The 45125-nt window shown below is 71.9% G+C and carries 44 protein-coding genes and 1 pseudogene (1 of these 45 running past the window's edge); 29 read left to right on the top strand and 16 right to left on the bottom strand.

Annotation, left to right across the window (positions count from 1 at the left end):
• A partial coding sequence (locus tag F8568_RS17110) for a dihydrodipicolinate synthase family protein (RefSeq protein WP_202125050.1) occupies positions 1-529 on the bottom strand: 529 nt, incomplete at its 3' end.
• 71 nt (positions 530-600) lie between these two features.
• Here F8568_RS17110 and F8568_RS17105 point away from each other — a divergent pair.
• The 9 genes from F8568_RS17105 (at position 601) to F8568_RS17065 (ending at position 9822) form a co-directional block, all read left to right on the top strand.
• Positions 601-1515 (top strand): LysR family transcriptional regulator, encoded by a 915-nt coding sequence (locus F8568_RS17105; RefSeq protein WP_151594544.1) that lies wholly within the window; start codon positions 601-603, stop codon positions 1513-1515.
• An 81-nt stretch (positions 1516-1596) separates the two neighbouring features.
• Positions 1597-3375 carry a serine/threonine-protein kinase gene (locus tag F8568_RS46825; RefSeq protein ID WP_202125049.1) on the top strand — a complete coding sequence of 593 codons (1779 nt, stop codon included), beginning with the start codon at positions 1597-1599 and terminating at the stop codon, positions 3373-3375.
• A 65-nt stretch (positions 3376-3440) separates the two neighbouring features.
• On the top strand, positions 3441-4082 hold the full coding sequence (locus F8568_RS17095; protein ID WP_151594543.1) for a histidine phosphatase family protein: 642 nt from the start codon (positions 3441-3443) through the stop codon (positions 4080-4082).
• A 48-nt stretch (positions 4083-4130) separates the two neighbouring features.
• Entirely contained in the window at positions 4131-4721 is a 591-nt protein-coding gene (locus tag F8568_RS17090) for a TlpA family protein disulfide reductase (protein ID WP_151594542.1), read from the top strand.
• Between the two features lie 10 nt (positions 4722-4731).
• Complete coding sequence (locus tag F8568_RS17085) at positions 4732-5472, top strand: cytochrome c biogenesis CcdA family protein (RefSeq protein WP_151594541.1); 741 nt, start codon at positions 4732-4734, stop codon at positions 5470-5472.
• 28 nt (positions 5473-5500) lie between these two features.
• Positions 5501-7273: a cytochrome c biogenesis protein ResB gene (locus F8568_RS17080; RefSeq protein ID WP_151594540.1), complete on the top strand. Its 1773-nt coding sequence runs from the start codon at positions 5501-5503 to the stop codon at positions 7271-7273.
• A gap of 4 nt (positions 7274-7277) precedes the next feature.
• A complete protein-coding gene (gene ccsB / locus F8568_RS17075) occupies positions 7278-8276 on the top strand; it encodes a c-type cytochrome biogenesis protein CcsB (RefSeq protein ID WP_328600922.1) in 999 nt (332 codons plus the stop codon).
• A 215-nt stretch (positions 8277-8491) separates the two neighbouring features.
• The gene (locus tag F8568_RS17070; protein ID WP_151594539.1) at positions 8492-9490 is read left to right on the top strand and encodes a hypothetical protein; all 999 of its coding nucleotides are present in this window, start codon (positions 8492-8494) and stop codon (positions 9488-9490) included.
• Between the two features lie 47 nt (positions 9491-9537).
• Positions 9538-9822, top strand: coding sequence for a hypothetical protein (locus tag F8568_RS17065; RefSeq protein ID WP_151594538.1), 285 nt, complete (start codon positions 9538-9540; stop codon positions 9820-9822).
• Between the two features lie 103 nt (positions 9823-9925).
• Here the strand turns inward: F8568_RS17065 and F8568_RS17060 are convergent, their stop codons facing one another.
• Entirely contained in the window at positions 9926-10129 is a 204-nt protein-coding gene (locus F8568_RS17060; protein WP_151543245.1) for a BldC family transcriptional regulator, read from the bottom strand.
• 306 nt (positions 10130-10435) lie between these two features.
• Here F8568_RS17060 and F8568_RS17055 point away from each other — a divergent pair, with 306 nt between their 5' ends.
• From F8568_RS17055 to F8568_RS16965, 19 genes are all read left to right on the top strand, one after another.
• The gene (locus tag F8568_RS17055; protein WP_151594537.1) at positions 10436-11401 is read left to right on the top strand and encodes a threonine ammonia-lyase; all 966 of its coding nucleotides are present in this window, start codon (positions 10436-10438) and stop codon (positions 11399-11401) included.
• Between the two features lie 45 nt (positions 11402-11446).
• Entirely contained in the window at positions 11447-11686 is a 240-nt protein-coding gene (locus F8568_RS17050) for a DUF4229 domain-containing protein (protein WP_151594536.1), read from the top strand.
• Between the two features lie 56 nt (positions 11687-11742).
• A complete protein-coding gene (locus F8568_RS17045; protein ID WP_151594535.1) occupies positions 11743-12444 on the top strand; it encodes a demethylmenaquinone methyltransferase in 702 nt (233 codons plus the stop codon).
• Between the two features lie 138 nt (positions 12445-12582).
• On the top strand, positions 12583-13839 hold the full coding sequence (locus tag F8568_RS17040; protein ID WP_151594534.1) for a geranylgeranyl reductase family protein: 1257 nt from the start codon (positions 12583-12585) through the stop codon (positions 13837-13839).
• 241 nt (positions 13840-14080) lie between these two features.
• Positions 14081-14440 carry an NADH-quinone oxidoreductase subunit A gene (locus tag F8568_RS17035; protein WP_151543250.1) on the top strand — a complete coding sequence of 120 codons (360 nt, stop codon included), beginning with the start codon at positions 14081-14083 and terminating at the stop codon, positions 14438-14440.
• A gap of 1 nt (position 14441) precedes the next feature.
• Positions 14442-14990: a NuoB/complex I 20 kDa subunit family protein gene (locus F8568_RS17030; RefSeq protein WP_151594533.1), complete on the top strand. Its 549-nt coding sequence runs from the start codon at positions 14442-14444 to the stop codon at positions 14988-14990.
• Positions 14991-15737 carry an NADH-quinone oxidoreductase subunit C gene (locus F8568_RS17025; RefSeq protein ID WP_151594532.1) on the top strand — a complete coding sequence of 249 codons (747 nt, stop codon included), beginning with the start codon at positions 14991-14993 and terminating at the stop codon, positions 15735-15737.
• Positions 15734-17098, top strand: coding sequence for an NADH-quinone oxidoreductase subunit D (locus F8568_RS17020; RefSeq protein ID WP_151594531.1), 1365 nt, complete (start codon positions 15734-15736; stop codon positions 17096-17098). The genes F8568_RS17025 and F8568_RS17020 overlap by 4 nt, the downstream gene beginning before the upstream one ends.
• Entirely contained in the window at positions 17095-17877 is a 783-nt protein-coding gene (gene nuoE / locus F8568_RS17015; RefSeq protein ID WP_151594530.1) for an NADH-quinone oxidoreductase subunit NuoE, read from the top strand. The genes F8568_RS17020 and nuoE overlap by 4 nt, the downstream gene beginning before the upstream one ends.
• Entirely contained in the window at positions 17874-19172 is a 1299-nt protein-coding gene (nuoF, locus tag F8568_RS17010) for an NADH-quinone oxidoreductase subunit NuoF (protein ID WP_151594529.1), read from the top strand. Before nuoE ends, nuoF begins: the two co-directional genes overlap by 4 nt.
• Positions 19169-21634, top strand: coding sequence for an NADH-quinone oxidoreductase subunit G (locus F8568_RS17005; protein WP_151594528.1), 2466 nt, complete (start codon positions 19169-19171; stop codon positions 21632-21634). Before nuoF ends, F8568_RS17005 begins: the two co-directional genes overlap by 4 nt.
• Complete coding sequence (nuoH, locus tag F8568_RS17000) at positions 21631-22977, top strand: NADH-quinone oxidoreductase subunit NuoH (RefSeq protein WP_151594527.1); 1347 nt, start codon at positions 21631-21633, stop codon at positions 22975-22977. The genes F8568_RS17005 and nuoH overlap by 4 nt, the downstream gene beginning before the upstream one ends.
• Complete coding sequence (nuoI, locus tag F8568_RS16995; protein ID WP_151594526.1) at positions 22964-23575, top strand: NADH-quinone oxidoreductase subunit NuoI; 612 nt, start codon at positions 22964-22966, stop codon at positions 23573-23575. Before nuoH ends, nuoI begins: the two co-directional genes overlap by 14 nt.
• On the top strand, positions 23572-24531 hold the full coding sequence (locus F8568_RS16990) for an NADH-quinone oxidoreductase subunit J (RefSeq protein WP_151594525.1): 960 nt from the start codon (positions 23572-23574) through the stop codon (positions 24529-24531). The genes nuoI and F8568_RS16990 overlap by 4 nt, the downstream gene beginning before the upstream one ends.
• Positions 24528-24827 (top strand): NADH-quinone oxidoreductase subunit NuoK, encoded by a 300-nt coding sequence (gene nuoK / locus F8568_RS16985; RefSeq protein WP_151543260.1) that lies wholly within the window; start codon positions 24528-24530, stop codon positions 24825-24827. Before F8568_RS16990 ends, nuoK begins: the two co-directional genes overlap by 4 nt.
• A 10-nt stretch (positions 24828-24837) precedes the next feature.
• Positions 24838-26754: an NADH-quinone oxidoreductase subunit L gene (gene nuoL / locus F8568_RS16980; RefSeq protein ID WP_151594524.1), complete on the top strand. Its 1917-nt coding sequence runs from the start codon at positions 24838-24840 to the stop codon at positions 26752-26754.
• Positions 26751-28340 carry an NADH-quinone oxidoreductase subunit M gene (locus tag F8568_RS16975; RefSeq protein WP_151594523.1) on the top strand — a complete coding sequence of 530 codons (1590 nt, stop codon included), beginning with the start codon at positions 26751-26753 and terminating at the stop codon, positions 28338-28340. Before nuoL ends, F8568_RS16975 begins: the two co-directional genes overlap by 4 nt.
• Positions 28337-29947 carry an NADH-quinone oxidoreductase subunit NuoN gene (gene nuoN, locus F8568_RS16970; protein ID WP_151594522.1) on the top strand — a complete coding sequence of 537 codons (1611 nt, stop codon included), beginning with the start codon at positions 28337-28339 and terminating at the stop codon, positions 29945-29947. The genes F8568_RS16975 and nuoN overlap by 4 nt, the downstream gene beginning before the upstream one ends.
• Before the next feature lie 10 nt (positions 29948-29957).
• Positions 29958-30998 carry a polyprenyl synthetase family protein gene (locus F8568_RS16965; protein ID WP_407924473.1) on the top strand — a complete coding sequence of 347 codons (1041 nt, stop codon included), beginning with the start codon at positions 29958-29960 and terminating at the stop codon, positions 30996-30998.
• 72 nt (positions 30999-31070) lie between these two features.
• Here the strand turns inward: F8568_RS16965 and F8568_RS16960 are convergent, their stop codons facing one another.
• From F8568_RS16960 to F8568_RS51030, 10 genes and pseudogenes are all read right to left on the bottom strand, one after another.
• Positions 31071-31697 carry a GTP-binding protein gene (locus F8568_RS16960; RefSeq protein ID WP_151594521.1) on the bottom strand — a complete coding sequence of 209 codons (627 nt, stop codon included), beginning with the start codon at positions 31695-31697 and terminating at the stop codon, positions 31071-31073.
• On the bottom strand, positions 31678-32106 hold the full coding sequence (locus F8568_RS16955; protein WP_151594520.1) for a DUF742 domain-containing protein: 429 nt from the start codon (positions 32104-32106) through the stop codon (positions 31678-31680). The genes F8568_RS16960 and F8568_RS16955 overlap by 20 nt, the downstream gene beginning before the upstream one ends.
• Positions 32103-32528 (bottom strand): roadblock/LC7 domain-containing protein, encoded by a 426-nt coding sequence (locus F8568_RS16950; RefSeq protein WP_151594519.1) that lies wholly within the window; start codon positions 32526-32528, stop codon positions 32103-32105. Before F8568_RS16950 ends, F8568_RS16955 begins: the two co-directional genes overlap by 4 nt.
• A complete protein-coding gene (locus F8568_RS16945) occupies positions 32525-35008 on the bottom strand; it encodes a sensor histidine kinase (protein ID WP_236008840.1) in 2484 nt (827 codons plus the stop codon). Before F8568_RS16945 ends, F8568_RS16950 begins: the two co-directional genes overlap by 4 nt.
• Positions 35009-35298: 290 nt before the next feature.
• On the bottom strand, positions 35299-36918 hold the full coding sequence (locus F8568_RS16940; RefSeq protein ID WP_151594517.1) for a prenyltransferase/squalene oxidase repeat-containing protein: 1620 nt from the start codon (positions 36916-36918) through the stop codon (positions 35299-35301).
• Complete coding sequence (locus F8568_RS48225; protein WP_151594516.1) at positions 36915-37808, bottom strand: terpene synthase family protein; 894 nt, start codon at positions 37806-37808, stop codon at positions 36915-36917. Before F8568_RS48225 ends, F8568_RS16940 begins: the two co-directional genes overlap by 4 nt.
• Before the next feature lie 7 nt (positions 37809-37815).
• Positions 37816-39186 (bottom strand): cytochrome P450, encoded by a 1371-nt coding sequence (locus F8568_RS16930; RefSeq protein ID WP_151594515.1) that lies wholly within the window; start codon positions 39184-39186, stop codon positions 37816-37818.
• A gap of 320 nt (positions 39187-39506) precedes the next feature.
• Positions 39507-39881, bottom strand: a complete 375-nt coding sequence (locus F8568_RS16925) for a hypothetical protein (protein ID WP_151594514.1) — start codon at positions 39879-39881, stop codon at positions 39507-39509.
• Positions 39882-39941: 60 nt separating this feature from the next.
• The gene (locus tag F8568_RS49620; protein WP_328600931.1) at positions 39942-40235 is read right to left on the bottom strand and encodes a SpoIIE family protein phosphatase; all 294 of its coding nucleotides are present in this window, start codon (positions 40233-40235) and stop codon (positions 39942-39944) included.
• 52 nt (positions 40236-40287) lie between these two features.
• A pseudogene (locus tag F8568_RS51030) lies at positions 40288-40761 on the bottom strand (SpoIIE family protein phosphatase); the annotation flags it as partial.
• A gap of 44 nt (positions 40762-40805) precedes the next feature.
• On the opposite strand from F8568_RS51030, the gene F8568_RS16915 reads away from it, so the two are divergent.
• Positions 40806-41168: a YybH family protein gene (locus F8568_RS16915; RefSeq protein ID WP_151594512.1), complete on the top strand. Its 363-nt coding sequence runs from the start codon at positions 40806-40808 to the stop codon at positions 41166-41168.
• A gap of 17 nt (positions 41169-41185) precedes the next feature.
• Here F8568_RS16915 and F8568_RS16910 read toward each other — a convergent pair whose 3' ends face one another.
• From F8568_RS16910 to F8568_RS16895, 4 genes are all read right to left on the bottom strand, one after another.
• A complete protein-coding gene (locus F8568_RS16910; protein WP_328600921.1) occupies positions 41186-41749 on the bottom strand; it encodes a YciI family protein in 564 nt (187 codons plus the stop codon).
• 22 nt (positions 41750-41771) lie between these two features.
• Complete coding sequence (locus tag F8568_RS16905) at positions 41772-42320, bottom strand: TetR/AcrR family transcriptional regulator (RefSeq protein ID WP_151594511.1); 549 nt, start codon at positions 42318-42320, stop codon at positions 41772-41774.
• 745 nt (positions 42321-43065) lie between these two features.
• Positions 43066-43971, bottom strand: coding sequence for an ABC transporter permease (locus F8568_RS16900; RefSeq protein ID WP_151594510.1), 906 nt, complete (start codon positions 43969-43971; stop codon positions 43066-43068).
• Positions 43968-45125, bottom strand: partial view of an alpha/beta fold hydrolase gene (locus F8568_RS16895; protein WP_151594509.1) — the 3' portion only. 1329 nt of this gene lie beyond the right edge of the window; the window shows 1158 of its 2487 coding nt (coding positions 1330-2487); the start codon falls outside the window, past its right edge — the gene reads right to left on this strand; its stop codon occupies positions 43968-43970. The genes F8568_RS16900 and F8568_RS16895 overlap by 4 nt, the downstream gene beginning before the upstream one ends.

The following is a 45125-nucleotide window of genomic DNA, read 5'->3' as shown; positions in this document are numbered from 1 at the left end:
GAGACGGCCCCCGGTGTGTGGGGGGTGGTGCGGTTCCCCCCCCCCCCCCCCCACCCCCCCCCCGCCACAAGTCAACGTGTAGCGGCAGCAGGGCGTTGTGCAGGGCCAGTCCGCGCGGGACGTCCACGGCGGCGCCGACGGCGGCGAAGTGGTCGATGACGCCGTCGTCGGACGGGCGCAGGTAGTACGGCACGACGACGAGCAGCGCGTCGGCGTAGGCGGCGTGCTCGCGGGCCTTCCGGATCGTGTCGGCGGTGCCCATCGTCCCGGCGCCGACGGTCAGCGGCGCCCCGTGCTCGATCGAGACGGCGCGGCACACCTCCACCACGGTGCGCCGCTCCTCGGCGGTCAGCAGCGCGGCCTCGCCGGTGGTGCCGAGCGCGACGAGCCCGTCCGCGCCCTGCTCCAGGCAGTGGACGGCGAGGCGCTCGAGGGACTTGGCGTCCACCTCGCCGGAGCGGGTGAACGGCGTGACCAGGGACGCGTGGATGCCGTGCATGGGCGTCGGCAGGACGTGGCGCGGTCTCATGCCCCGATCGTCGCCGACCCTTATTTTAGGACTAGCTAGAATCTGTCGACGTCTCGCTTTAGAATTGCTACATGCTCGATCTCGAACGGCTGCGCGCGCTGCACTCCGTCGCCACCTACGGCTCGGTCAGCGCCGCCGCCGACGTCCTGCACGTCACCACCTCCGCCGTCTCCCAGCAGCTCGCCAAGCTGGAGCGGGAGACCGGCCAGAAGCTGCTCGAGCGCAACGGCCGCGGCGTGCGGCTCACCGACGCCGCCGAGCTGCTCGTCGGGCACGCCGAGAAGATCCTCTCCCTCGTCGAGCAGGCCCAGGCCGACCTGGAGGCGCACCGCGGCTCGGTCGTCGGCCAGCTGACCCTCGCGGCGTTCCCCACCGCCGTGCGCGGGCTGATGCCGCAGGCGCTGCGGCTGCTCCGCGCCGAGCACCCCGACCTGCGCGTCCTGGTCCGCGAAGAGGACCCCCTGCACAGCATGCCGCTCGTCCTGCGCGGCGACCTCGACATGGCCGTCGTCCAGGACTGGAACAACGAGCCGCTGCCGCTGCCCGAGGGCCTGCACAAGGGCGCCATCTGCGACGACGTCGCCGACGTCGCGCTGCCCGCCGGGCACCCGCTGGCCGGCCGCGACAGCGTCGACCTCAAGGAGCTGGCCGGCGACCCGTGGATCAGCTCGGTGCCCGACAGCATCTGCTGCGACTGGCTCCTGCGCACCCTGCGCGCCATCGACAGCGAGCCGCGCATCGAGCACATGGCCTACGAGTTCGCGACGCAGCTCGCGCTCGTCGCCGCCGGGCTCGGCAACGCGATCCTGCCCCGCCTCGGCCGCTGCGACGTGCCGCCGGACGTCGCGGTCGTCCCGCTCGCCGAGCCGCTGACCCGCCGCGTGTACGCGGTCTGGCGGGAGGAGGCCGCGCGCCGCCCCGCGATCCGCGCCGCCGTGACCGCGCTGCGCACCGGCGTCCCCGGATCCGCCGTACGGGCCGCCTGACCGCCCGGCCCCCGCGGCGGGTGGGTCGCCGCGACGCGTCCGATTCGGTACGTTCTTCGCGATCACGGCCGGGAGGGCGCGATGGACGGGTGGCGGGTCGAGGGCTACGCCGAGGTGCGGGAGCTGGGCGCGGGCGCCCAGGGGCGCGTCGTGCTCGCCCGGCACGAGCGGTCCGGCACCCCCGTCGCGATCAAGTACCTGAACGCGTCCGCGAGCGAGGAGGAGCGGGAGCGGCTGCGGCACGAGGCCCGGATGCTCGGGCAGGCCGAGAGCCCGCACATCGCGCGCCTCTTCCGGCTCGTCGAGGGCCCCGACGGCGCCGCGATCATCATGGAGGCCGTCGACGGGGTGTCCCTCAAGGAGCTCCTCGCCCGGCACGGCGCGCTCGGCCCCGAGGCGTCGCTGTCGGTGCTGAAGGGCTCGCTGCTCGGCCTCGCCGCCGCGCACGCGCTCGGTGTCGTCCACCGCGACTACAAGCCCGCGAACGTGGTGGTTCCGGCGGACGGGCGCAGCCGGCTCGTCGACTTCGGCATCGCCGCCCCGGCCGGGCAGGAGGCCGGCGGCGCCGGCACCCCGTACTACATGGCGCCCGAGCAGTGGGACCGGCACACCGCCACGCCCGCGACCGATGTGTACGCCGCGACGTGCGTTTTCGTCGAGTGCGTCAGCGGGCGGCGGCCGTTCACCGGGAACCGCGCCGAGCTGGTGCGGGCGCACCGCACCGGCGAGGTGCCGGTCGAGACCGTCCCGGAACCGCTCCGCGACCTGGTCGCGCGCGGCATGGCCAAGGACCCCGCCGACCGTCCGGCGAGCGCCGCCGTGTTCGTCGACGACCTGGAGCGGACCGCCAGGGAGGCGTACGGGCCGGACTGGGAGTCCCGCGGGGTCCGCGCGCTCGCCGCGTCCGCCGTCGCGCTGGCCGCCCTGTTCCCGCTGGCCGCATGGGTCGTCCCGGGTGGCGCGAGCGCGGCCGGGAGCGCCGCCGCGCAGGGCGCCGCGCACGCCGCCGGCCAGACCGCCGCCCAGAGCGCCGCCGGCCACGCCGCGGCCAAGGCCGGCGGAGCGAGCGTGATCAAGGCGTTCTTCGGCAGCGCGGGCGGCATCGCCACCGCCGCCGCCGGGACGGCCGTGGTCGTCGGCGCCGGCGCCATCGCCGTCCAGCAGTTCGGCAAGGACGACCCCGCGCCCCGCCCCACCGCCACCCGCGCCGTCGCGGCCGTCGCGTCCGTCCGCGCCTGCCCCGTCACCGGCTTCGACGGGAGCACGACGACCCCGGCGCCCGGCCCCGCGCAGGTCCGCCTCCCCGAGCAGGTGAAGCTGCCGAAGGACGCCGTCGCCTACCGCACCGGACAGGGCTACCTGATCGGCCCGGCGTCGGCGCCGTGCGAGGGCTCGACGGGCGCCAACGCCGGGGTGAACTCGATCGGAGGCCCCGGGAAGCTCCAGATCACGCAGGACTGGCAGGGGTCCGTCGGCAACATCGCCGCGCAGGTCTGCAACTACTTCCCGAACTCGCCCGAGGCCGCGAAGGCGAGGCGCGACTTCCCGAGCTGCACGTCGCAGGAGCGCGGGCGGCAGGACGTCCCGACCGGCGACCCCTCGCTGCGGCTGGCACTGGCGGCCGACGCGAACGGGCAGCAGCTGGCCCGGCCGTACGTGGCGGTGACCCTGGCCGTGATGGGCTCCAACGGCGTCCCGTCGCCGGTCGGCTGCCTGGCGCCGCTGGCCCGGGCGGACGTGTGCACCGCCGCGCTGACCTACTGGTTCGTCCAGGGTGCGAAGGGCACCAAGATCACCAAGGCGGACCTGGACCGGGTCGCCGCCCGCATCGCCGCCTACGTGAAGACCACCGTCCACTGACGGATGCCGGCGGGCTCCGGGGCGCGGACGGGGCGGCCGGGCGGCGCGGGTAGCCTGATCGGGCCATGACTGACGACAAGACGATCGTTCACCTGCTGCGGCACGGTGAGGTGCACAACCCCGAAGGCGTCCTGTACGGGCGGCTGCCCGGCTACCGGCTCAGCGAGGACGGCGTCCTCATGGCCAAGGCCGCCGCGAAGTGGTTCGCCGACCGGGACGTCACCGCGCTGTTCTCCTCGCCGATGCAGCGGGCGCTGGAGACCGCCGCGCCGCTGGCCGACTCGTTCGACCTGCCCGTGACGGTGGACGATCGGCTGATCGAGGCGGACAACCACTTCGAGGGGCTGACCTTCGGGGTGGGGCCCGGCTCGCTGCGCCGCCCCGAGCACTGGCGCCACCTGGTGAACCCGTTCCGCCCGTCGTGGGGCGAGCCGTACAAGGAGCTCGCGGCGCGGATGCGCGCGGCCGTGATCCGGGCGCGGGACGCGGCGCGCGGCCACGAGGCCGTGTGCGTCAGCCACCAGCTGCCGATCTGGATCCTGCGGCTGCACGCCGAGCACCGCCGGCTCTGGCACCACCCGAGCCGCCGCGAATGCGCGCTGGCCAGCGTGACCAGCCTCACGTTCGAGGGCAGCAGGCTCGTCGAGGTCGGCTACCGCGAGCCCGCCGAGGGGATCGCGAAGGGCCCCAGTGTCGCGGGTGCCTGACCGCACCGCTAAGTTGTGTACTACGTCCTGTAGTAGTAGGAGGGTCCGTTGAGCCCCCGAATCCCCCATGCGCGCGCCGCCGCCGCTGCCGTCGCGCTCTGCGGGCTGCTGGCCGGCTGCGCGGGAACCGGTTCGGCCAAGAGCGGCCCGGACGGCGACGACGACCGGTTCATCTCCGGCGACGGGAACGTCACGCAGTACCAGCCCGGGCACCGCAAGAGCCTCCAGGAGGTCACCGGGCAGACGCTCGACGGGCAGGCGTTCCGGCTCGACTCCCTCAAGGGCAAGGTCGCGGTCGTCAACTTCTGGGCGTCGTGGTGCGCGCCCTGCCGCGGCGAGGCGCCGTCGCTGGAGCAGATCTACACCGCGAACAAGGCCAAGGGCGTGGAGTTCCTCGGCGTCAACTTCAAGGACGCCAAGGACAACGCCAAGGCGTTCGAGCGCAAGTTCAAGGTCACCTACCCGAGCCTGTTCGACGGGGACGGCCAGGTCACGCTCGCGTTCCGGGAGGTGCCGCCGAGCGCCATCCCGAGCACGCTCGTCCTGGACCGGCAGGGGAGGGTCGCGGCGCGCATCATCGGCGCCACCACCTACTCCAAGCTGAACCCGCTGGTGGGCAAGGTGCTCGCGGAACAATGAGCGCGGCACGGTGAACGTCGACGAGACGGTGACGAGCGGATCGCTGGTGGCGGCGGCGCCGCTGGCGGCCCTCGCCGGGCTCGTGTCGTTCCTGTCGCCGTGCGTGCTGCCGCTCGTCCCCGGCTACCTGTCGTACGTGACGGGGATGACCGGCGCGGACCTCGCCGAGCAGCGCCGCGGCCGGCTGCTGTCCGGCGTGCTGCTGTTCGTCGCCGGGTTCAGCGTCGTGTTCGTCAGCTACGGGGTGGCCTTCGGCGGCCTCGGCCGGTGGCTGCTGGAGTACCAGGACCGGATCACCCGGGTGCTCGGCGCCGTCACGATCGTCTTCGGGCTCGCGTTCATGGGCCTGATCCCGGGGCTGCAGCGGACGATGAAGTCGGGCCGGGTGCCGTCCGCGGGCCTCGCCGGGGCGCCGCTGCTCGGCGCCCTGTTCGCGCTCGGCTGGACGCCGTGCATCGGGCCGACGCTCGGCGCCGTGCAGTCGCTGGCGATCAGCGAGGCCAGCGCCACCCGGGGCGCGCTGCTGTCCCTGGCGTACTGTGTCGGACTCGGGGTGCCGTTCGTGGTGACGGCGGTCGCCTACCGCCGCGCGCTCGGCGCGTTCGGTGCGGTGAAGCGGCACTACCCCCTCGTCATGCGGATCGGCGGGGGGATGCTCGTCCTCATCGGGGTGCTGCTGGTGAGCGGCCTGTGGGGGGAACTGAACATCGAGCTGAAGTCGTGGATCAGCGGCTTCGAGCCGGTTCTGTGATGCCGACGGATCGGCAGAGGCGATCGATATGAGCGACATCGACATCAAGGACGACGAGACGGGCACGCAGGCGCCCGCCGCACGGCAGGCCCCCGAGGAGGTGCCGCGGCCGAGGGGCCTCGGCCCGCTGGGCTGGCTGCGGTGGGGCTGGCGGCAGCTCACCACCATGCGCACCGCGCTGATCCTGCTGTTCCTGGTGGCGCTGGGCGCGGTGCCGGGGTCGGCGCTGCCGCAGCGGGGGCAGGCGCCCGAGAAGGTCGCGGCGTACCTGTCCGACCACAAGACGCTCGGCCCGTTCTTCGACAAGCTCTCGCTGTTCGACGTGTTCTCCGCGCCCTGGTTCGCGGCGATCTACATCCTGCTGTTCGTGTCGCTGGCGGGCTGCGTCGTCCCGCGCGCGGTGAAGCACTACCAGTCGATGCGGGCCCGCCCGCCGGCCGCGCCGCGCAACCTCGGGCGGCTGCCGCAGTCGGTGTCGTACGAGACCGACGACGCGCCCGAGGACGTCCTCGCCGAGGCGCGCAGGGTGCTGCGCGGGCGGCGGTTCCGGGTGGACGTGTCCGGCGGCGCCGCGTCCGCGGAGAAGGGCTACCTCGGCGAGACCGGCAACCTGGTCTTCCACCTGGCGCTGCTCGGGCTGCTGTTCGCGCTCGGCGCGGGCAACATGTTCGGCTACCGCGGTAGCGTGCTGATCACCGAGGGCAAGACGTTCGCCAACTCGCTCGGCCAGTACGACGAGTTCACCCCGGGACGGCTGTTCAAGGACGGCGACCTCGCCCCCTTCACGATCAGCCTGGACGACTTCAAGGCCAAGTACGAGCTGGAAGGCGACAAGCGCGGGCAGGCCACGGCGTTCGACGCGTGGATCCACTACCGCGACAAGCCGTCCGGCAAGGACACGAAGTACGACCTGCGGATCAACCATCCGCTGAAGGTCGGCGGCACGAAGGTGTACCTGCTCGGGCACGGCTACGCGCCGAAGTTCACCGTGAAGGACGCCAAGGGGAACGTCGCCTTCCAGGACACCGTCCCGTTCCTGGCGATGGAGCCGCGCAACCTGACGTCCGAGGGCGTCATCAAGGTCCCCGACGCCGAGCCCGACCAGCTCGCCTTCTACGCGATCCTGTGGCCGACGGCGGTCGCCAGCCCGGACGGCAAGCAGATCGTGTCGGCGTTCCCCGGCGCGCTGCGGCCCGTCATCACCCTGTCGTCGTTCAAGGGCGACCTCGGCCTGGACTCCGGCACCCCGCAGTCGGTGTACAAGCTGGAGGGCATCGGCAAGACCCTCCAGCCGATCAAGGGCGGGGAGAAGCTGCTGGAGCCGGGGGAGACCTTCAAACTCCCCGGCGGCGCGGGCTCGATCACCTTCGACGGCATGGCGGAGTACGCGACGCTGTCGGTCAACCACGACCCCGGACGCATCCCCGCGCTGATCGCGGCGGTGCTGGCGGTGCTGGGCGTGGCGACCTCGTTCCTCGTCCGGCGGCGCAGGGTGTGGGTCCGTGCGGGCGCCGGGAAGGGCGGGCGTACCGTGGTGGAGGTCGGCGGCCTCACGCTCGGGAACCCGACCTCGGAGTTCGACGACATCGTGGCCGCGCTGCGCGGCCCGGACGCCCCCGGGCCCGCCGAACCGGAGAAGGCCGAACCGGACGAGCCCGAACCGGAGACGGCCGGACCGCGGGAGGCAGGGCGGGAGCAGGCCGGGTCCGGCGAGGACGGCACCGAGCCACAACAGAACGGGTCCGAAGCGGAACCCGGCGCCGATCGGGGTTCCGGGTCGGCAACCGAACCGAAGGAGTGACGAGGTGAGCAACGCCGACCTCGCGAACCTGAGCGACAAGCTCATGCTGACCACCGTGGTGATGTACATCGTCGCGCTGGTCGCCTACGCGGCCGATCTCGGCTTCGGCCGCCGCTCCGCGGCGGTGGCCGAGGAGCGGGCCGAGGCGAAGGTGCTCGTCGGCGCCGCCGGCGCCGAGACCGTCGAGACCGTCGATAAGGCCGAGGCGTCCGCGGACGCCGGGCCGGCCGCGTCCGACGACGCCGGGGCGGAGCGCCAGAGCGTCGACTGGGCGCGGCTCGCGGTCGTGCTGAACGTGCTCGGCTGGGCGTCGCACCTCGGCATCCTGGTCACCCGCGGGCTGGCGGAGCACCGCTGGCCGTGGGGCAACATGTACGAGTTCATGACGGCGCTGTCGTTCGCCGCCGTGACCGCGTTCATGATCGTGGCGCTGCGCTACAAGGCGCGGTTCCTCGGCGCGTTCGTGATGGCCGCCGTGGTGATCGCGCTCGGCATCGACAACATCTGGCTGTACGACTCGGCCGGCCCGGTCAGCCCGGCGCTGAACTCCTACTGGATCGCGATCCACGTCACCGCCGCGATCATCGCGACCGGCTCGTTCACGGTGGCGGGCGCCGCGACCATCCTGTACCTGCTGAAGGCCCGCGCGGAGACGAGCGAGGCCGGGGTGGGCGGCGGGATGCTGTCGCGCGTCCCGTCCGCAGCCGACCTCGACCGGCTGTCGATGCGGGTGACGATGTTCGCGTTCCCGATCTGGACGGCCGCCATCATCATGGGCGCCATCTGGGCCGACGAGGCGTGGGGCCGGTACTGGGGCTGGGACCCCAAGGAGGTCTGGTCCTTCGTCACCTGGATCGTCTACGCCGCCTACCTGCACGCGCGCGCGACGGCCGGATGGCGGGGCCGCAAGGCGGCGATCCTGTCGCTGATCGGCTTCGGCTGCCTGCTGTTCAACTTCTTCGGCGTCAACTACATGTTCTCGGGCATGCACTCCTACGCCTGAGCGCACGCCCCAGGGCACGTCATCGAGCACGTCACACGAGCAGGTCAATGAGGACCGCGGCCACCGCACCGGCGGGGCGCCGCGGTCCTCGCACATCCGCGCCCGCCCGTTCCGTGGTGACTCGCGGGGATGACGCCGAGTCGGGTTGCGGCTTACCCTGCCTCGGGGGCCCTCTCGCTCGGCGACTCCGCGGGCCCCGCTGACAGAGGAGCCTGATGCGCTTCAAAGGCATCCACCGCAAGTCCCGGGAGCTCAGGAATCGGGAGGCGCCCCGGGGCTCGGCGCTGCGCGGGGACGGCGCGGCCCGCGGGGACGACGCGGCGTACGCGCCGTCGCCGCCCGACCCGGGGCGCCGCCTCGAGCCCGGGCATCTGCGGCCGCGCAGCAACCAGCCCCGCGACCGGTTCGGCCGGTTCCGCAAGGCCGGCCGCGACGACGACTTCGCGCTCGCCCCCGGCACCGACCGCCCGGAGGCCGCCGAGATCACCAAAGCACCCGGACGGTACGGGCGGCGCGGCGCGCCCCGTCCCCGCCCCTCCGACTACGCGTGGAGCGACTTCGAGCTCGACGACGCGCTGCGCGTCGAGCCGTACCCGCCGGGCATGCCGCACGCGGCCGACGGGCGGCGGCACTGCGGCGTGCTGGAGAGCGTGCTGTACCGGCAGTGGGACGCGCGGCAGGGCCCGCCGACGCCGGAGGTGATCAGGGCCGTCGACAGCCTCGCGTCACTGCCGGAGCCGCTCAAGGAGAAGCTCGCGGGCGGCCTCGACGGCATCTACGTCGGGCCCGGCGGCGTCCCGCAGCTCGACGACATGGGCCACCTGCGCGACCGTCCGCTGCCGTCCGGCCGCGCGACCTGGGACATCTGCGCCGGCGCCTACGGCGACCGCAAGATCATCGTGGGGGACCGGCCGTCGCCGACCCCGGACGTGATGCTGCACGAGGTCGGGCACGCGCTCGACGACATCGACGGCGAGTCCGGCGGCTGGACCTCCGACAGCCCGGCCTTCCGGGAGCTGTACGAGCTGTGCCGCCCGCACCTGGCCAGCGACTTCCACCGGCAGCCCGACGCGCTCGGCCGGCGCGAGTTCTTCGCCGACGCGTTCGCCGCGATCTCCTCCCGGCAGCGGCCCGCGCTGGTGGATATGCTCGCCGGCAACATCAGGACGGCATTGGAAGTCATGCTCTTCTTCAACCGCAGATACGGCATCTAGGACACCGTGATGCCGGCGAAGGCGATGGACTCCGAGGGTGATCGACGATGTACGTGATCCGGCTCCCCGACGGCACGCTCCGGGTGCCCCACAGCGTCCTCGCCGACGACGGGTCAGCGGACGGCGGGTCGGACGCGGATCGGGAGCGGAACGGGCGGATCATCGCCGACGCCTATGTGGAGATCGGGCCCGGCGATCCGGACTACGACCGGCTCCTCGGGCAGTCGCTGACCGAGCAGGAGCTGGAGGACAGGCGGCGCCGCTGGCGGGACGAGGACGCCGAGCTGGCGCGCCGGTTCGAGGAGTGGCGGGACGGCGAGGCGGAGGAGTAGCCGTGCCGGGCCACCGCACGGCCTCGGGCGCCCGGGCTGGTGGACCGGCCGCGGCGGGGCGGCGGTCCGGGCGGTTCCGAGGCGGGGGGCGGGCCCCCGTGCGTCAGTGGACCGAGTGCTCCGCGACCGGCTCTTCCCCGCGCAGCAGCGCGTGGACCTCGGACTCCCGGAACCGGCGGTGGCCGCCGGGAGTGCGGATGCTGCTGATCCGGCCGGCCGCTGCCCACCGGGTGACCGTCTTCGGATCGACCCGGAAGAGGGCGGCGACTTCCCCTGGGGTCAGCAGGCGCTCGCTCGTGCTCTCCACGTTTTCTCTCCCCCTTTGTCCCGCTCTCGGCGCGGGTGGACTGTTTAACAGTGTGGCGGGTCAAGACCGATTTCTCCCTTGTTTTCGGAAAACATCACGCTCCGTAGTTCGCCGAGCAGGAGCGATGACGGTCGGTGCTCGCACCCTCGGTCACTGGGGCCTCGCACACCACACTTGACCTGCCGTGTCACGCCGGCAACCCCTCCTTGACAGGCCGATGGCCGTCCGGTGACGCGGCGCCGCGGCCGCGACCCGCCGTCCGCGCCCGTTATCGGCCCGCGCGGGCCACCCCATACCCTCGTGACCATGTCCGATCTTGTTTCGCTGCCGGAGATCGAGCACGCCGCCGAACGCCTCGCCGGCGTCACCCTGCGCACGCCGCTCGTCCCGTTCCCCGGGACCGGCGACGACCCGGCGCTGCTGGTGAAGGCCGAGTCCCTGCAGCCGATCGGGGCGTTCAAGCTGCGCGGCGCGTACGCGACCATCTCGGCCCTGCCCGAGGAGCAGCGCGAGCGCGGCGTCGTCACGCACTCCAGCGGCAACCACGCGCAGGCCGTCGCCTACACCGCCCGCGCGCTCGGCGTCCCCGCCGTGCTGGTCATGCCGCACACCACCCCGGGCGTGAAGGTGGACGCGTGCATCGCGCTCGGCGCCGAGATCGTCTACGTCGAGCCGACCGCCGAGGCCCGCGCGGAGACCGCGGCCAAGCTCGCCGCCGCGCACGGCTTCACGCTCGTCCCGCCCTACGACGACGCGCGGATCATCGCCGGCCAGGGCACCGCCGGGCTGGAGATCGTCCAGGACCGCCCGGACGTGGACGTCGTGCTCGTCCCGGTCAGCGGCGGCGGGCTGATCTCCGGCGTCGCCGCCGCCGTGAAGGCGCTGCGCCCCGAGGCGAAGGTGATCGGCGTCGAGCCCGAGCTGGCCGCCGACGCCCGCGACTCCATGCGCGCGGGCCGCCCCGTCACCTGGGACGCCGAGAAGACCGGCCGCACCATCGCCGACGCCCTGCGCGTCCAGCGCGTCGGCGACCTGCCGTTCGCGCACATGCGGGCGCACGTCGACGGCATGGTCGCGGTCACCGAGGACGAGATCCGCGGCACCATGCGCAGCCTCGCCCGCGAGGCCCGCCTGATCGCCGAGCCCGCCGGCGCCGTCGCCACCGCCGCCTTCCTCCACCACCGCGACGAGTTGCCCGCGGGCCGCACCTATGTCTCCGTCCTGTCCGGCGGCAACGTCGACCCCGCCCTCTTCCTCGACGTCCTCCGCTGACCCCCGGGAAAGATCACCTGCACCCCGGGGTAATCTCGGAGGGTCATGCGTTCCGTACTGCTTTACACCGCCGGCCGGCTGGCGATCTTCGCCGCCACGGCCGGTGTGCTCGCGCTGTTCGGGGCCCGCGGGTTCCTGCTCCTGCTGCTGGCGCTGCTGATCAGCGGCATCGTCAGCTTCGTCCTGCTGTCGGGGCAGCGCGACCGGATGTCGGCCGCGGTGACCACCGGGCTGAGCGCCCAGCGCGAGAAGTTCCAGCGCGCGAAGACCCGCGAGGACGCGTAACCCGTTCCTTACGGGCGCCCCATCGGCGCGGTCGCGGCGGGCAATAGGCTGGGCCCATGACCCGCGCCTCCCTGGACAAGAAGCCCGCCGACGTCGCGGCGATGTTCGACGGCACCGCCGAGCGGTACGACCTGCTGAACACGCTGATGACGGGCGGGCGGGACCGGAGTTGGCGGCGGGCGGCCGTCCGGGCGCTGGACGCGCGGCCGGGCGAGCGGATCCTCGACCTCGCGGCCGGGACGGGGACGTCCTCGGTGCCGTTCGCGCAGGCGGGCGCGCAGACCGTGGCCTGCGACTTCTCCCTCGGCATGCTGCGGGTGGGGGTGCGCCGGCAGGCGGGCGTGCCGCGGCTGAGCTTCGCGGCGGGCGACGCGCTGCGGCTGCCGTTCAAGGACGGCTCGTTCGACGCGGTGACGATCTCGTTCGGGCTGCGCAACGTCGCCGACACCGGGCGGGCGCTGCGCGAGCTGCGGCGGGTGGCGAGGCCCGGCGGGCGGCTGCTGATCTGCGAGGTCAGCCATCCGCCGAACGCGCTGCTGGCGCTCGGCCACAAGGCGCACCTGAAGTACGGGCTGCCCCTGCTGGCCCGGGTCAGCTCCAACCCCGACTCCTACCGCTACCTCGCCGAGTCGACGCTCGCCTGGCCCGACCAGGCGGGGCTGGCGCGGCTCGTGCTGGACGCGGGCTGGACGAAGGTGCGCTGGCGCGACCTCACCTTCGGGGTCGCGGCGATGCACCATGCGATCAACCCCGGCTGATCGTCCTCGCCCGGCGGGTCCGGGACCGGTCCAAAACAGAACCGGCCCAGAAGTACCCACCGGTCGTGATAAAGGAATAGACTCCCCACCGGATCCTTGTGAAGTACTTCACAAGCGAACGAGCTAAAGAGGAACGCCGTGACCGACTCCACCCGACACGCGGACGTGATCGTCGTCGGGGCAGGCCCCGCCGGATCGTCGACCGCCTACTGGCTCGCGCAGGCCGGGCTGGACGTGCTCCTGCTGGAGAAGGCCACCTTCCCGCGCGACAAGATCTGCGGCGACGGGCTCACCCCGCGCGCCGTCCGGGCGCTCATCGGGATGGGCGTCGACATCAACGACCCCGGCTGGGGGCGCAACAAGGGGCTGCGCATCTACGGCGGCGGCGTCAAGGTCGAGCTGCCCTGGCCGGAGCTCGCGAGCTTCCCCGACTTCGGCCTGGTCCGCAAGCGCACCGACCTCGACCAGCTGCTCGCCGAGCACGCCGCGAAGGCCGGCGCCCGGCTGCTGCAGGGCTGCACCGTGACCGGCCCGATCGTGGACGAGCGCACCGACCGCATCAAGGGCGTCACCGCCACCTACGAGGGCGAGGACGCCGAGTTCCACGCGCCGCTGGTCGTCGCCGCCGACGGCAACTCGACCCGGCTGTCGCTGGCGATGGGCCTGCGCCGCCGCGAGGACCGGCCCATGGGCGTCGCCGTCCGGCGCTACTTCCGGACGCCGCGCCACGACGACGAGTACATGGAGGCGTGGCTCGAACTGTGGGACGGCGAGCGGCTGCTCCCCGGCTACGGCTGGGTGTTCGGCGTCGGCGACGGCACGTCCAACGTCGGGCTCGGCCTGCTCAACACCAGCAAGGCGTTCCAGAACGTCGACTACCGGGGCATGATGCGGCGCTGGTGCGCGCAGATGCCGGAGGACTGGCAGTTCGACGAGGAGCACGCGACCTCGAAGATCCGCGGCGCGGCGCTGCCGATGGGCTTCAACCGGCAGCCGCACTACACCCGCGGGATGCTGCTGGTCGGCGACGCCGGCGGCATGATCAACCCGTTCAACGGCGAGGGCATCGACTACGCGCTGGAGTCCGGCCGGCTGGCCGCCGACATCATGGTGCAGGCGCTCGCCCGCCGCACCCCGGCGCAGCGCGAGCGGACGCTCTACGAGTACCCGCGGATCCTGAAGGACGAGCACGGCGGCTACTTCACGCTGGCCCGCGTGTTCGTGCAGGCCATCGGCGACCCGCGGATCATGAAGTTCCTGACCTCGCACGGCCTGCCGCACCCCACCCTCATGCGGTTCACCCTCAAGCTGCTCGCCAACCTGACCGACCCGAAGGGCGGCGACGCGATGGACCGGGTCATCAACGCGATGCAGAAGGCGGCGCCGGCGGCATGAACTGGTTCCGGATGCTCCCGCGTAAATCGCTGTTCGCCGCGAAGTCGCAGGTGAGCGGACTACAGTGCATTACCCGACCCCCTGAGGGGAGTGCTATTGATCACCTTGGCTAGGGTGGCGACCCGTGCTCGTGAGAATTTTCACGAGCGTGTGCAGGGGCACGCCGCCGAGGCGCGCCGGTCCGGCCCCGGACCCCGCGCCCCGTACAGCGTCGTACGTACCGAGGAGGGGCGGTAGAGACATGGATCTCTATGTTCCGATCATCGTGCTGGGAGTGCTCGCCGCCGTCTTCGCCGTCGGCTCGGTGGCGATGGCCTCGCTCACCGGTCCCAAGCGCTGGAACCGCGCGCGGCTGGACGCCTACGAGTGCGGCATCGAGCCGACCCCGCAGCCGGTCGGCGGCGGGCGGTTCCCCGTCAAGTACTACCTGACGGCGATGCTGTTCATCGTCTTCGACATTGAGATCATCTTCCTGTACCCGTGGGCCGTCGCCTTCGACCACATGGGCATGTTCGGCCTTGTGGAGATGGTCCTTTTCATCGTCACCGTTCTCGTCGCCTACGCCTACATCTGGCGCCGCGGCGGTCTGGAGTGGGACTGACATGGGTCTAGAGGAAAAGCTTCCGAGCGGGTTCCTGCTGACGACGGTCGAGCAGGTCGCGGGCTGGGCGCGCAAGAGCTCGGTGTGGCCGGCGACGTTCGGCCTGGCGTGCTGCGCGATCGAGATGATGGCGGCCGGCGACCCGCGGCACGACTTCTCCCGCTGGGGGATGGAGCGCGCGTCCGCGACGCCGCGGCAGGCCGACCTGATGATCGTCGCGGGCCGGGTAAGCCAGAAGATGGCCCCGGTGCTGCGGCAGATCTACGACCAGATGACCGAGCCCAAGTGGGTCATCGCGATGGGCGTGTGCGCCTCGTCCGGCGGCATGTTCAACAACTACGCGGTGGTGCAGGGCGTCGACCACATCGTCCCGGTGGACATCTACCTGCCCGGCTGCCCGCCGCGGCCGGAGATGCTGCTGGACGCGATCCTCAAGCTGCACGACAAGATCCAGAACACCAAGCTCGGCCCGCAGCGCAAGAAGCAGATCGTCGAGCTGGAAGAGGCCCAGCGCCGCCAGCTTCCGCTGCTGGGACAAGGAACGGTTTAGATGTCTTCCGAGAATCCTGAGCAGAGGGCCGAGCAGGGCGCCGACCAGCTGCCCGCGCAGGCCGAGGAGGAGCGCCGCGAGCAGCCGATCGCCCGCACCGGCATGTTCGGCGCCAAGACGACCGGCGACACCTCCGGATACGGGCGGCTGGTCATCCGGCAGAGCCCCAAGGTCACCGCGCCGCGCCCCTACGGCGGGCCCGGCGGCGCAGCCGAGGCCGGGGAGTTCGACGAGATCGCCGACGAGCTGGAGCGCGCGCTGCCGGACTTCGGCGACGCGATCGAGCGCGTCGTCGTGCACCGCGGCGAGCTGACCTTCGTCGTCAAGCGCGAGCGGCTCCTGGAGGTCGCGCGCACCATGCGGGACGAGCCGTCGCTGCGCTTCGAGCTGTGCTCCGGCGTGTCCGGCGTGCACTACCCGAAGGACGAGGGCGCCGAGCTGCACGCGGTCGTGCACCTGCTGTCGATCACCCACAACCGGCGCGTCCGGCTGGAGGCGACCTGCCCGGACGCCGACCCGCACGTCCCGTCGCTGGTGCCGGTGTACCCGACGTGCGACTGGCACGAGCGCGAGACCTACGACTTCTTCGGGATCGTCTTCGACGGTCACCCCGCGCTCACCCGCATCGAGATGCCCGACGACTGGGTCGGCCATCCGCAGCGCAAGGACTACCCGCTCGGCGGCATCCCCGTCGAGTACCGAGGCGCGGAGATCCCCCCGCCGGACGAGAGGCGGTCGTACGTATGAGCTCAACGAAGTACACCGAGTACGACGCCTACGCCGCCGAGGAGGCGGCCGCGTCGGGCGGCGAGAAGCAGGGCCGGGTGTTCGACGTCAACGGCCAGGACTGGGACCAGGTCGTCGCGGGCGCCGAGGACCTCGGGGACGAGCGGCTCGTGGTCAACATGGGCCCGCAGCACCCGTCCACGCACGGCGTGCTGCGGCTGGTCCTGACCCTCGACGGCGAGACCGTCGACGACTGCCGGGTGGGCATCGGCTACCTGCACACCGGCATCGAGAAGAACATGGAGTTCCGCACCTGGACGCAGGGCACCACGTTCTGCACGCGCATGGACTACCTCGCGCCGATCTTCAACGAGACGGCGTACTGCCTGGGCGTGGAGAAGCTGCTGGACGTCACCGACCAGGTGCCGGAGCGGGCCCAGATCATCCGCGTGATGATGATGGAGCTGAACCGGATCTCCTCCCATCTGGTCGCGATCGCCACGTTCGGCCTCGAGCTGGGCGCGACGACCGTCATGCTGAACGGCTTCATCGAGCGCGAGTACACCCTTGACCTCTTCGAGGAGATCACGGGTCTGCGGATGAACATGGCGTACGTGCGTCCGGGCGGCGTCGCCCAGGACCTGCCGAGCGGTGCGCTCAGCAAGATCCGCGACTACCTCGACCGGATGCCCAAGCGGATCCAGGCGCTGCGGAAGCTGATGGACGCCAACCCCGTCTATCTGGCCCGGACCAGGGACGTCGCGTATCTCGACCTCACCGGCTGCATGTCGCTGGGCGTCACCGGCCCCATGCTGCGGGCCACCGGGCTGCCGTGGGACCTGCGCAAGTCGCAGCCCTACTGCGGCTACGAGACCTACGACTTCGAGGTCGCGACGCAGGACACCTGCGACGTGTACGGCCGCTATCTCGTGCGGATGCAGGAGATGGAGGAGTCGCTGAAGATCGTCGAGCAGTGCGTGGAGCGGCTGCAGCGGGTCAAGGGCCCGGTGATGATCGAGGACAAGAAGATCGGCTGGCCGGCGCAGCTGGCGATCGGCGCGGACGGGATGGGCAACTCGCCCCGGCACATCGCGCACATCATGGGCACCTCGATGGAGGCGCTGATCCACCACTTCAAGCTGGTGACGGAGGGCTTCCGGGTGCCGGCGGGGCAGGCGTACTCGCACATCGAGTCGCCGCGCGGCGAGCTCGGCGCGCACGTGGTCAGCGACGGCGGAACCCGCCCGTACCGGGTGCACTTCCGCGAGCCGTCCTTCGTCAACCTGCAGGCCACGCCCGCGATGGCCGAAGGCGGCATGGTCGCCGACGTCATCGCCGCGGTGGCCAGCATCGACCCGGTCATGGGGGGAGTGGACCGATGACGTTCGAACCGGAGGTGCGCGAGCGCCTCGAGCGCGACGCCAAGCAGATCATCGGCCGGTATCCGAAGCCGCGGTCTGCGCTGCTCCCGCTGCTGCACCTGGTGCAGTCGGAGGAGGGGCACGTCTCGCAGGACGGCATCGAGTTCTGCGCCGAGCAGCTCGGCATCACCCCGGCGCAGGTGACGGGCGTGTCGACGTTCTACACGCAGTACAAGCACCAGCCGGTCGGCGAGTACCACGTGGGCGTGTGCATCAACACGCTGTGCGCGGTGATGGGCGGCGACCAGATCTGGAACGAGCTGACCGAGCACACCGGCGTCGGGCACGACGAGGCCACCCCGGACGGCAAGGTCAGCCTGGAGCGGATCGAGTGCAACGCGGCCTGCGACTTCGCGCCGGTGATGATGGTCAACTGGGAGTTCTTCGACAACATGACTCCCGAGAAGGCCAAGCAGCTGGTCGACGACCTGCGCTCGGGTAAGGAAGTGCTTCCTTCGCGGGGCCCGAACAAGCTGTGCAGCTGGAAGGACGCCTCCCGCGTCCTCGCCGGGTTCCCCGACGGCCGCGCCCACGAGGGCGTCCAGGCCGGGCCCGAGTCGCTGCGCGGCCTGGAGCTCGCCAAGCAGCGCGGCTGGCAGGCGCCGTCCTCCGACACCGGCAAGGCGGCCCCGCACGAGCCGGTCCAGGCGCGCGAGATCACCGATCCGCCGCCCAACGAGCCGGGCAAGCCGATCGGCGGCGACGTGAAGCCGGGCAGCCAGGAGGGCCGTAACCAGTGACCACGCTCACCCCGATCCTCACCAAGAACTGGGATCAGGCCGACTCGTTCACCCTCGCGGGCTACGAGCGCGAGGGCGGCTACCGGGCGCTGCGCAAGGCGCTCGGGCTGGCGCCGGACGAGATCGTCCAGATGGTCAAGGACTCCGGCCTGCGCGGCCGCGGCGGCGCCGGGTTCCCCACCGGCATGAAGTGGGGGTTCCTGCCCGCCGAGAGCCCGAACCCGCGCTACCTCGTCGTCAACGCCGACGAGTCCGAGCCGGGGACCTGCAAGGACATCCCGCTGATGATGGCGAACCCGCACGTGCTCGTCGAGGGCGTCATCATCAGCTCCTACGCCATCAAGTCGAACCAGGCGTTCATCTACGTGCGCGGCGAGGTGCTGCACGTGATCCGCCGGCTGCAGCAGGCGGTCGCCGAGGCGCGCGAGGCCGGCTACATCGGCACGAACATCCTCGGCTCCGGCTACGACCTGGACGTGGTCGTGCACACCGGGGCCGGCGCCTACATCTGCGGCGAGGAGACGGCGCTGCTGGACTCCCTGGAGGGATACCGCGGTCAGCCCAGGCTCAAGCCCCCCTTCCCGGCGGTCTCGGGCCTGTACGGCGGCCCCACCGTCATCAACAACGTCGAGTCGATCTCGTCGGTTCCCTCGATCGTGGAGAACGGCGCCGACTGGTTCACCTCGATGGGCACCGAGAAGTCCGCGGGCTACGGCATCTTCTCGCTGTCCGGGCACGTCACCCGGCCCGGGCAGTATGAGGCGCCGCTCGGCATCACGCTGCGCGAACTGCTCGACATGGCGGGCGGGATCCGCGCGGGGCACCGGCTGAAGTTCTGGACGCCCGGCGGCTCGTCCACGCCGATCTTCACCGACGAGCACCTGGACGTCCCGCTGGACTTCGAGTCCGTCGGCGCCGCCGGGTCGATGCTCGGCACCCGCGCCCTGCAGATCTTCGACGAGACGACCTGCGTCGTCCGCGCGGTGCTGCGCTGGTCGGAGTTCTACGCGCACGAGTCGTGCGGCAAGTGCACGCCGTGCCGCGAGGGCACCTACTGGTACAAGCAGATGCTCAAGCGGCTGGAGGCGGGCCAGGGCGAGGAAGAGGACCTGGAGACGCTCCTCGACCTGTCCGACAACATCCTCGGCCGCTCGTTCTGCGCCCTCGGCGACGGCGCGACGAGCCCGGTGGTCTCGTCGATCAAGCTGTTCCGGGACGAGTACCTCCAGCACTTCGAGCAGGGCGGCTGCCCGTTCGACCCGGCCAAGTCCACCCTCTGGGGAGGTGCGAAGTGACCGTCACCGACGACAAGTCGGCTGCTCCCGCGCCGGTCGAGATGGTCTCGTGCACCATCGACGGCTTCGAGATCGAGGTGCCGAAGGGCACGCTGATCATCCGGGCCGCCGAGCTGCTCGGCATCCAGATCCCGCGGTTCTGCGACCATCCGCTGCTGGACCCGGTCGGGGCCTGCCGGCAGTGCCTGGTGGAGATCCCCGACGCCGGCAACGGGCGCGGGATGCCGAAGCCGCAGGCGTCGTGCACCACCGCGGTGATGCCCGGGATGGTCGTCAAGACCCAGCTGACCTCGCCGGTCGCCGACAAGGCGCAGCACGGCGTGATGGAGCTGCTGCTGATCAACCACCCGCTGGACTGCCCGATCTGCGACAAGGGCGGCGAGTGCCCGCTGCAGAACCAGGCGATGTCCAACGGGCGCGGCGAGTCCCGGTTCATCGAGACCAAGCGGACGTTCCCCAAGCCGATCCCGCTGTCCAGCCAGGTGCTGCTGGACCGGGAGCGCTGCATCCAGTGCGCCCGCTGCACCCGGTTCTCCGACCAGATCGCCGGCGACGCGTTCATCGACCTGTTCGAGCGCGGGGCGAAGGAGCAGGTCGGCGCGGCCGACGGCAAGCCGTTCCAGTCCTACTTCTCCGGCAACACGGTGCAGATCTGCCCGGTCGGGGCGCTGACCGGCGCCGCGTACCGGTTCCGGTCCCGGCCGTTCGACCTGGTGTCGCAGCCGAGCGTCTGCGAGCACTGCGCGTCCGGGTGCGCGCTGCGCACCGACCACCGGCGGGGGAAGATCACCCGCCGGCTGGCCGGGGACGACCCGCAGGTCAACGAGGAGTGGAACTGCGACAAGGGCCGCTGGGCGTTCACCTACGGGACGCACCCCGAGCGGCTGACGCACCCGCTGGTCCGGGGCGAGAACGGCGAGCTGGAAGTGGCGTCGTGGCCGGAGGCGCTGACCGTCGCGGCCCGCGGCCTCGCGGCGGCGCGCGGCTCCGCGGGCGTCCTCACCGGCGGCCGGGTCACCCTCGAGGACGCCTACGCCTACGCTAAGTTCGCGCGGATCGCGCTGCACACCAACGACGTCGACTTCCGGGCCCGGCCGCTGTCGGACGAGGAGACGCGGTTCCTCGCCTCCTCGGTCGCGGGCCGCCCCATCGAGGTGTCCTACGCCGACCTGGAGAAGGCGCCCGTGGTCGTCCTCGCCGGCTTCGAGCCGGAGGAGGAGTCCCCGATCGTGTTCCTGCGGCTGCGCAAGGCGTTCCGCAAGAACGGGCTGAAGGTGTTCGGGATCGCCCCGTTCGCGACCCGCGGCCTGGCGAAGGTCGGCGGGACGCTGCTGGCGACGGCGCCCGGCTCGGAGTCGGAGACGCTCGGCTCGCTGATCGGCGACCCGTCCCGCGCCGGCGTCCGGACGCTGCTGGAGACGCCCGGCGCCGTCATCATGCTGGGCGAGCGGCTCGCCACCAGCCCCGGCGCGCTGACCTCGGCGATCCGGCTGGCGCAGGTCACCGGGGCCCGCCTGGCGTGGGTGCCGCGCCGGGCCGGGGAGCGCGGCGCGATCGAGGCCGGGGCGCTGCCCGGGCTGCTGCCGATCGGCCGCCCCGTCACCGACCCGGAGGCGCGCGCCGAGGTCGCTCGCGCCTGGGGCGTCGCGGACCTGCCCGCCGGGCCCGGCCAGGACACCGCCGACATCGTCGCGGCGGCCGGGGCCGGACGGCTCGGCGCGCTGCTGGTCGGCGGCGTCGACCCCTACGACCTGCCCGACCCGGACGCGGCACTGCGGGCGCTGGAGGCCACCCCGTTCGTGGTGAGCCTGGAGCAGCGGCCGAGCGCGGTCACCGACCGCGCCGACGTGGTGCTGCCCGTCGCGGCCGTCGCGGAGAAGGCCGGCACGTTCGTCGACTGGGAGGGCCGCGGCCGCCCGTTCGACATCGTGCTGAAGTCCGCCGGGAAGCTGTCGGACCTGCGGGTCCTGCAGGCGCTCGCCGACGAGATGGACGTCCACCTCGGGCTGCCCGGCCCGGAGGCGGCGCGGCGGGAGCTGGCGCAGCTCGGCGCCCACCGCGGCGAGCGGCCGGAGCCGCCGGAGGTCGTGCAGGCGCTGCCGCCGCACCCCGAGGAGGGCGAGGCGCTGCTGGCGACCTGGCGGCTGCTGCTGGACCGGGGCCGCCTCCAGGACGGCGAGCCGTTCCTCGCGGGCACCGCCAAGGCCGCGGCGGCCCGGCTGTCGCCCGCGACCGCGGCGGAGATCGGCGCGACCGCGGCCGTCACGGTGTCGGGGCCGCGCGGCGAGGTGACGCTCCCGCTGGAGATCACCGCCGACCTGCCCGACCGGGTGGTGTGGCTGCCGACCAACTCGGCCGGCTGCGCCCTGCACCGCGACCTGGGCGCGGCGGCGGGCGGCGTCGTCAAGATCGCGAGCGGGGTGCTCGCCCGCCCGACCGAGAACGCGGGAGGTACCCGATGAGTCCGCTTGCGGCGCCCGCCGCCGATCCCACGCTCGCCACGTTCGGCAACGACCCGTGGTGGCTGATCGGCGGCAAGGTCCTGGTCATCTTCGTCTTCCTGGTGCTGACCGTCCTGCTGTCGATGTGGGTCGAGCGGCGCGTCATCGGGCGGATGCAGCTGCGCGTCGGCCCGAACCGCGCCGGGCCCCAGGGCCTGCTGCAGGGCCTCGCCGACGGCGTGAAGCTGGCGCTGAAGGAGGACATCGTCCCCCGCCAGGTCGACAAGATCGTGTTCGTCCTCGCGCCGGTGATGTCGGCGGTGCCGGCGTTCATCTCGTTCATCATCATCCCGTTCGGCCCGACGGTGTCGGTCTTCGGGCACCACACCGCGCTGCAGGGCACCGACCTGCCGGTCGCGGTGCTGCTGGTGCTGGCGATGTCGTCGATGGGCATCTACGGGATCGTGCTGGCGGGCTGGTCGTCGATGTCGCCGTACTCGCTGCTCGGCGGGCTCCGCTCGTCCGCGCAGATGATCTCCTACGAGATCGCGATGGGGCTGTCGTTCGTCGCGGTGTTCATGTTCGCCGGGTCGATGTCCACCTCCGAGATCGTCGCCAAGCAGGACCACATCTGGTTCGCGGTGCTGCTCGCGCCGTCGTTCGTGGTCTACGTGATCACGATGATGGGCGAGTCGAACCGCATCCCGTTCGACCTCCCCGAGGGCGAGGGCGAGCTGGTCGGCGGCTTCCACACCGAGTACTCGTCGCTGAAGTTCGCGATGTTCTTCCTCGCCGAGTACATCAACCTGGCGACGCTGTCGGCGCTGTGCACGACGCTGTTCCTCGGCGGCTGGCGGGCGCCCGCGCCCATCTCCACCGTGTGGTCGGGCGCCAACTCCGGCTGGTGGCCGGTGCTGTGGTTCCTGGTCAAGCTCTGGCTGTTCATCTTCTTCTTCATCTGGCTGCGCGGCTCGCTCCCGCGGGTCCGCTACGACCAGCTGATGAAGCTCGGCTGGAAGATCCTCATGCCGGTCTCGCTGGCCTGGATCCTGCTCGTGTCCACCATCAAGGCGTTCAAGAACGACGGCCACGACATCCAGACGATCCTGTGGATCACCGTCGGGGTCATCGTTGTCGTCCTGGTGGCCACGGTGATCTGGGAGATGTTCCGCGGCGGCGAGGGCGGCGAGGGCGGCGAGATCGTCCCGGACGCCGAGGCGCCCGCCCGCCCGGACCCGTTCGCCGGCGGGTTCCCGGTGCCGCCGATGGACGCCCCCCACTACCACGGCCGGGCCCGCGACGAGCCGGCCCGCCCGGCCACGATCGAATCCGCCTCCGAGGAGGTCACCAGTGGGACTTACTGATTTCCTGAATCCGGTCAAGGGGTTCGGGGTCTCGTTCCACCAGATGTTCATGAAGAGCGAGACCGTTCAGTACCCCGAGGTGAAGAAGCCGACCGCCCCGCGCTTCCACGGGCGGCACCAGCTCAACCGGTGGCCGGACGGCCTGGAGAAGTGCATCGGCTGCGAGCTGTGCGCCTGGGCCTGCCCCGCCGACGCCATCTTCGTCGAGGGCGCCGACAACACCGAGGACGAGCGGTACTCGCCCGGCGAGCGGTACGGCCGCACCTACCAGATCAACTATCTGCGGTGCATCCTCTGCGGCCTGTGCATCGAGGCGTGCCCGACGCGGGCGCTGACGATGACCAACGAGTACGAGCTCGCCGACGACAGCCGCGAGAGCCTGATCTACACCAAGGACATGCTGCTCGCGCCGCTGCGCGAGGGCATGGAGGCGCCGCCGCACGAGATGCGGCTCGGCGACACCGAGGAGGACTACTACCGCCTCGGCCTCAAGTCGGAGGACGCGGCGCCGACCGTCCCCGCCGAGGGCGGCGGACGGGCGAGCGCCGACAACGCGGTCAAGCGCGAGAAGACGGCCAAGGGCGGTGAGGGCAAGTGACCTCCCACGTCTTCGCGGGCAAAGTCCTCGCGAGCGGGGTCCTCGCCGGGCACGTCGCCGACAAGTGGTCCGCCGAGCCGTTCTTCTTCTGGCTGCTGGCGATCGTGTCGGTGTGCGCCGCGCTCGGCATGATCCTCGTCCGCAAGGCGGTGCACTCGGCGCTGCTGCTGGCGACCGTGATGCTCTGCCTCGCCGCGATGTACGCGATCCAGAACGCGCCGTTCCTGGCGTTCGTCCAGGTGATCGTCTACACCGGCGCGGTGCTGATGCTGTTCCTGTTCGTGCTGATGCTCGTCGGCGTCACCTCCACCGACTCGCTGGTGGAGACGATCAGGGGCCAGCGGTTCTGGGCGGTCATCGTCGCGATCGGGTTCTTCGTGCTGCTCGCCGCGGGGCTCGGCAACGCCGCGCTCGGTGACTCGGCCGGGCTGAAGGCCGCCAACTCCGGCGGCAACGTCCTCGGTCTGGCGCGGCTGCTGTTCACCAAGTACGTGTTCGCGTTCGAGGCGACCAGCGCGCTGCTGATCACCGCGGCGCTGGGCGCGATGGTGCTGGCGCACCGCGAGCGGACCGAGCCGAAGCCGACGCAGAAGGACCTGTCCAAGAAGCGGTTCGCGTCCGGCGCGCACCCGGGCCCGCTGCCCGGCCCCGGCACCTTCGCGCGGCACAACGCCGTCGACATGCCGGCGCTGCTCCCGGACGGGACGCCCGCGAAGCTGTCGATCAACCCCGTCATCGCGGCGCAGACCGACACCTCCGAACGGCACGCCGACCTGTACGGCGGGACCGAGCAGGGCGCGGTCGACGAGGACGTCGCCGCGGTCAAGGCGGCCACCGAAGAGGCGAAGGACGCGGACGCCGAGTCGCGCGTCGTCAGGGCCGGCACGCCGGCCGCCGGCGGGAACGCGGGCGGCGGCGCGGGCGGCCACGAGCGTGAAGGCGAGGCTGGTCAATGAGTCCGGGGCACTACCTGGCGCTCTCGGCGATCCTGTTCACCATCGGAGCCCTCGGCGTCCTCGTGCGCCGCAACGCGATCGTGGTGTTCATGTGCGTCGAGCTCATGCTGAACGCCACGAACCTGGCGTTCGTGACGTTCTCCCGCATGCACGGCACCCTCGACGGCCAGATCATCGCGTTCTTCGTGATGGTGGTGGCCGCGGCGGAGGTCGTGGTCGGGCTGGCGATCATCATGACCATCTTCCGGACCCGCAGGTCCTCGTCGGTCGACGACGCGAACCTGCTGAAGTACTGAGAGGCCGGGGATGAAAGCGGAAGGCATCCAGGCCGCGTCCTGGCTTCTCATCGCGCTGCCCCTGGCGGGCGCCGCGATCCTCCTGCTCGGCGGGCGGCGCACCGACAAGTGGGGGCACCTGCTCGGCGTGGCGGTGCCGGTGGCGTCGTTCGCCATCGGCGCCGCGATGCTCGTCCAGATGCTCGGCTACGACGATGCCGCCCGGCGCCGCACCGTGCACCTGTGGGACTTCATCAGCGTCGGGCAGTTCAAGATCGGCATGGACCTGCTGGTGGACCCGCTGTCCATCAGCTTCGTGCTGCTGATCACCGGGGTGGGCTCGCTCATCCACATCTACTCCATCGGCTACATGGCCGAGGACCCCGACCGGCGCAGGTTCTTCGCCTACCTGAACCTGTTCGTCGCGGCGATGCTGCTGCTGGTGCTCGGCGGCAACTTCCTCGTGCTGTTCCTCGGCTGGGAGGGCGTCGGCCTCGCCTCGTACCTGCTGATCGGGTTCTGGCAGCACAAGCCGACCGCGGCGACCGCGGCGAAGAAGGCGTTCGTCGTCAACCGCGTCGGCGACATGGGGCTGATCATCGCGATCGCGCTGATGTTCGCCACGTTCAACACCGTCGATTTCGGGCCGATCCTCGGCGCGGGCGCCGAGCACGCGGGCCTCGCGACGAAGCTGAGCTCCGGCACCGCGACGGCGATCGGGCTGCTGCTCCTGCTCGGCGCGTGCGGCAAGTCGGCGCAGCTGCCGCTGCAGTCCTGGCTGCTGGACGCGATGGAGGGCCCGACCCCGGTGTCGGCGCTCATCCACGCGGCGACGATGGTGACCGCGGGCGTCTACCTGATCGTCCGGTCCGGGCCGATCTTCGAGATGTCCGACACCGCGCAGCTGGTGGTGACGATCGTCGGCGCGGCCACGCTGCTCGCCGGTGCGATCATCGGTTGCGGCAAGGACGACATCAAGAAGGCCCTCGCCGGGTCGACGATGTCGCAGATCGGCTACATGACGCTCGCCGCCGGCCTCGGCCGTCCCGGGTACGTGTTCGCCATCGCGCACCTCATCGCGCACGGCTTCTTCAAGGCGGGCCTGTTCCTCGGCGCCGGCTCGGTCATGCACGGCACCAAGGACGACGTGAACATGCGCCACTACGGCGCGCTGCGCGGCGTCATGATGACGACCTACGTCACCTTCGGCCTCGGGTTCCTGGCCATCATCGGGTGCCCGCCGTTCTCCGGCTTCTTCACCAAGGACGGCATCATCGAGGCGGCGTTCGACAAGGGCGGTACGTCCGGGGCGATCCTCGGCGCTTGCGCGCTGATCGGCGCGGCCATCACCGCCTACTACATGGCACGCGTGATGATCATGACCTTCTTCGGCGAGAAGCGCTGGGAGGAGGGCGTGCACCCGCACGAGTCGCCCAAGGTGATGACCATCCCGCTGATGGTCCTCGCGATCGGCTCGGTCGCCGCGGGCGGGCTGCTGATCCTCGGCGGGTTCTCCGACTTCCTCGAGCCCGTCACCGGCAAGCCGGAGCACGCCGAGGACTTCAAGTGGATCACCGCGCCGGGCGCGGCCACGTTCGTCCTGATGATCGTCGGTGTCGCGATCGCCTGGATGCAGTACGGCCGCCGCGCAGTCCCGCGCGAGGCGCCCAAGGGCTCGTTCGTCACCGTCGCGGCCCGCAAGGACCTGTACGGCGACGCCATCAACGAGTCGCTGCTGATGCGGCCCGGCCAGTGGCTGACCCGGCTCGCGGTCTGGTTCGACGGACGCGGCGTCGACGGCGCCGTCAACGGGCTCGCCGCCCTCGTCGGCGGCACGTCCGGGCGGTTCCGCCGGATCCAGACCGGCTTCGCCCGCTCCTACGCACTCTCGATGTTCTTCGGCGCCGCTCTCGTGGTGGCCGCCCTCCTGGTGGTGAACGTGTCATGAGTGACTTTCCCTGGCTGAGCGTCCTCATCGCGCTGCCGCTGCTGGGCGCCGTCGTGGTCAGCGTGCTGCCGCGCGACAACGAGCCGCTGGTCAAGTGGTTCTCGACCGGCGTCTCCACGCTCGTGGGCGTCCTCGCCGTGGTCATGGCGCTCAATTTCGACGCGGGCGGCGACCGGTTCCAGTTCACCGAGAAGTACTGGTGGATCAAGGAGTTCGGGATCCACTGGGCGCTCGGCGTCGACGGCGTCGCGCTGGTGCTGATCCTGCTGTCGGTCATCCTCGTCCCGCTCGTCATGCTGGCGTCCTGGACGGACGCCGAGCGGTCCGGCGGCGTGGACGTCCCGGCGAAGCGGTCGGTGAAGGGCTACTTCGCGCTGCTGCTGTCCCTCGAGGCGGCGATGATCGGCGTCTTCGCGGCGACCGACGTGTTCCTGTTCTACGTCTTCTTCGAGGCGATGCTCATCCCGGTGTACTTCCTCATCGGGCACTACGGCGGCGGCGCCGCCCGCGAGCGCTCCTACGCCGCGGTGAAGTTCCTGCTGTACTCGCTGTTCGGCGGGCTGCTGATGCTCGTCGCGGTCGTCTGGCTGTACCCGCTGTCGAACAAGCCGGTCGGCGAGGGCGGCCTCGGGCACGGCACGTTCATGTTCGAGGAGCTGCGCGGGCTGCACCTCGACCCGACCACCGCCAAGTGGATGTTCCTCGGCTTCTTCGTCGCGTTCGCGATCAAGGCGCCGATGGTGCCGGTGCACACCTGGCTGCCGACCGCCGCGCAGCAGTCGCCGCCCGGCGCGCTGGTGCTGATCGTCGGCGTGCTCGACAAGGTCGGCACCTACGGGATGCTCCGGTTCTGCCTGGAGCTGTTCCCCGGCGCGTCCAAGTGGGCCACGCCCGCCGTGCTGGTGTTCGCGGTGATCAGCATCATCTACGGCGCGATCCTCGCGATCGGGCAGGTCGACCTGAAGCGGCTCATCGCCTACACGTCGGTGTCGCACTTCGGGTTCATCGTGCTCGGCATCTTCGCGATGACCTCGCAGGGCCAGTCCGGCGCCGCGCTGTACATGGTGAACCACGGCTTCTCCACCGGCGCGCTGTTCCTGCTCGTCGGCTTCATGATCGTCCGGCGCCGGTCGGCGAAGATCACCGACTTCGGCGGGGTGCAGAAGGCGGCGCCGGTGCTCGCCGGGACGTTCCTCATCGCCGGCCTGTCCGGGCTGTCGCTGCCCGGCCTGTCCCCGTTCGTGTCGGAGTTCCTGGTGCTGGTCGGCACGTTCAGCCGCTACAAGGTGGCCGCGTGCTTCGCCGTCACCGGCGTCGTCCTCGCCGCCATCTACGTCCTGTGGATGTACCAGCGGACGATGGGCGGCCCGAAGGTCCCGGCCGTCGAGGGCATGAAGGACCTCACGGCCCGGGAGAAGTGGGCCGTCGCCCCGATCATCGCGATCATCGTGGCGATGGGCTTCTTCCCGCAGCCGGTGCTGCATGTGATCAACCCGTCGGTGAAGGAGACGCTCGCCCGTGTCGACCGGCACGACCCGGCGCCGACGCTCACCGGTAACGTCGCCGAGAACGGAGCCCGTCCATGAGCCCTGCCAGTCACGTGAGCCCGGTGGCTCATGGGGTGCTCGCCCAGGGGGGTGACATCCCGGCGCCGCACATCGAGTACAGCCAGATCGGCCCGCTGCTGCTCGTCCTGGGCATCGCCGTCGTGGGCGTCCTCGTCGAGGCGTTCGTCGGCCGCACCTGGCGGTACGCGGTGCAGGTGCCGGTCGCGTTCCTCGGCCTCGCCGGCGCGTTCGTGTGGACGATCCTGCTCGGCTGGCTCGGCGACCCGCACCACGTCGCCGCGCAGGGCGCCCTCGGCGTGGACGGCCCGACCCTGTTCATCCAGGGCACCATCCTCGTCCTCGCGCTGGTCAGCCTGCTGCTCATCGCCGAGCGCGGCAACGGCCGCAGCGGCGGCCTCGCCGGCGGGCACTTCGCCGCGCAGGCGTCCGCGCTGCCGGGCAGCGAGGCCGAGCAGCGCAGCGCCGCCGCCGGGATCACCCAGACCGAGGTGTTCCCGCTGATGATGTTCGCGGTCGGCGGCATGATGATGTTCCCCGCCGCGAACGACCTGCTCACCATGTTCGTGGCGCTGGAGGTCATGTCGCTGCCGCTGTACCTGCTGTGCGGCCTCGCCCGCCGGCGGCGGCTGCTCTCCCAGGAGGCGGCCGTCAAGTACTTCCTGCTCGGCGCGTTCTCCTCGGCGTTCTTCCTGTACGGGACGGCGCTGCTGTACGGCTACGCCGGCTCGGTCCGGCTGTCGGACATCTCCGCGCAGGTCAGCAAGGACGCCGGCAGCGAGACGCTGCTGCTGGCGGGCGTCGCGCTGCTGTCGGTCGGGCTGCTGTTCAAGCTCGGCGGCGTCCCGTTCCACATGTGGAAGCCGGACGTGTACCAGGGCGCCCCGACCCCGATCACGGCGCTGATGGCCTCGTGCACGGTCGTCGCCGCGTTCGGCGGGATCCTCCGCGTGTACTACGTCGGGTTCGAGACGCTGAAGTGGGACTGGCGGCCCTACATGTGGGGCGTGGCGATTCTCACGATGGTGGTCGGCGCGATCATCGCGATCACGCAGTCCGACATCAAGCGGATGCTGGCGTACTCGTCCATCGCGCACGCGGGCTTCCTGCTCATGGGCGTCGTCGCCACCTCGCGCGACGGCCTGTCCAGCACGATGTTCTACCTCGTCGCCTACGGCTTCACCTCCATCGGCGCCTTCGCGGTCGTCACGATGGTGCGCGACGCCGGCGGCGAGGCCGGGCACCTGTCGCGGTGGGCGGGGCTCGGCAAGCGCTCCCCGGTCGTCGCCGGGGTGTTCTCCTTCTTCCTGCTCGCCTTCGCCGGCATCCCGCTGACCAGCGGCTTCACCGGCAAGTTCGCGGTGTTCAAGGCGGCCGTCGAGGGCGGCGCGACCCCGCTGGTCGTGGTCGGCGTCGTCTCCTCCGCGGTCGCGGCCTTCTTCTACGTGAAGGTGATCGTCGTGATGTTCTTCAGCGAGCCGGAGGCGGACGGCCCCGTCGTCGTCGCCGGGCCGGCGACCGCGGTGGCGGTGGCGCTCGGAGCGACGGCTACTGTGGTACTCGGCGTGATCCCGCAGCCGGTTCTGGACCTCGCGGGCCACGCAACGACCCACATGTTCGTCCGGTAGGGAGTCTTGGGTGAGCGACCCAATCGCTGAGAAGTCCGGCGGGCCGGCCCGAGAGGAGTCCGGCCCGTTCGGGCTTCCCGTCGATTCGGCCCTCGCGGCCGATGCCAGGGAGCGGCTGGCCGCAGTCGAGGAGCTGCTGCTGGAGTCGGTGCGGGGCGAGGACCCGCTGCTCACCCAGGCCTCCAAGCACCTCGTCGAGGCGGGCGGCAAGCGGTTCCGGCCGATGCTGGTGCTGCTCGCCTCCCACTTCGGCGACCCCACCGCGCCGGGGGTGGTGCCCGCCGCCGTCGTCGTCGAGCTGACCCACCTCGGCACCCTCTACCACGACGACGTGATGGACGAGGCGACAGTCCGGCGCGGGCAGGCGTCCGCGAACTCCCGCTGGACGAACACCGTCGCGATCCTCACCGGCGACTACCTGTTCGCCCGCGCGTCCGACCTGCTCGCCGACCTCGGCCCGCAGGCCGTCCGGATCCAGGCCCGCGCGTTCGCGCGGCTGGTGCGCGGCCAGATCCAGGAGACCGTCGGCCCGGCGGAGGGCGCCGACCCCCTCAAGCACTACCTGCAGGTCGTCGCGGACAAGACCGCCTCGCTCATCGTGGTGTCCGGCCAGTTCGGTGCGCTGCTGTCGGGCGCCGACGCCCGCGTCGTCGACACCATCACCTCCGCGTGCGAGAAGATCGGCGTCGCGTTCCAGCTGCAGGACGACATCCTTGACATCACCTCCGAGACCGACGAGTCCGGCAAGACCCCCGGCACGGACCTGCGCGAAGGCATCCGCACCCTCCCTATGCACCACGTCCTCGCGGGCGTCGGCTCCGGCCCCGACGACGCCCGGCTGCGCGAACTGCTCGTCCAGGACCTGTCCGACGACGCCCTCCACGCCGAGGCCCTCGCCCTCCTGCGCGCCCACCCCGCCATGGACTGCGCCCGCGCCGACCTGCGCCAGTACGCCGAGGACGCCCGCGCCGAGCTCCTCACCCTCCCCGCCATCCCCGCCCGCGACGCCTTCACCGGCCTCTGCGACTACGTCGTCTCCCGCACCGGCTGACGCCCGGCACCGCCGGCCCGCGCCCGCGCCGCACGCCGGGACCGGCGGTCCGGTCCCGGCGCGAGGCCGCGGTCAGGCGCCCTGCGGCTCCAGCGCCGGCAGTCCGCGGGACTTCATCGCGTGCAGGACGAGGTCGATGAGCACCTGCTTGCAGGAGTCGAGGCGGCGGGCGTCGCACAGCATCACCGGGACCTTCGGCCCCAGGTTCAGCGCCTGCTGGATCTCCGCGAGGTCGTACTGCCGGGCGCCCTCGAAGCAGTTGACCGCCACGATGAACGGGGTGCCGCGGCGCTCGAAGTAGTCGACGGACGGGAAGCAGTCCGACAGCCGGCGGGTGTCGGCGAGCACGACGGCGCCGAGCGCGCCGAGCGACACCTCGTCCCACATGAACCAGAACCGCTCCTGCCCGGGGGTGCCGAACAGGTACAGGACGTAGTCGTCGCGGAAGGTGAGGCGGCCGAAGTCCATCGCGACCGTGGTGGTCGTCTTGCGCTCCACCCCGGAGACGTCGTCGACGCCGACGCTCTCGTCGGTGAGGATCTCCTCGGTCCGCAGCGGCCGCGTCTCGGAGACGGTGCCGACCATCGTCGTCTTGCCGACCCCGAAACCGCCCGCGATCACGATCTTGACCGCGGTGGGCATCCGGCGGGCGCGCCCGTCGCGCCGCCCGCCCCCGGAGTCAGAGCGCCCGGAGACCATCGATCACCGCCTTATAGAGCCTGATGTCGTGCATGTCCGCCTCCGGTTCGGGCTCCTGCATCGTGACGAGCCCCTTGCCGAGCAGGTCGCCGAGCAGCACCCGCACGGTCGCCACCGGAAGGTCGAGGTGGCCGGTCAGTTCCGCGACCGACATCACCTGCTGGCACAGCCGGATGATCGACAGGTGCTCGGGGCCGAGCCCGATCGGGCCCTCCGGCTCGGGGCCGGCCGCCACCACCAGCGTGATGAGGTCGAACTTGCCGTGGACGGGTTCGATGCGGCCGCTCGTCATCACGTACGGGCGCACCATCGGGCCGGCGCTCTCGTCGTAGATCCGCTCGTGGCCGGGGGTGTGCAGCGCGGGGTCCTGCGGCCAGGGCTCCTGTCCCGGCTCCTCCGGCGGCATCATGCCGGACGCCCCTCCTCCGCCCCCTCCGACCGCGACGGCGAGGTGAGGTGGTGGCCCATGCTCGTGACGAGCATCGCCATCTCGTAGGCGATGAGGCCCACGTCGGCCTCCTCGCCGGCCAGCACCGCCAGGCAGGCGCCCTTGCCGGCGACCGACACCAGCAGGAACGCCGACTGCATCTCGACGATCGTCTGCCGGACGGGGCCGCCGCCGAACCGGGTGCCCGCGCCCTTGGCGAGGCTCTGGATGCCCGCCGCCACGGCGGACAGGTGCTCGCCGTCGTCCTGGCTCATGCCCGCCGAGGAGGCCATCAGCAGGCCGTCGGCCGACAGCACCACCGCGTTGCGCGCGTGCGGCAACCGGTGGACCAGGTCGTCCAGCAAAAAACCCAGGTCGGATGATGAACCGGTCTTCTGCGTCACTGACCTTCCTCGCCTTCCGCTGCGTGATTGCCGAGGGCCTCGGCTGCGTCCGACCGTCCCTGCCGGGTGCCGCGCTGGTACGAACCCATGATCCGCTTGATCTCCTCGGGAGAGCGGCCCGGGTCGTCCGGTTCGTCCTGCTCGTCGGCGACGAGCGGCTCGTCGGTGCGCAGCGGTTCGGCGAGGTTCGCCTGCGGCACGCGGACCGGCAGGCCGGACGGTGTGGTGGAGATGTCGGGCACGGGTGGCTGGTCCTCGAGCTGGGTCGGTTCGTGATGCCCGCCGCCGGCGCCGGTGCGGCCGGATGAGGTGGACGGGGCGCCGTCGGGGGAGCTCGCCTCGTCCGCGGGGGGCTCGTCCTGCCGCCGGGGCAGGCCGTTCTCGGTGGTGCCGTCCGGGTCCGGCCCGGACGGCGGGACCGGCGCGCCGGCCGATCCGACGGTGTCGGCCGGTTCGAGCGGGTCGGCCGGTTCCGGTTCGGGGGGCGGCACCGCGACCAGCGCGGGCACGGCCGGCGCCGGCTGCGGTCCGGTGCCGCCCACGGTGAGCGTCGCGGCTCCGCCGGAACGGCCCGCGCCGACCGCGGTGGGCCGGCGCACCTCCAGCCCGTTCTGCGTCTTGGTGGCCGCGGGCACGCGCACGCGGTCGCTCTCCTCCACGACGAGTTCGGTCGGGATGACGACGACCGCGGTGGTGCCGCCGTAGGCGGACCGCTTCAGCTGGACGCGCAGCCCGTACCGCTCGGCGAGCTTGCTGACCACGAACAGGCCGAGCTGCACCGAGCTCTGCAGGTTGAAGTCGGGCGGGTCCTCGATCCGCGCGTTGATCTCGGCGAGCTTCTCGTCGGTCATGCCGAGGCCGCGGTCCTCGATGTCGATCGCGAAGCCGTTGGCGACCAGGTGCCCGCCGACCTGCACGACGGTGTCCGGCGGGGAGAACGACACCGCGTTCTCGATCAGCTCGGCGAGCAGGTGGGTGACGTCGCCGACCGCGCGCCCGGCCAGTTCGACGGGCCCGAACGGCAGCACGGTGACGCGGGTGTAGTCCTCGACCTCGCCGACCGCGGCGCGCACGACGTCGATCATCGGCACCGAGCTGCGCCAGCCGCGGGCGGGCAGCGCGCCCGACAGCACGATGAGGTTCTCGGCGTTGCGCCGCATCCGGGTGGCGAGGTGGTCGAGCCGGAACAGCTCCTCCAGCTCCTTGACCTCGATGTCGCGGCGGCGCTCCATGGTGTCCAGCATGGTCAGCTGCCGGTGCACGAGGGTCTGGGTGCGGCGGGCCAGGCTGAGCAGGACGTCGCGGATGCCGCGGCGCAGCTCCGCCTGCTCGACCGCGGTGCGGAGCGCGGTCTCCTGGACGGCGTTGAACGCGCGTCCCACCTGCCCGATCTCGTCGGTGCCGAACTGCAGCGGCGGCGCCTCCACCGAGACGTCCACCTTCTCGCCGTGCCCGAGGCGTTCGACGACGCCGGGCAGCCGCTGCTCGGCCAGCTCCCACGCGGCGACGCGCAGCCGTTCGAGCTGCCGCACGAGGGCGCGCGCCGTGGTGATCGACACGATGATGGACGCGATGACCGCGATGAGCCCGAGGCCGCCGGCGAGCACCAGCCGGACGATGATGCCGACGCCGACCGGCTTGGCGCGTGCGACCAGCTCGTCACCGCCGGTCAGGACGAGCTTCTCCAGGCCGTCCTGCGCGGGCTGGGCGGCCGCCTGCCACTCGGCGGCCTGGACGGGCGGGCGGGCGGTGCTGTGCTGGATGGCGCGGTCCTCGAGGGCGCGCAGCCGGGTGAAGGACGGGCCCGAGATCAGCTGCTGGTAACGCGCGTGGTCCTCGGGCGGCAGTTCCGCCGCCGCCTCGTCGTCGAGGAAGCGGGACGTGCTGACCAGGCCGACGAAGCGGGCGTGCTCGCCCGGCTCGTAGCGGCGGGCGGCGATCGCTCCGGCGAGCATCGCGTCCTCGCGGGCGAGGATCTCCTTCGCGCGGGTCAGCGAGTTGAGGGTGCGGCTGTCCTTGGAGATGGACTCGTCGTTCAGCACGGCGCCGGTCGAGTTGAAGACCAGGAACGCGGTGTCGATGATGCTGTTGTAGCCCGCGGACGCCTGGCCGCGGGCGACGCGGCGGGCGTCGACCGCCGCCCGGTCACCGGGCAGCTTGTTCAGCGCCGCCGACATCTGCTTGATCCGTGCCTTGAGCGCGTCGCTCGCCGCCCAGGAGACGTCGCCGCCGGACGAGCTGGAACGGACCTTCGCGACCGCGGCGTCGGTCTTCTCGCGCGCGGCGCGCAGCGCCTGGCGCTGCGGCTGACCGGGGTACGCCATGTAGACGGTGGAGGCCCGGCGTTCCTCCTGCAGGGCCGTCACCAGCGACACCGTCGGACGGCTGATCTTCCCGTCCAGGGTGTTGGCCCACAGGAGCCCGAGACCGTCGCGCAGCGTCACCCACGCGGCGAATGCCCAGAGTGCGGCCAGCGACAACAGCAGAGCTGTGATTTTGGTCCGCAGACGTGAATTGCGGAAGCGCATTGACGACCTGTCCCAACGGCATATGAGCGTGACCCGCAATCCCGTCGAGGTGGAGGGCCTGCGGTCCGTGTCCGAGCGCGCGGAGCGGCGGGGGTGAGCGCCGTCGCACACCGCAGCACCTTAGCAACGGAGGATTGCGGTAAGGCGTCAATATCCACTATTCGAGGAGAGATCCGGAGAGATCGCTGTGGCGAAATTCACCAGGTCCTTGCGCGTGCGGACTTGCGCCCGTCGCGGTCGCTCTATCGTGCCAGGTGAAGCGCGCTCAGGACGGTCGCTTCGACGATGGCGCCGGGCAGGTAGAGGTCCTTGTCGTGCCACAGCGCCGGCCCGTCCGTCCAGTCGGTGAGGCCGAGCAGCCAGTCCCGTGCGCGGGCGACCGCGGCGCGGGCGCGGTGCGGGAGCGGGCCCCGTCCCGCGGCCGAGAGGAGGACGAGCATCGCGTGCGCCGTCTCCTCCGCGGTGCCGTTCCACCATCCCCACGAACCGTCGGCGCGCTGGCTGCCGATGACCCATTGCTCGGCGCGGCGAACGTTGCCGGAGGCGGCGATGCCGCCGAAGTGCCGCAGTGCGAGCGCGGCGCAGGCCGTCGCGTAGTAGGGGGAGACATGCCATCTGTCGGTCCAGCTTCCGTCCGGGTGCTGCCGGCCCTGCAGCCAGTGCGCGGCCTTCACCATGGACGGTGCGTAACGGGCCCGGGCGTCCGGACGATGCTTCAGGAATTCACCAAAAGCGTCCAGTATGTGGGCGTTTGTGGTGACGGAAGCTCCCTGCTCGCCTTCCCACGTGCAGAAACGGTCGTCCAATTCGTACTGGAGGAGGCTTTCGGGTTCGTGCGGCCGGCCGAGAAGCGCGAGCGCGTACAGGGCCACGGAGGTCGTGTCGGCGTCGGCGGGAAGCCCTTCGCCGGCGGGAGTGCCGGACGTCCCGATCGAGGCGGCCAGCGACGCGGTGAGCTCCGGCGGCACGGACACGGGGACCCCGGCGCGCAGGAGGCCGCTCAGCACCCAGGCTCGTTCGAACACGGTGATCGGAACGCCGCAGGGCACCGGCCCCCCATGCTGCGCGACGGCGGCCTCCAGGAACCGGCGCGCCGGGTCCGCCGGAGGCGGCGGGCCGCCGCCCCCGAGCCAGGCCGCGGTGGCGGCCGGAGACGCGCCGATGCCGCCGGTCCGCGGCCCGGGCCGGACCGACGCCGTCCGGTGCGCGGCCGCTCCCGCGATCTCCAGGGCGTGGACGAGCTTGGCGGGCACCGGGCGGCCCGCGCTCAGCAGCGACCGGATCGGCCCGAGCCCGGCGTCCCAGCCCTCGGGGACGCGCAGCCGGGTGCGGACATGCCGCAGTCCGAGCTCCGGGCGCGGGTGGTTCCCGAACTCCGCCAGACGGTCGTTGATCCGCTCGGCCAGGTGCGCCGAGATGAGCTCGACCGCGGGCATGTCGGGGACGGCCCGCGCGCTGAGGCCGTCCAGCAGGGCGGCCAGCGCGTCGAGCCCGCGGGCGGCACCGCGCGCCAGCGCTTCGCCGTTCGCCCGGGCGCCGTTCGCCTGGGCCGAGCCATCGCTCAGGGCGGTCAGGAGGGCGTCCGTCGCGCTCAGCGTGGGGACGAGCGCGTAGGCTCCGGGCGCTCCCCAAGCGCCGTCCGGGCGCTGCGCCGCGAGGAGGTGGCCGAGCCGCTCGCCGTGGCCGGTCAGCCACGGCGCGAGGGCGACCAGCCGGCCGGTCTCGTACACCGACGGCGACACCCGCCCCCACGGGGCCTCCAGCAGGCCGGTGACCACGCTGCGAGCGCGTTCCGCCAGGTCGGAGACGGGAACGGCCGGCGCCGGGCCCGGGCCCGCCGGGTGCTCGCCTTGGACGCTCACAGGTCGCCCCAGTAGTCGGTACGCCCGTAGAAGCCGGTGCTGAAGCCGATCTGGCGTTCCAGGTAGGCGGTCTCCCGCGGGCAGTGCGCGCGGAGCGGGGCGAGTTCGGCCAGGCTCTGCTCGACCAGCGCGTCGATCCGCTTGACGACGTCCTCGCGGGTCGCGCCGAGCATCAGCGGGTTGAGGTCGCCCCATTCCAGGTCGCGCTGGAGCGTCGCGAGGTCGTTGAGGAGCCGCAGGACGCGCTGGACGGTCCCGCTCGCCGCCCACAGCGCGTCGAAGCGGTCCAGCGCCGCCGGTCCGCACGTCATGATCCAGTGCGAGAGGTTGACGAGGGTGGAGCCGAAGTTGTCCGCGTTGGCGACGTACTCGTCGAAGGTCGGCGCGGCGCCGCCGCCCTTGACGGCGGCGTGCCACTCCCATTCGCGCGTCATGGCCGCCATGTAGCGTTCGAGCTGCGCCCGCCAGCGCGCCCGCAGCTCCGGGAAGGCCGGGCGGCGGGCGAGGTCGTCGCGGATCTCGGCGAGGAACCCGGCGAGCGGCACCTGCGGGTCCCCGCCGTCGGCGACGGCGAGGACGGCCCCGGTGAGCGCGTCGATCTCGGCCCGGTCCTTCGCGGCGTAGTCGACGAGCCAGTCGGCCGCGAACACCCACAGCGACGAGCGGCAGGCGACGGACAGCTCGTCCGCGGTGGCCTCCGGCGAGCCGAAGGCGTTCGCCAGCGTCACCCCGCTGATCAGCCGGGGGTCGAACGGGCCGCCGGGGAACAGTTCCGCGTGCCGCTGCGCGCAGTCCTGCAGGCCGCGCTGGCAGTCGACGGCCAGCGCGCTGATCCGGCCGTGCTCGGCCGCCGATCGCAGCGCGCCCGTCTCGGTTTCGGGGATGCCCATGGGACGCCTACTTCGCGTTGACGGGGTCCAGCGAGATCGCGATGGGTTCGCGCGGCTTCAGCGTCAGCCCCGCCTGGGGCCGGACGCCCGCCGGGCCGTGCAGCACGGGCCGCAGCCGGCCGATCATCGACGCGACGATCAGCTGTGCCTCGACGGTGAAGAAGACGCTGCCCACGCACTGGTGGGGTCCGGCCCCGAACGCCAGGTAGGCGAAGCGGTGCCGGGACCGGCCGGGCGCGAACCGCTCCGGATCGAACGCCTGGGGGTCGGGCCAGACGTCCGGTACCCGGTGGGTCAGGTAGGGGCTCACCGCCACCGTCGCGCCGCGGTGCATCCGGACGCCGTCGATCACGTCGTCCCGGTCCACGATCCGCGGGATGATCCAGCCGACCGAGTAGATGCGCAGCAGCTCCTGCAGGACCATCTTCGTGTAGCGCAGCCTCGGCAGGTGCGCACGGGTCGGCTGGGCGGTCCCGACGACGTCCTCGATCTCGTCCCGCAGCCGTCCCATGACGTCCGGGTGCGCGTCCAGCACGACCCAGAGCCAGCTCAGCGCCGTGACCGTGGTCTCGGTGCCGGCGACGAACAGCGAGACGACGCCGTCCCGGACGCCCTGGTCGTCGAGTTTTCCGCCCTCGTCGTCGCGGGCCCGCAGGAGCAGCGACACGATGTCATGGCCGCCGCCCTCGCGTTCGCCGACCCCCTGCCGCCGGGCCTCCTCGATGATCGGGAAGATGATGTCGTCGACCTTCTGCACCGCCTGGTGGAAGGCGTGGTCGCCGGGGAGCGGGACCGCGTGGGGCACGAACGGCAGCAGCATCCTCGATCGGAAGGACGAGGTGGTGGCGATGGTGATCGCCTCGCCGAGCCGGTCGGCGTCGGCGAGCGAGAGCCGGTCGCCGATGAAGATCCGCAGGATGGCGCGGTAGACGATGCGGGTGAGCTCGTCGCTGCAGTCGACCGGGGCGCCGGCGCCGTAGCGGCGGCCGAGGTCGTCGACGTTCGCCGCGATCGTGGCGGCCATCTCGTCGGTGTAGGTCTCGATGTTCTTGCCGGTCAGCAGCGTCTGGAAGATGCGCCGTTTCAGGGGCCACGCGGGGTCGGCGCCGGACGGCTCGCCCACGAGCCGGCTGAGCGGCTTCCACATCAGGCCCTCGCGCCGGTAGTTCGCGGCGTTGTCGCGCAGGATGTGCTGGACGTGCTCGGGGCGGGTGACCAGGTAGGGGCGCAGGACGCCGAGGTTGACCCTGGTGATCTCGCCGTCGGACTCGCGGCCCATCTCCTCGATGGCGCCGAGCGGGTCGCGCAGGAGCCTCGGCAGGCTCTGGTGAAAGGGAACGGTTCTCGCTTCTCTGACAGAGCCGACGCCGACGGGCATGCTCGACAGTCCCCCTCGTGAGGCTTGGGCGCGTATCGATCAGCAGGTGGGTCCGGCGCTCTGGCCCGATGAGGCCGAGCGTCTGTTTTGTTCGCCTATGGGTGTCATGTGTGGAGTGTGCGGTTCTGCTGAAGTATCACATGATCATTTGACGCGAACAAGGTGGGAGAAGGTAGGAAATCTAACCGTTCGACGGTGATCTGGGTCACTTTGCAAGCGAAGTGCAAGTGGGGTCAGGGTGCCCCTGACAGACGCCGAGGCGCAGTGAGCGACCATTTGATCGCTCAAGGTCACCGAAGCGGAAGAGGGGCCGCCGGCGGCTACAGGCCGTCGCGGCTGCCCGGGAGCAGCGTCGGCCAGGCGGGCCGCCCCGCCACGCGCACCTTCCCGGACGCCGTGCGGGAACCGCAGCGCACCCGCACCGTGTACGTCCCCGGCTTGGCGTCGTCCTTGAGCACCGCGGTGCCGTCCTGACCGTCCAGCTGGGCCCGTCCGTCGAACACGTCCGACGACGCCCAGTGCCGCCCCGGGCCGCACCCGGAAACCGACAGCTCGATCTTGTCACCGGCCCGGGTCGTGCCCGGCCGCACCGTCAGCCCGTCATGTCCGGACGTCGTCGCCTCACCCGCCGCCGGTGCCAGCAGACCCGCCGCGACGAGTGCGGACCCCAGCACGGTGACGCTCAGCAAACGCAACAGGACTCCTCGGATGCGGCGTGTGACGTCCGGCACTTTAGTGGCTCGACCGGACTGCCTTCAATGCGCCGTTTCCGGCGCCTCGGGGAGGCGTTCGAGGATGAGGAGGGCGGCGTCGTCGGCTAGGTGGTCGCCGGTATGGGCGAGAAGGTCGCGGTGGATGTGGCGCAGCAGCGTGCCGGGGTCGGCGGCGGGGAAGGTCGCGACGCGTTCGGCGAGCGGGTAGAAGTCGCCCGCCGGTGAACGGGCCTCGATGACGCCGTCGGTGTAGAGGACGAGCATGTCGCCGGGGCCGAAGACGAAGCGGTCGACGTCGAGGGCCGCGAGGGCACCCCGAGCGGAGGCGCGGGGGATCGCGCTGGACGGTCGTGACCCGGCCGCCGTGCAGCAGCAGCGGCGGCGGATGGCCGCAGCTGATCATCTCGACTTCCGGATGGTCGTCGGCGACGTCGAGGACCAGCGCGGTGATGAAGTGCTCACCGAGGTCGTACTCGGTGTCGGCGACCCCCTCGAGGTCGCGGTCGACGCTGTCCTGGAGGGCGGCCGTCAGCGCGGGCAGCGGGTAGCGGCGCGCGCCCTCCCGGAACGCGCCCAGCACCACCGACGCCTCGGCGATGGCGCCCAGGCCCTTGCCCCGGACGTCGCCGATCAGCACGCGGCTCGCGGATCCGGACGCGCGTGCGACCGCGAACAGGTCGCCGCCGATCTGGCTCTCGTCCTCGGCCGTCAGGTACAGCCAGGCGATCCGCAGCGGGCCGATGCGCCGGGGCGGCGGCCTCAGCAGGGCGAGCTGCGCGGCCTCGGCCACGGACCGCGCCCGGCCCAGCGACCGCTCGCGGCGCTCCCGGACCAGGCGCAGGAAGTCGCAGGCCCCTGGCATCCTCGTGGGCGGAGGCCGTGAGGATCCATCGCAAGGGGGCGCTTATGGGCAAGAGCGGGGAACGCGAGCCTGCCCGGCAGCCGGATGACCTGAGCCGGTTCATCGTGGAGCGGCTCAACGCGGGCGACGTCGACGGCCTGGTGGCGCTGTACGAGCCGGATGCCGTGCTGGCCTTGCCGGACGGCCGGGTCGCCACGGGCCGCGCGGAGATCCGCGCGGCCTACGAGCGTCTCGTCGCGGGCAGGCCGTCCTTCGCGCCCGGCCGGCGGCTACCGACGCTCCGCAACGGCGACCTCGCGCTGACCTCGACGCATCTGGTCGACGGCGGCGTCACGGTGGAGGTGGCCCGCCGCCAGGCGGACGGCACGTGGCTGTGGACGATCGATCAGCCGAGCCTTCTCGGGTAGGACGGCCATCCCGCTTCTCATCTGCGGCCGCCGAAGGTCCAGAGCTGGACTTCGACGTCGGCGTACCGGTCCGCGGTCAGGACGGTGCGGGCCGTCTCGGGGTCCGGTGCCTGGACCAGTGCCGCCGTCCCCAGCCAGGTCTTCCCGTCGTCGGACAGCAGGGGGCCGTAGGCGACCAGCGCGCCGTCGTCGGGCGGCAGGTCGCCGTCGGCCGCGTCGCCCTCGCCGAGGCCGAGCACGAGATAGTGGCCGCCTTCCGTGCGGTCGCCGGGGAACTCCCACATGGTGCGTCCGAGCGCGTTGTGCCAGCGGCGCAGCATGACGTCGCGGTAGGCGCCGGCCTGGTAGCAGGGCTCGTCGAAGGCGAACGCGCGGGCGGTGGCGGGATCGGGCAGGTCGACGATGTGCACGCTGCCGGTGAGCGTCTCGCCGTCGCTCGCGAAGGTCGGTCCGCGGGCGATCATCTCCGCCGCGTACCGGTCCATGTAGGACCAGTGCTCTTCTACGAGTTCGTCGCGCAGGTGCATAGAGCCGCGCCTATCACGGTGGTAGCAGAAGAACTCCATCCGGACAGTCTTCACCACCCCGCAGGTGACGGGTCCGTCAGTCGGGGGCCGGTACGGAGGTCGCGATGCCTTCTCGGACGAGCCGGAGGAGGCGGTCGGTTCGGGCGGTGCCGGATCCCGCGGCGGCTATCGCGCCTGCCAGGGCCAGGAGGTCCGGGCCGTCGAGGTCGGAGCGGACGGCACCGGCCTCCTGCGCCCTCGCCAGCAGGGGCGCGACGGTCGCGTGCATGGCGGCGTGCCATTCGTCGAAGAGGGGAGAGCGCCCGTCTTCCGGAATGGCGCGGGCCAGGTCGCCCTTGTCGGCCGCGTGGGCGATGAACGCCCTCAGCCATGCGAAGAGCGCGTCGGCGGGCGGGTCGTGGTGCAGGAGGTCCCGGCCGTTGGCGGTCAGCTCCGTGACCTCGTCCGCGTACACGGCGATGAGCAGGTCGCGGCGGGTGGGGAAGTGCCTGTACAGGGTGGCGTTCCCCACGCCCGCGTTACGCGCGATCTCGTCGAGCGGCGCGTCCGGCCCGCGCTCGGCGAAGGCCTTCTTGGCCGACATGAGGATGCGGGCGCGGTTGCGTTGCGCGTCCGCCCTGGGCATGGCTCTCCTCACCGTGAACGTCTTGGTGAGTGTAAGGCGCCGCGCTGGCCGGGAAGGGGGCGTGGACGTCGCGGTGGGCGGGACGGCGTGGCGCGCGCCCCGTACGAGAGGTTCTTCGAGGAAGCCGCAGCGGTCGGCCGTACGAAGGTCATGGCCGTCACGTCGCCCGCGAACACGGGGTCCATCGCCTTCCATCGGGCCATGGGTTTCGACGTCCACGAGCCGAAGGCCGGATACGACGGCCCCGGGCAGGACCGCGTGCGCTTCGAGAAGACGCTCTCGGCTGCCTGGGCGGCCGCGGAGGTACATGGCTGTCGCGATGCCGGCAGGTCTGGTCGGGTGCGGGGCGGCGGTGCGGTCTGCGGTCGGGCGGGTGGTTCCAGGGTTGGTCGGCGGTGGTGCGGGGCGGTGCGGTCAGTACGGCAGGAGGCGGCCTGAGGGGGTCCTCAGGTCCGGCGGGCTCGGTTGACGTGGGGGCTTGGGGCGCTTGATGAGCTGCTGCCGTGCCATGTTGATCATCTCCCCCGTCGGGCCGGGTATTAACCCGTCGATCGAGCCGATGTCACCTGTACTCCATACGACGCGGGCGCCGCTGGCGAGGTTCCGTGAGCCTATGCGACATCCTTCTGCCGGTTCGACCGTTTTTCAGGCGGGGGTGCCGACCTGGCGTGGCCGTCCGGTCACGCCTGGTGGCGGCCGGAAGTGGTCGGGGAAGATCGTTTGGTGGGTGGTAAGAGGGTGCCGTTCAGGACACGATGTCGCGGGTGTGGAAGCGGCGGAACGCGAGAGCGAAAAGGACGGCGGCGTAGGCGATGGAGATGGAGGCGCCCTTGGCCATGCCGGTCCACTGGATCTGCGGCTGCAGGGCGTCCATCCACGAGTACATCCAGTGCGTCGGCAGGAAGTCGCGCCAGGAGCCGAGGGCGGTGACGGCGTCCAGGATGTTGCTGACGATGACGAGGCCGACGGCGCCGCCGACCGCGCCGAGCGGGGAGTCGGTGACGACCGACAGGAGGAACGCCAGGGCGGCGACGACGAACTGGGCGACGAGCGAGTAGCCGATGACGATCGCCATGCGGCCGAGGGCGGTCGAGGTGGGGACGGTGCCGCCCGTGGGGAGTTCGACGTCCGCCCAGCCGAAGGCGGCGGTGCCCGCGACCAGCGACATCAGGGGGAGCGTGAGGACCGCGGCGACCGAGTAGGACAGCGCGACGATCAGCTTCTGGCGCAGGAGGCGGGCGCGCGGGACGGGGGCGGCGAGCAGGTAGCGCAGCGACGACCAGCCGGCCTCGCTGGCGACGGTGTCGCCGCAGAACAGGGCGACGGCGACGACGAGGAGGAAGCCGGTCGAGACGAACAGGGCGAAGAGGGTGAAGTTGAGGGCGCCGGCGGTGGCGACGTCCACCAGGCCGGGGACGCCGTTGCCGGACGGCGAGCCGCCGATCTCGAACGCGCCGACCAGCACCCAGGGCAGGACGAGAAGGATGCCGAAGGCGATGAGCGTGCGGCGGCGCCGGAACTGGCGGATCGCCTCGACGCGCAGCGGGAGGGTGCGGCGCACGCTGTACCCGCCCGGCGAGATGCGCGCGGGGTCTTCCGGCGCCTCGGGCCTTGCGGGGGCGTCCGTCTTCGGCTCTTCGGACGTGGTCATGCCGTCGTGCCCTCTCCGATGATCTCCAGGAAGGCGTCCTCGAGGCGGCGGCCGGAGCCGACGATGTCGGCGACGGGTCCGGCGGCGACGCGGCGGCCGCCGGCCATGACGACGGCGTGCGTGCAGGTCTGCTCGACCTCGGCGAGCAGGTGGCTGGAGACGATCACGGTGCGGCCGGCGGCGGCGTACCGGACCAGGACCTCGCGCATCTCGCGGATCTGCGGCGGGTCGAGCCCGTTGGTGGGTTCGTCGAGGACGAGCAGGTCCGGCAGGCCGAGCATGGCCTGCGCGATGGCGAGGCGCTGCCGCATGCCCTGCGAGTAGGTGCGGACGGCGCGGTCGAGGGCGGTGCCGAGGCCGGCGATCGCGAGGGCCTCGTCCATGTGCGCCTCGGCGGCGGGCCGTCCGGTGGCGCGCCAGTACAGGTCGAGGTTGTCGCGCCCGGACAGGTGCGGCAGGAACCCGGGGCCCTCGACGAAGGAGCCGAGGCGGGCGAGGACGGGTGCGCCGGGGGTGACGCGGTGGCCGAAGATGCGGATCTCGCCGGCGTCGGGGTGGATGAGGCCCATCAGCATGCGCAGGGTGGTGGTCTTGCCCGCGCCGTTCGGGCCGAGGAGCCCGAGCACCTGCCCCTTCTCGACGCGGAACGACAGGTCGGCGACCGCGAGGTGGCCGTTGCCGTAGGCCTTGGTGAGTCCGGTGATCTCCAGCGGGACACCGGTGCCGCGTTCGCGGGGGCGGCCGCGGCGGACGCCGAGGAGCAGCGCGGCGGCGACCGCGAGGCCGGCCGGCGGCAGGATCCACACCCAGGTGGGGATCGGGGCGGGCGCCGTGACGAGGGACGGGTCGGTCGGGACGGTCAGCCCGGACACGGCGCGCACCCGGTAGGCGGCGGGCTGCGGCGGCGTCGCGAAGCCCATGTCGGTGGTGGCGATGGCGAGCCGGAGGCGGTGGCCGCGGTCGAACCGGTGGTCCATCGCGGGCAGGGTGACGGTGACCTCGCCGCCGGTCGCCCGGAAGGGCGCGGCGATGCGCCGGGCGAGGGCGGCGGTGCCGTCCGGCGACACATCGTAGAGCTTGGCGAAGAGCGGCCCGCCGTCGCCGGCGTCGCCGTCCGCCGCGACGTGGAGCCGGACGGTGGCGGCGCCGGTGAG

The sequence above is a fragment of the Actinomadura physcomitrii genome (assembly GCF_008923205.2).
GTDB lineage: Bacteria > Actinomycetota > Actinomycetes > Streptosporangiales > Streptosporangiaceae > Spirillospora > Spirillospora physcomitrii.
This window is presented reverse-complemented; position numbering and strand designations above follow the sequence as displayed.

Bases quoted from the DNA above. Each gene is read 5' to 3' on its own strand.
- F8568_RS17105 (WP_151594544.1), top strand. From the start codon at position 601: ATGCTCGATCTCGAACGGCTGCGCGCGCTGCACTCCGTCGCCACCTAC.
- F8568_RS46825 (WP_202125049.1), top strand. From the start codon at position 1,597: ATGGACGGGTGGCGGGTCGAGGGCTACGCCGAGGTGCGGGAGCTGGGC.
- F8568_RS17095 (WP_151594543.1), top strand. From the start codon at position 3,441: ATGACTGACGACAAGACGATCGTTCACCTGCTGCGGCACGGTGAGGTG.
- F8568_RS17080 (WP_151594540.1), top strand. From the start codon at position 5,501: ATGAGCGACATCGACATCAAGGACGACGAGACGGGCACGCAGGCGCCC.
- F8568_RS17070 (WP_151594539.1), top strand. From the start codon at position 8,492: ATGCGCTTCAAAGGCATCCACCGCAAGTCCCGGGAGCTCAGGAATCGG.
- F8568_RS17065 (WP_151594538.1), top strand. From the start codon at position 9,538: ATGTACGTGATCCGGCTCCCCGACGGCACGCTCCGGGTGCCCCACAGC.
- F8568_RS17055 (WP_151594537.1), top strand. From the start codon at position 10,436: ATGTCCGATCTTGTTTCGCTGCCGGAGATCGAGCACGCCGCCGAACGC.
- F8568_RS17050 (WP_151594536.1), top strand. From the start codon at position 11,447: ATGCGTTCCGTACTGCTTTACACCGCCGGCCGGCTGGCGATCTTCGCC.
- F8568_RS17045 (WP_151594535.1), top strand. From the start codon at position 11,743: ATGACCCGCGCCTCCCTGGACAAGAAGCCCGCCGACGTCGCGGCGATG.
- F8568_RS17035 (WP_151543250.1), top strand. From the start codon at position 14,081: ATGGATCTCTATGTTCCGATCATCGTGCTGGGAGTGCTCGCCGCCGTC.
- F8568_RS17030 (WP_151594533.1), top strand. From the start codon at position 14,442: ATGGGTCTAGAGGAAAAGCTTCCGAGCGGGTTCCTGCTGACGACGGTC.
- F8568_RS17025 (WP_151594532.1), top strand. From the start codon at position 14,991: ATGTCTTCCGAGAATCCTGAGCAGAGGGCCGAGCAGGGCGCCGACCAG.
- F8568_RS17020 (WP_151594531.1), top strand. From the start codon at position 15,734: ATGAGCTCAACGAAGTACACCGAGTACGACGCCTACGCCGCCGAGGAG.
- nuoE (WP_151594530.1), top strand. From the start codon at position 17,095: ATGACGTTCGAACCGGAGGTGCGCGAGCGCCTCGAGCGCGACGCCAAG.
- nuoH (WP_151594527.1), top strand. From the start codon at position 21,631: ATGAGTCCGCTTGCGGCGCCCGCCGCCGATCCCACGCTCGCCACGTTC.
- nuoK (WP_151543260.1), top strand. From the start codon at position 24,528: ATGAGTCCGGGGCACTACCTGGCGCTCTCGGCGATCCTGTTCACCATC.
- nuoL (WP_151594524.1), top strand. From the start codon at position 24,838: ATGAAAGCGGAAGGCATCCAGGCCGCGTCCTGGCTTCTCATCGCGCTG.
- F8568_RS16975 (WP_151594523.1), top strand. From the start codon at position 26,751: ATGAGTGACTTTCCCTGGCTGAGCGTCCTCATCGCGCTGCCGCTGCTG.
- nuoN (WP_151594522.1), top strand. From the start codon at position 28,337: ATGAGCCCTGCCAGTCACGTGAGCCCGGTGGCTCATGGGGTGCTCGCC.
- F8568_RS16960 (WP_151594521.1), bottom strand. From the start codon at position 31,697: ATGGTCTCCGGGCGCTCTGACTCCGGGGGCGGGCGGCGCGACGGGCGC.
- F8568_RS16955 (WP_151594520.1), bottom strand. From the start codon at position 32,106: ATGATGCCGCCGGAGGAGCCGGGACAGGAGCCCTGGCCGCAGGACCCC.
- F8568_RS48225 (WP_151594516.1), bottom strand. From the start codon at position 37,808: ATGGGCATCCCCGAAACCGAGACGGGCGCGCTGCGATCGGCGGCCGAG.
- F8568_RS16930 (WP_151594515.1), bottom strand. From the start codon at position 39,186: ATGCCCGTCGGCGTCGGCTCTGTCAGAGAAGCGAGAACCGTTCCCTTT.
- F8568_RS16915 (WP_151594512.1), top strand. From the start codon at position 40,806: ATGGGCAAGAGCGGGGAACGCGAGCCTGCCCGGCAGCCGGATGACCTG.
- F8568_RS16905 (WP_151594511.1), bottom strand. From the start codon at position 42,320: ATGCCCAGGGCGGACGCGCAACGCAACCGCGCCCGCATCCTCATGTCG.
- F8568_RS16900 (WP_151594510.1), bottom strand. From the start codon at position 43,971: ATGACCACGTCCGAAGAGCCGAAGACGGACGCCCCCGCAAGGCCCGAG.